Source organism: Streptosporangium sp. NPDC049078, from assembly GCF_040648855.1.
In the GTDB taxonomy this organism is placed as follows: Bacteria; Actinomycetota; Actinomycetes; order Streptosporangiales; family Streptosporangiaceae; genus Streptosporangium.
Genome location: NZ_JBEZEL010000007.1, coordinates 169,587 through 226,324, shown reverse-complemented (window position 1 = coordinate 226,324; position 56,738 = coordinate 169,587). Strand labels below are relative to the sequence as shown.

54 protein-coding genes (2 of these 54 cut by a window edge) are annotated in these 56,738 nt (G+C 69.8%); 37 read left to right on the top strand and 17 right to left on the bottom strand.

All coding sequences use genetic code 11. The annotated features are described in order from the left end of the window. Nucleotides 1-11, top strand: partial view of a UbiA family prenyltransferase gene (locus AB0B90_RS13975; RefSeq protein ID WP_362922702.1) — the 3' end only. 859 nt of this gene lie to the left of the window's left edge; 11 of the gene's 870 nt are visible here — the last part of the coding sequence; its start codon lies off the left edge, out of view; the stop codon is at nt 9-11. Nucleotides 12-114: 103 nt separating this feature from the next. Here AB0B90_RS13975 and AB0B90_RS13970 read toward each other — a convergent pair whose 3' ends face one another. Further along, on the bottom strand, nt 115-1,305 hold the full coding sequence (locus AB0B90_RS13970; RefSeq protein WP_350947699.1) for an NAD(P)/FAD-dependent oxidoreductase: 1,191 nt from the start codon (nt 1,303-1,305) through the stop codon (nt 115-117). A gap of 53 nt (nt 1,306-1,358) precedes the next feature. Here AB0B90_RS13970 and AB0B90_RS13965 point away from each other — a divergent pair, with 53 nt between their 5' ends. Together AB0B90_RS13965 and AB0B90_RS13960 are read left to right on the top strand one after the other, a co-directional pair. Continuing rightward, the gene (locus AB0B90_RS13965; RefSeq protein WP_350947698.1) at nt 1,359-1,928 is read left to right on the top strand and encodes a PadR family transcriptional regulator; all 570 of its coding nucleotides are present in this window, start codon (nt 1,359-1,361) and stop codon (nt 1,926-1,928) included. Nucleotides 1,929-2,113: 185 nt separating this feature from the next. Further along, nucleotides 2,114-2,845 (top strand): hypothetical protein, encoded by a 732-nt coding sequence (locus tag AB0B90_RS13960; RefSeq protein WP_350947697.1) that lies wholly within the window; start codon nt 2,114-2,116, stop codon nt 2,843-2,845. A 129-nt stretch (nt 2,846-2,974) separates the two neighbouring features. On the opposite strand, the gene AB0B90_RS13955 is transcribed toward AB0B90_RS13960, so the two are convergent. After that, complete coding sequence (locus tag AB0B90_RS13955) at nt 2,975-4,165, bottom strand: RtcB family protein (RefSeq protein ID WP_362922699.1); 1,191 nt, start codon at nt 4,163-4,165, stop codon at nt 2,975-2,977. 181 nt (nt 4,166-4,346) lie between these two features. On the opposite strand from AB0B90_RS13955, the gene moaA reads away from it, so the two are divergent. The 3 genes from moaA to AB0B90_RS13940 are packed head-to-tail and all read left to right on the top strand — an operon-like array spanning nt 4,347 to nt 6,285. Beyond that, nucleotides 4,347-5,336 carry a GTP 3',8-cyclase MoaA gene (gene moaA / locus AB0B90_RS13950; protein ID WP_362897282.1) on the top strand — a complete coding sequence of 330 codons (990 nt, stop codon included), beginning with the start codon at nt 4,347-4,349 and terminating at the stop codon, nt 5,334-5,336. A 32-nt stretch (nt 5,337-5,368) separates the two neighbouring features. Then, entirely contained in the window at nt 5,369-6,031 is a 663-nt protein-coding gene (locus AB0B90_RS13945; RefSeq protein WP_362922697.1) for a molybdenum cofactor guanylyltransferase, read from the top strand. Then, the gene (locus tag AB0B90_RS13940; protein ID WP_350947693.1) at nt 6,028-6,285 is read left to right on the top strand and encodes a DUF6457 domain-containing protein; all 258 of its coding nucleotides are present in this window, start codon (nt 6,028-6,030) and stop codon (nt 6,283-6,285) included. The genes AB0B90_RS13945 and AB0B90_RS13940 overlap by 4 nt, the downstream gene beginning before the upstream one ends. Nucleotides 6,286-6,480: 195 nt before the next feature. Here AB0B90_RS13940 and AB0B90_RS13935 read toward each other — a convergent pair whose 3' ends face one another. After that, entirely contained in the window at nt 6,481-6,792 is a 312-nt protein-coding gene (locus tag AB0B90_RS13935; RefSeq protein WP_350947692.1) for a DUF3099 domain-containing protein, read from the bottom strand. 75 nt (nt 6,793-6,867) lie between these two features. Between AB0B90_RS13935 and AB0B90_RS13930 the strand changes: the two genes are divergently transcribed. Both AB0B90_RS13930 and AB0B90_RS13925 read left to right on the top strand, forming a co-directional pair. After that, the gene (locus AB0B90_RS13930) at nt 6,868-7,080 is read left to right on the top strand and encodes a dodecin (RefSeq protein WP_350947691.1); all 213 of its coding nucleotides are present in this window, start codon (nt 6,868-6,870) and stop codon (nt 7,078-7,080) included. 38 nt (nt 7,081-7,118) lie between these two features. Continuing rightward, nucleotides 7,119-8,216, top strand: coding sequence for a carcinine hydrolase/isopenicillin-N N-acyltransferase family protein (locus AB0B90_RS13925; protein ID WP_350947690.1), 1,098 nt, complete (start codon nt 7,119-7,121; stop codon nt 8,214-8,216). A 44-nt stretch (nt 8,217-8,260) separates the two neighbouring features. Here the strand turns inward: AB0B90_RS13925 and AB0B90_RS13920 are convergent, their stop codons facing one another. Both AB0B90_RS13920 and AB0B90_RS13915 read right to left on the bottom strand, forming a co-directional pair. Continuing rightward, the gene (locus AB0B90_RS13920) at nt 8,261-9,628 is read right to left on the bottom strand and encodes a metallopeptidase TldD-related protein (protein ID WP_362922695.1); all 1,368 of its coding nucleotides are present in this window, start codon (nt 9,626-9,628) and stop codon (nt 8,261-8,263) included. 62 nt (nt 9,629-9,690) lie between these two features. Beyond that, on the bottom strand, nt 9,691-11,190 hold the full coding sequence (locus tag AB0B90_RS13915; protein ID WP_362922693.1) for a TldD/PmbA family protein: 1,500 nt from the start codon (nt 11,188-11,190) through the stop codon (nt 9,691-9,693). Nucleotides 11,191-11,266: 76 nt separating this feature from the next. On the opposite strand from AB0B90_RS13915, the gene AB0B90_RS13910 reads away from it, so the two are divergent. Beyond that, a complete protein-coding gene (locus tag AB0B90_RS13910) occupies nt 11,267-11,971 on the top strand; it encodes a beta-ketoacyl-ACP reductase (RefSeq protein WP_350947687.1) in 705 nt (234 codons plus the stop codon). 1 nt (nt 11,972) lies between these two features. Continuing rightward, nucleotides 11,973-12,737 carry an enoyl-ACP reductase FabI gene (fabI, locus tag AB0B90_RS13905; RefSeq protein ID WP_350947686.1) on the top strand — a complete coding sequence of 255 codons (765 nt, stop codon included), beginning with the start codon at nt 11,973-11,975 and terminating at the stop codon, nt 12,735-12,737. A 159-nt stretch (nt 12,738-12,896) separates the two neighbouring features. Here the strand turns inward: fabI and AB0B90_RS13900 are convergent, their stop codons facing one another. Both AB0B90_RS13900 and AB0B90_RS13895 read right to left on the bottom strand, forming a co-directional pair. Next, nucleotides 12,897-13,871 carry a hypothetical protein gene (locus tag AB0B90_RS13900; RefSeq protein ID WP_362922691.1) on the bottom strand — a complete coding sequence of 325 codons (975 nt, stop codon included), beginning with the start codon at nt 13,869-13,871 and terminating at the stop codon, nt 12,897-12,899. Between the two features lie 195 nt (nt 13,872-14,066). After that, the gene (locus AB0B90_RS13895; RefSeq protein ID WP_362922689.1) at nt 14,067-15,011 is read right to left on the bottom strand and encodes an aldo/keto reductase; all 945 of its coding nucleotides are present in this window, start codon (nt 15,009-15,011) and stop codon (nt 14,067-14,069) included. A gap of 65 nt (nt 15,012-15,076) precedes the next feature. Between AB0B90_RS13895 and AB0B90_RS13890 the strand changes: the two genes are divergently transcribed. From AB0B90_RS13890 to mshC, 5 genes are all read left to right on the top strand, one after another. Then, nucleotides 15,077-15,778 (top strand): histidine phosphatase family protein, encoded by a 702-nt coding sequence (locus tag AB0B90_RS13890; RefSeq protein WP_350947683.1) that lies wholly within the window; start codon nt 15,077-15,079, stop codon nt 15,776-15,778. A 9-nt stretch (nt 15,779-15,787) separates the two neighbouring features. Continuing rightward, a complete protein-coding gene (locus AB0B90_RS13885; protein WP_350947682.1) occupies nt 15,788-16,363 on the top strand; it encodes a DUF3090 domain-containing protein in 576 nt (191 codons plus the stop codon). After that, nucleotides 16,360-17,121, top strand: coding sequence for an SCO1664 family protein (locus AB0B90_RS13880; RefSeq protein WP_350947681.1), 762 nt, complete (start codon nt 16,360-16,362; stop codon nt 17,119-17,121). Before AB0B90_RS13885 ends, AB0B90_RS13880 begins: the two co-directional genes overlap by 4 nt. Before the next feature lie 148 nt (nt 17,122-17,269). Continuing rightward, on the top strand, nt 17,270-17,998 hold the full coding sequence (locus tag AB0B90_RS13875) for an NRDE family protein (RefSeq protein WP_362922687.1): 729 nt from the start codon (nt 17,270-17,272) through the stop codon (nt 17,996-17,998). A 92-nt stretch (nt 17,999-18,090) separates the two neighbouring features. After that, nucleotides 18,091-19,314, top strand: coding sequence for a cysteine--1-D-myo-inosityl 2-amino-2-deoxy-alpha-D-glucopyranoside ligase (gene mshC / locus AB0B90_RS13870; RefSeq protein ID WP_350947679.1), 1,224 nt, complete (start codon nt 18,091-18,093; stop codon nt 19,312-19,314). Between the two features lie 191 nt (nt 19,315-19,505). On the opposite strand, the gene AB0B90_RS13865 is transcribed toward mshC, so the two are convergent. Next, nucleotides 19,506-19,709 carry a cold-shock protein gene (locus tag AB0B90_RS13865; protein ID WP_344903117.1) on the bottom strand — a complete coding sequence of 68 codons (204 nt, stop codon included), beginning with the start codon at nt 19,707-19,709 and terminating at the stop codon, nt 19,506-19,508. Nucleotides 19,710-19,924: 215 nt separating this feature from the next. After that, a complete protein-coding gene (def, locus tag AB0B90_RS13860; protein WP_350947678.1) occupies nt 19,925-20,401 on the bottom strand; it encodes a peptide deformylase in 477 nt (158 codons plus the stop codon). Nucleotides 20,402-20,639: 238 nt separating this feature from the next. Here def and AB0B90_RS13855 point away from each other — a divergent pair, with 238 nt between their 5' ends. From AB0B90_RS13855 to AB0B90_RS13835, 5 genes are all read left to right on the top strand, one after another. Further along, nucleotides 20,640-21,962 (top strand): MFS transporter, encoded by a 1,323-nt coding sequence (locus AB0B90_RS13855; RefSeq protein ID WP_362922684.1) that lies wholly within the window; start codon nt 20,640-20,642, stop codon nt 21,960-21,962. A 431-nt stretch (nt 21,963-22,393) separates the two neighbouring features. Next, nucleotides 22,394-24,841 (top strand): nitrite reductase large subunit NirB, encoded by a 2,448-nt coding sequence (gene nirB, locus AB0B90_RS13850; RefSeq protein ID WP_350947676.1) that lies wholly within the window; start codon nt 22,394-22,396, stop codon nt 24,839-24,841. A gap of 83 nt (nt 24,842-24,924) precedes the next feature. Then, nucleotides 24,925-25,278: a nitrite reductase small subunit NirD gene (gene nirD / locus AB0B90_RS13845; RefSeq protein WP_350947675.1), complete on the top strand. Its 354-nt coding sequence runs from the start codon at nt 24,925-24,927 to the stop codon at nt 25,276-25,278. 85 nt (nt 25,279-25,363) lie between these two features. Beyond that, nucleotides 25,364-26,533 (top strand): uroporphyrinogen-III synthase, encoded by a 1,170-nt coding sequence (locus tag AB0B90_RS13840; protein WP_350947674.1) that lies wholly within the window; start codon nt 25,364-25,366, stop codon nt 26,531-26,533. Then, nucleotides 26,530-27,429: a sirohydrochlorin chelatase gene (locus tag AB0B90_RS13835; RefSeq protein WP_350947673.1), complete on the top strand. Its 900-nt coding sequence runs from the start codon at nt 26,530-26,532 to the stop codon at nt 27,427-27,429. The genes AB0B90_RS13840 and AB0B90_RS13835 overlap by 4 nt, the downstream gene beginning before the upstream one ends. On the opposite strand, the gene AB0B90_RS13830 is transcribed toward AB0B90_RS13835, so the two are convergent. Further along, on the bottom strand, nt 27,333-27,971 hold the full coding sequence (locus AB0B90_RS13830) for a hypothetical protein (RefSeq protein WP_350947672.1): 639 nt from the start codon (nt 27,969-27,971) through the stop codon (nt 27,333-27,335). The genes AB0B90_RS13835 and AB0B90_RS13830 overlap by 97 nt on opposite strands. A gap of 220 nt (nt 27,972-28,191) precedes the next feature. After that, complete coding sequence (locus AB0B90_RS13825) at nt 28,192-29,046, bottom strand: PAC2 family protein (protein ID WP_350947671.1); 855 nt, start codon at nt 29,044-29,046, stop codon at nt 28,192-28,194. Nucleotides 29,047-29,456: 410 nt separating this feature from the next. On the opposite strand from AB0B90_RS13825, the gene AB0B90_RS13820 reads away from it, so the two are divergent. From AB0B90_RS13820 to AB0B90_RS13790, 7 genes are all read left to right on the top strand, one after another. After that, nucleotides 29,457-30,161, top strand: a complete 705-nt coding sequence (locus AB0B90_RS13820; protein ID WP_362922681.1) for an HAD family phosphatase — start codon at nt 29,457-29,459, stop codon at nt 30,159-30,161. Between the two features lie 203 nt (nt 30,162-30,364). Beyond that, on the top strand, nt 30,365-30,904 hold the full coding sequence (locus AB0B90_RS13815; RefSeq protein ID WP_362922679.1) for a cellulose synthase: 540 nt from the start codon (nt 30,365-30,367) through the stop codon (nt 30,902-30,904). Nucleotides 30,905-31,170: 266 nt separating this feature from the next. After that, a complete protein-coding gene (locus AB0B90_RS13810) occupies nt 31,171-32,172 on the top strand; it encodes an ABC transporter permease (protein ID WP_350947668.1) in 1,002 nt (333 codons plus the stop codon). Nucleotides 32,173-32,216: 44 nt separating this feature from the next. Then, entirely contained in the window at nt 32,217-33,983 is a 1,767-nt protein-coding gene (locus AB0B90_RS13805; protein WP_350947667.1) for an ABC transporter substrate-binding protein, read from the top strand. A gap of 91 nt (nt 33,984-34,074) precedes the next feature. Continuing rightward, nucleotides 34,075-35,088, top strand: a complete 1,014-nt coding sequence (locus tag AB0B90_RS13800; protein ID WP_350947666.1) for an ABC transporter permease — start codon at nt 34,075-34,077, stop codon at nt 35,086-35,088. Next, nucleotides 35,085-36,122, top strand: a complete 1,038-nt coding sequence (locus AB0B90_RS13795; RefSeq protein ID WP_350947665.1) for an ABC transporter ATP-binding protein — start codon at nt 35,085-35,087, stop codon at nt 36,120-36,122. The genes AB0B90_RS13800 and AB0B90_RS13795 overlap by 4 nt, the downstream gene beginning before the upstream one ends. 56 nt (nt 36,123-36,178) lie before the next feature. Next, entirely contained in the window at nt 36,179-37,195 is a 1,017-nt protein-coding gene (locus AB0B90_RS13790) for a dipeptide ABC transporter ATP-binding protein (RefSeq protein ID WP_362897260.1), read from the top strand. Nucleotides 37,196-37,290: 95 nt separating this feature from the next. Here AB0B90_RS13790 and AB0B90_RS13785 read toward each other — a convergent pair whose 3' ends face one another. The 3 genes from AB0B90_RS13785 to AB0B90_RS13775 form a co-directional block, all read right to left on the bottom strand. Continuing rightward, on the bottom strand, nt 37,291-37,974 hold the full coding sequence (locus AB0B90_RS13785; RefSeq protein WP_350947663.1) for a response regulator transcription factor: 684 nt from the start codon (nt 37,972-37,974) through the stop codon (nt 37,291-37,293). Further along, nucleotides 37,974-39,275: a histidine kinase gene (locus tag AB0B90_RS13780; RefSeq protein ID WP_362922676.1), complete on the bottom strand. Its 1,302-nt coding sequence runs from the start codon at nt 39,273-39,275 to the stop codon at nt 37,974-37,976. The genes AB0B90_RS13785 and AB0B90_RS13780 overlap by 1 nt, the downstream gene beginning before the upstream one ends. A 501-nt stretch (nt 39,276-39,776) precedes the next feature. Then, nucleotides 39,777-40,655: a RecB family exonuclease gene (locus AB0B90_RS13775; protein WP_350947661.1), complete on the bottom strand. Its 879-nt coding sequence runs from the start codon at nt 40,653-40,655 to the stop codon at nt 39,777-39,779. 169 nt (nt 40,656-40,824) lie between these two features. Here AB0B90_RS13775 and AB0B90_RS13770 point away from each other — a divergent pair, with 169 nt between their 5' ends. The 4 genes from AB0B90_RS13770 (at nt 40,825) to AB0B90_RS13755 (ending at nt 45,525) form a co-directional block, all read left to right on the top strand. Next, nucleotides 40,825-41,913 carry a site-2 protease family protein gene (locus AB0B90_RS13770; protein WP_350947814.1) on the top strand — a complete coding sequence of 363 codons (1,089 nt, stop codon included), beginning with the start codon at nt 40,825-40,827 and terminating at the stop codon, nt 41,911-41,913. Nucleotides 41,914-42,073: 160 nt separating this feature from the next. Continuing rightward, a complete protein-coding gene (locus AB0B90_RS13765; protein WP_362897258.1) occupies nt 42,074-43,609 on the top strand; it encodes a hypothetical protein in 1,536 nt (511 codons plus the stop codon). A gap of 12 nt (nt 43,610-43,621) precedes the next feature. Further along, complete coding sequence (locus AB0B90_RS13760) at nt 43,622-44,056, top strand: hypothetical protein (protein WP_350947659.1); 435 nt, start codon at nt 43,622-43,624, stop codon at nt 44,054-44,056. Next, entirely contained in the window at nt 44,053-45,525 is a 1,473-nt protein-coding gene (locus AB0B90_RS13755) for an FHA domain-containing protein (protein ID WP_350947658.1), read from the top strand. Before AB0B90_RS13760 ends, AB0B90_RS13755 begins: the two co-directional genes overlap by 4 nt. A 121-nt stretch (nt 45,526-45,646) precedes the next feature. On the opposite strand, the gene AB0B90_RS13750 is transcribed toward AB0B90_RS13755, so the two are convergent. Continuing rightward, nucleotides 45,647-47,668, bottom strand: coding sequence for a cation:proton antiporter (locus AB0B90_RS13750; protein ID WP_362922844.1), 2,022 nt, complete (start codon nt 47,666-47,668; stop codon nt 45,647-45,649). Between the two features lie 120 nt (nt 47,669-47,788). On the opposite strand from AB0B90_RS13750, the gene AB0B90_RS13745 reads away from it, so the two are divergent. Then, nucleotides 47,789-48,577, top strand: a complete 789-nt coding sequence (locus AB0B90_RS13745; RefSeq protein WP_362922673.1) for a serine/threonine-protein kinase — start codon at nt 47,789-47,791, stop codon at nt 48,575-48,577. Between the two features lie 160 nt (nt 48,578-48,737). Here the strand turns inward: AB0B90_RS13745 and AB0B90_RS13740 are convergent, their stop codons facing one another. Beyond that, the gene (locus tag AB0B90_RS13740) at nt 48,738-49,337 is read right to left on the bottom strand and encodes a TetR/AcrR family transcriptional regulator (RefSeq protein ID WP_350947656.1); all 600 of its coding nucleotides are present in this window, start codon (nt 49,335-49,337) and stop codon (nt 48,738-48,740) included. 82 nt (nt 49,338-49,419) lie between these two features. Here AB0B90_RS13740 and AB0B90_RS13735 point away from each other — a divergent pair, with 82 nt between their 5' ends. Both AB0B90_RS13735 and AB0B90_RS13730 read left to right on the top strand, forming a co-directional pair. Then, nucleotides 49,420-50,343: a PfkB family carbohydrate kinase gene (locus tag AB0B90_RS13735; RefSeq protein WP_350947655.1), complete on the top strand. Its 924-nt coding sequence runs from the start codon at nt 49,420-49,422 to the stop codon at nt 50,341-50,343. Nucleotides 50,344-50,447: 104 nt separating this feature from the next. Continuing rightward, nucleotides 50,448-51,671 (top strand): aminotransferase class III-fold pyridoxal phosphate-dependent enzyme, encoded by a 1,224-nt coding sequence (locus tag AB0B90_RS13730; protein WP_350947654.1) that lies wholly within the window; start codon nt 50,448-50,450, stop codon nt 51,669-51,671. Nucleotides 51,672-51,840: 169 nt separating this feature from the next. Here AB0B90_RS13730 and AB0B90_RS13725 read toward each other — a convergent pair whose 3' ends face one another. After that, on the bottom strand, nt 51,841-52,932 hold the full coding sequence (locus AB0B90_RS13725; protein ID WP_350948290.1) for a GNAT family N-acetyltransferase: 1,092 nt from the start codon (nt 52,930-52,932) through the stop codon (nt 51,841-51,843). Between the two features lie 223 nt (nt 52,933-53,155). Here AB0B90_RS13725 and AB0B90_RS13720 point away from each other — a divergent pair, with 223 nt between their 5' ends. The 3 genes from AB0B90_RS13720 to AB0B90_RS13710 all read left to right on the top strand — a co-directional run. Further along, a complete protein-coding gene (locus AB0B90_RS13720; RefSeq protein WP_350948291.1) occupies nt 53,156-54,034 on the top strand; it encodes a tRNA (adenine-N1)-methyltransferase in 879 nt (292 codons plus the stop codon). 205 nt (nt 54,035-54,239) lie between these two features. Beyond that, nucleotides 54,240-56,003, top strand: coding sequence for a proteasome ATPase (gene arc, locus AB0B90_RS13715; RefSeq protein ID WP_350948292.1), 1,764 nt, complete (start codon nt 54,240-54,242; stop codon nt 56,001-56,003). 242 nt (nt 56,004-56,245) lie between these two features. Then, nucleotides 56,246-56,738, top strand: the 5' portion of a protein-coding gene (locus AB0B90_RS13710) for an acyltransferase (protein WP_362897252.1). Its footprint extends 665 nt past the window's final position; 493 of the gene's 1,158 nt are visible here — the first part of the coding sequence; the start codon lies at nt 56,246-56,248; its stop codon lies beyond the right edge, outside the window.

Genomic DNA, 56,738 nt, shown 5'->3' with positions numbered 1-56,738 from the left:
CCGCACTCTGACCGGCCCGCACCCGGCCCTCATCCGGCTCGTCGGCTCCCGGCAGGCTCGCGTCCTGGTCCGTTCCCGAAGAGGTCCGGCCGAGGCGACCGTCCCCCTCGCGGTTCAGCGAGTCGTCGCCGGTGGCGCGGACACCGGGTCGTCCCAGGAGATCCGGTAGTCGTGTATCCAGGCCAGCGCGTTCCTTCTGTCCACCTGCCGCATGATGGCGGGGAGCGTGAGGTCGCGGAGAAAGGCGCCGACGGCTCCCGGCGCCTTGCCGCTTCCGTTGCGTTTGCCGTGCGCCACGATCCGTTCCACCCTGGCCCGCCGCAGTCTCTCGAAGGCGGCGAACGCCTCAGGAGTGGCGGGGATGTCACGCAGGCACTTGGCCAGCACCACCGCGTCCTCGATCGCCATGGACGCCCCCTGGCCCGACGAGGGTGAGGCCGCGTGCGCGGCGTCACCCAGGATCACCATGCGTTCGTTGAACCACTTCGGCACGGTCGGGAGATCGTAGGTGTTCCAGCCGGCCGGAATGTCGTCCGTCGCGCCGATGATGTCGAGCATCGGCCCGGTGTCGTCCCTGAACAACTCCATCAGCATGGCGCGCCAGCGCTCGGGGGTGAGCGCCGCGAGTTCCTCGGCGGTGGGCTCGACAGGACTCGGAGGGTTGGCGAACCACCACACCTGCCCGTCCGGGTGGGGAAGGTAGCCGAAGAAGGCACGCCTGCCGAAGATGAAGTGGTTCGTTCCCGGTTCGCCCGGCACCTCGACGCCGTCCGCGAAGCCGCCCGTGTTCAGCAGTCCGACGTGCCGGGCGCGAGGTGCGCCGGGGTCGATGACGGTGCGGGTGCGCGAGCGGAGGCCGTCGGCGCCGACGAGCAGGTCGCCCTCGGCCGTGCCTCCGTCGGCGAAGACCGCCCGTACCCCGTCCGCGGTGACCGAGGCGTCGGTGAGGCGCTTGCCGTAGTGGATCCGCACGCCGCGCCGTACGGCCTCGTCGCGCAGCGCCAGGTAGAGGTCGGCGCGCCTCAGCGTCCGGCTGGGCTGCCGGGTGGAGGCGAGCGGCCTGCCTCGGCCGTTGAGCATCAGCATCCGCGAGGAGTCCATGCCCAGGTCGCGGACGAGGTCGTGCAGGTCGAGGAGGCGCAGGGCCTCGATCCCGTTGACCGCGAGTGTGAGGAAGACGCCCACGCCTTCCGATCCGCGGTCGTAGGCCTCGAAGACCTCGGAGTCCACCCCGGCACGCCGCAGGGCCATCGCCGTCACCGGCCCCGCGATGCCCCCGCCGATGATCAATGCTTTCTTAGTCATAAAATGACTATACATAGAATAACTATTGGATGGCGACCCCTACGATGTTCGCCATGTCTACGAGGCGATCTCCCCTGGCCATGGCGTTGCTCTCCCTGGTCGTCGAGGCGCCGATGCACGCGTACCAGATGCAGCGTCTGATCAGGGAGCGGCACAAGGACGACGTGGTCAACGTGGCGCAGCGCAACAGCGTGTACCAGACCATCGACCGGCTGTTGCGCGACGGGCTCATCGCGGTCCGCGAGACCTCGCGCGAGGAGAACCGCCCGGAGCGGACCGTCTACGAGCCCACCGACGCGGGCCGCGACACGCTGCGGCGGTGGATGCGGACGATGCTCTCCGAGCGGGCCCGAGAGTTTCCCGAGTTTCCCGCCGCGCTCGCCTTCATGCTCGTGCTGCCGCCCGAGGAGGTCCGCGCCGCGCTCGAGGAGCGCCTGACCTCTCTGCGGGCGCGGCTGTCGGAGCTGGAGGCGGACCTGGCCGAGGGGGGGAGGTTCCTGCCCCGTGTCTTCCTGGTGGAGTCCGAGTATCAGCGGGTCGTGCTCGGGGCCGAACTCGACTATGTCCGCGGCCTCGTCGCCGACCTGCGCGCGGGCCTGCTCGACTGGGACTATCGCATGTAGTGCCGGAACCGGCGGGCATGCGGCCTCTTCGGCGCCTCTGCCGGAAAACACGTGCCCGTGGCCGGGGGAGTCTGCCCGGGTCCTTGCCGACGCCGTTCTCCTGGCCACATGCGGCCATCTCATTGCCGCCGGAAAAATGTGGTGGAAGTGTCGTGATTCCTCCGAAAAGTAACCGGGAGATCACCATGAGTCAATCCACGCACCTGACCCCCAAGCAGGCGCGGATGGCGGCCGTGCAGGCGGCGATCGGCAAGACGAAGATGAGCACGGCCAAGTTGTGGAACCCCTGGCCGCAGCTGCTGGACGACGACGTCGTCATCAAGAAGCTGGAGGTCTCGGCCGGTGGTGGGAACGTTCCAGAAATCATTCCCGACGGCCAGCAGTTCTCCGACCTCAAGCCCGTGCGCCTGCCGGCGATCGGCAGGGAGGCGGGACTCGGCGGGCCGGTGACCCAGTCCACGTTCGCCGAGGCGCGCGAGAAGATCAAGAGCAAGTACGTCGCGACCGGGCGGGCCAACTACCGCGGACTCGCCAGTGCCAACTGCACGCTCTTCGCCTGCTGCGTCATCGGGATGCTCGCGGACCAGCCCAAGCTGCTCGGCTCGGGCGTCAAGGTAGAGCTGGTCAACTTCCGCGACACCACAGGGGGCGCCGGCCACGCCTACGTCGTCGTGGGACGCGGTGAGGGCGATGTGGGCGACATCAAGTCCTACGGGTCCGACTGCTTCTTCGTCGACCAGTGGTACGCCCGCCACAAGAGCGGCACACCGGGCGTCCAGGGAGTGAAGGACGCCGTTCCCGGTGAGTCTCCCAACCCCTTCTGGGACCTCGATTTCTACGCCTTCATGAGCGACGAGACCTCCCCGGTCGTGAAGCTCACCTTCACCAGCGACGAACTGCCCAAGCTCGGACTCTGACCCCCCGGGCGCGTCCCGCCGTCCCCGTCACCGATCGGGGCCGGCGGGCGCGGCCGTCACGTTCCTCGCCGGCCCGCCCGGCAGACGCCGGGTCCCGCCGGTCACCGGCGGGACCCAGGAGGCGCGGGGTCAGCCCTTGTAGTTGAACACCTGGCGCAGTGTGTGCTGGACCGTGACCAGATCCTCCTGGTCCGCCATCACCTGGTCGATCGGCTTGTACGCCTGTGGGTGCTCGTCCACCAGGGCGGCGGCGCGGTTCGCGTTCCAGGTGCGGCCGCGCATCGCCTCGGTGAGTGAGGCGGCCGTCAGCTCACGCTTCGCCCGGCTGCGCGACATCCTGCGGCCGGCTCCGTGTGAGCAGGAGTTGTAGGACATCGGGTTGCCGAGCCCGCGCACGATGTACGAGCGCGTCCCCATGGATCCCGGGATCACGCCCTCGTCGCCCGTGTCGGCCTTGATGGCCCCCTTACGGGTGATCCACAGGTCCTTGCCCTCGTGTGTCTCCCGCTGTGTGAAGTTGTGATGGCAGTTGATCGTCCGAAGCCGCCGCCCCTTGCCGACGACCCGGAACAGGGCGTCGCCCAGCACCTTGTCCATCCGGGCACGCGAGGCCATGGCGTAGCGCTGGGACCACAGCATGTCCTCGATGTAGGCGGTGAACTCCGGTGTGTTCTGCACTAGGTAGGCCAGGTCGGGATCCTCCAGGCCGATCGCCTGCTTCCTCATCAGCTTCTTGGCGTCGACGATGTGCTTGGTCGCGAGCAGGTTGCCGATGCCGCGCGAGCCCGAGTGCAGCACCGTCCAGACCCGGTCACGTTCGTCGAGGCAGACCTCGACGAAGTGGTTACCGGAGCCGAGGGTGCCGAACTGCAGGGACACCTTCTTCTCCTGCTGGGAGGTGAGGTCGGTGTGCGGGCGGCCGAGGTCGCCGAGCGCGCGGTCCATGGACGGGTCGTCGTGGCCCTTGCCGACGCCGGCGGGAATCCGCCTCTCCACCAGCGGCATCAGCGCGTCGAGGGTGTCGGGGAGGTCGGCGGCGGTGAGCGTGGTCTCGGTCGCGACCATGCCGCAGCCGATGTCGACGCCGACGGCGGCCGGGATGATCGCTCCTTCGGTGGGGATCACCGATCCGACCGTCGCGCCGATGCCGACGTGCGCGTCGGGCATGAGGGCGACGTGTCCGGAGACGATCGGCAGACGGGCGGCGCGCGCAGCCTGCATGATCGTACCTTCGTCGATCTCGCTGGCCCACGACACCAGGTTCGGTGCGGGCTGGTTCGGCATCATGATCTCCTTGGTTGCGAGATCCAGTTTGCCCACGTTCCTCATGAGATCCCACCCATTTTATCGGGCGCCGTAAGTCATGATCGTGCGGCATGTCAGGAATCAACCGTCATATGGTGATGTTGGAACAACGAGGCCCGTTGGGGCCGGAAGAGAGGGCGGCCTTAAGCTGGTCCCCTGTTCCGGCAGGTGAGCGACTGATGAGAGGTGGCGTCCGGTGTTGCAGGATTCTTTCGGACGCGTGGCGACCGATCTGCGGGTGTCCCTCACCGACCGATGCAACCTGCGCTGCTCCTACTGCATGCCACCCGAGGGCCTCGAATGGCTGCAGAAACCCGACCTGCTGACCGCCGACGAGATCGTCAGGCTGGTCACCATCGGGGTGGAGCGACTCGGCATCACCGAGGTCCGCTACACCGGTGGCGAGCCGCTGCTCCGCCGCGAGCTGGTCGACATCGTGGCCCGCACCACCGCACTCGACCCCGCCCCGCAGGTCTCGCTCACCACCAACGGGATCGGGCTGAGCCGGCTGGCCGCCTCCCTGGCCGGCGCGGGTCTGCACCGGGTCAACGTCTCCCTCGACACCCTCGACCGCGAGACCTTCAAGAGGCTCGCCCACCGCGACCGCCTGTCCGACGTCCTCGAAGGGCTGGAGGCGGCCGACGCCGCCGGGCTGCGACCGGTCAAGGTGAACGCGGTGCTGATGCGCGGGATCAACGACCACGAGGCCGTGCCGCTGCTGCGTTACTGCCTGGAGCGGGGCTACGAGCTCCGGTTCATCGAGCAGATGCCGCTCGACGCCCAGCACGGCTGGCGCAGGGAGAACATGATCACGGCTGATGAGATCCTCGCCACGCTCAAGGCCGATGTCGCCCTCACCGACGCCGACTCGGCGGAGCGCGGCAGCGCCCCGGCCGAGCTGTTCCTCGTCGAGGGCGGCCCGGCCAGGGTAGGGGTGATCGGCTCGGTCACCCGTCCGTTCTGCGGTGCGTGCGACCGGGTACGGCTCACCGCCGACGGTCAGATCCGCAACTGCCTGTTCGCCACCGACGAGTCCGACCTGAGGGCCGCGATGCGCGCGGGTGCCGGTGACGACGAGATCGCCGAGCGCTGGCGATCCGCGGTCCGGATCAAGAAGGCCGGTCACGGCATCGACGATCCGACCTTCCTGCAGCCGTCCCGCCCGATGTCCGCCATCGGCGGCTGAGGTCCCCGCCACAGAAGACCCGGAGGTGTCCGATGACCGCCCGTCACGACGCCTGCATCCTGGCGGGCGGTCTCGCGCGAAGGCTCGGCGGCCGGGACAAGCCGGGCCTGCGCGTCTCCGGCCGCCCGCTGGTCGAGTCGGTGGCCGCCGCCGTGCCCGGCGCGGGACGGCTGATCGTCGTCGGGCCACCTCGCCCCGGACTGCCACACGCGATCTTCCGGCGTGAGGACCCGCCCGGTGGTGGCCCGGTCCCGGCGCTGCGAGCGGGCCTGGCCGAGGTGAACGCGCCATGGGTGGTGCTGCTCGCCGCCGATCTTCCGTTCCTGACCGGTGAGCACGTGCGGATGCTGCTGGACGCCGCAGGGGCGGGTGCCGCGGGGACGAGCGGGCCGGGGGCCGTGCTCGTCGACGACGGCGGGCGCGAGCAGTGGCTCGCCGGGGTGTGGCACACGCGGAGCCTGGCGCGGGCGCTCGACCGCTACGAGGGGCGGTCGTTGCACGGGCTGCTCGCCCCGCTCCGCCCGGTCACGGTTCACCTCACCGGGCAGCCATGGTTCGATTGCGACACCATGGACGATCTACAGCGGGCCCGGACGGCGGAGCCGGGCCCCGGCGGAGCCGCGGATTCCGGTGACGGCCGCGAGAGCGACGACGGCATGGGACGGACGCGACCGCGGACGAGGAGCGAGAGTTGAACGTGCTGAAGGAATGGACCGCGCTGGTCTGCCAGGAGCTGGGCATCGACCCCGCGACGGTGGACCGCGACGAGGTGCTGGATCTGACCAGGGAGGTCGCCCACGGGGTGGCCCGGCCGGCCGCGCCGCTCACGGCCTATCTGCTCGGGGTGGCCCAGGGGGCGGGTACGGCGCCGCCGGACGTCGTGGAGAGACTGACCGCGCTGGCGCGCAGCTGGGAGCAGGCGACAACGGAGACACTGGGTGACAAATAGCGCCAAAGAAAAGGCGCTTCGTTGTTAAAGTCTGAGAAAAGGGCGACGCCGGGTGGTTACGGGGGCAAACCACCCGGCGTCGCTTCATCGGCGTTCCGACGGGGGCCCGGAACGCCGGCAACAGTGCCCCGACGGGGGACCAGGGCACTTGGCTAAAGCGTACACCTACTACCCTTGGAGTGCGTCAAGACTTAGTCACGACCCGATCTCGCGTCGGTGGCGTGGAATCTGGTTTTGTCCGGAATCTTCCACGTCAGGGGCATGCGGGACCCCGCGCGGCGGCCCATTGGCCCCGATCACGGCAACGTATGGTAAAAAGATCGCCCCGGCGAAGAGCAGCAGCCGGACGGGCATCGGGGCGGGCACCGTGAAGGCGAGGACCAGGCAGATCAGCCGGATCCCCATCTTGATGAAGTAACTCTTCTCGCGCCTGCCGATGTCGGCGCTCAACGAGGGTTGGGCGTCCGTCACCTGATGAACCACCGGACGTCTGCGCCATCCCTTCACGATTCCCAATCTAGGCCTCATATCGGCTGGGTGCGAACGGTCATGTAACCATGGCTTTCCGGGAAGAAGCAGAGGATGACAGATCGAACGTACCGGGTGACCGAGATAGTCGGCACTTCGGGGGAGAGCATCGAGGCCGCCGTACGCAATGGGGTCCGCCGGGCCTCCCGGACCCTGCGCCACCTCGACTGGTTCGAGGTGACCGAGATCAGGGGGCACATCGAGGAGGGGGAGATCGCCCACTTCCAGGTCGGCATGAAGATCGGGTTCCGCCTGGAGGACGACTGAGCCTGTACGGCGGCTGCCCGGTGACGCAGACTGCGTGAATGGAAGAGACTCGCGCGCGGGCGGGAAGGCCGCACGGCGCGGCGGGGACGGTGGTACGCGCCGCGCTGGCCGTCGTGCTGATCCTCCCGACCGGCTGCGCCGTCCCGGAGGGCGCTGCGCCCGCCGCCACCGGGGCCGTCTCACCGAGCACCCCCGCCGCCACTGACGCCGGGCCGCGGGCCGAGGCGGAAGGGGAATCACCGCTGCGCCAGAGCGCCACCGACGTCGCGCGGACGATAGACAGCCTCCGCAGGATCGACGATCTACCGCTGTACGAGATGACCTTCCACGGCTCGTACGACCGCGAGGCCCCCCTCGGGGAGGAGGAGCTGGCGGGACGCGCCGACGGCTGGGCCTGCTCGTTGTTCGCCCTCGGTGGCGACCGGCCGCTGTTCGGCAGAAACTTCGACTGGGACCCCAACCCGGCGCTGATCGTGCACGCCGACCCGCCCGACGGCTACGCCTCGGTCTCCGTCGTCGACCTGTTCCATCTGATCGGAGGCTCCACCCCGCCGGACCTGTCCGCCGCGCCCGCCCGCCGCAGGATGGCCCACGCGGTGCTCGCCCCCTTCGACGGGGTGAACGAGAAGGGCCTGGCCGTCGGTATGGCCACGTCGCCCGAGGGCGGGCTGCCCCCGGCTTCTCCCGACCGCCCCGACGTCGGCAGCGTGCGCGTCATCAGGATCATGCTCGACAAGGCGGCGACCGTGGACGAGGCGTTGGCGATCATGCGCCGTTACGACGTCGACTTCACGATCGGGCCGCAGGTCCACTACCTCATCGCCGACGCGGCGGGCAGGTCGGCCGTCGTGGAGTACGCCGGGGGCAGGCTCAACGTGATCGACGACCGTATGCTCACCAACTTCGGCATGACCGGCACCTCCGCCGCCCAGCGCCTGGCCGACCCCCGCTACCGCGCGCTCGCCGAGGGACTGCCCGCCGCCCGCGACTGGCGCGACGCGATGGGCCTGCTTCGGAAGGTGGCCCAGGCCCACACCCGCTGGTCGGTCGTCTACGACCTCACCGACGCCACCGCCCGCGTGGTGGCGGGCCGGCGTTGGGACACGGTGCACACCGTCCCGCTCGTCCAGCGCTGAACGGCCCGCCCGGTACGGGAAGGTGCGGGGAGGGGGAGCCGGACCTAGCTGGCCTGGCTCACCGTCGACATGTTGAAGTCGGGCACCCGGATCGGAGGCATGATCGCGCGGTTGAAGTAGTCGCTCCACTCGCGCGGCAGGGTCTGCTCGGAGGCGCCGATCTCGCTGAGGCGGCGGAGCAGGTCCACCGGGCTCTCGTTGAAGCGGAAGTTGTTCACCTCGCCCACGACCTCGCCGTTCTCCACCAGGTAGACGCCGTCGCGGGTCAGGCCGGTCAGCAGCAGCGTCTGCGGGTCGACCTCGCGGATGTACCACAGGCAGGTGAGCAGCAGGCCGCGCTCGGTGGAGGCGATCATCTCCTCCAGAGACCGCCCGCCCTCGGGTCCCCGCATGATCAGGTTGTCGACGGCAGGGGTCACCGGCAGACCGGTCAGCTCGGCCGAGTGCCGGGTCTGCAGCAGGTTGGCCAGCCTGCCATCGGAGATCCAGTCGGTGGCGGCGAGCGGCAGCCCGTTGTCGAACACCGAGTTCTCCCGGCCGGAGGCGTGCGCCACCACGAACGGCGAGCACTCGACGCCCGGCGCCGACGGGTCGCTGTACAGGCGGATCGGCGACTCGGAGAGGACGTCGCCGACGCGGGTGCCGCCACCGGCCCTGGAGAAGACCGTACGGCCCTCCATCGCGTCGCGCGCTCCGGCCGTCCAGTACAGGTAGGTCATCAGGTCGGCGACGGCCGTCGGAGGCAGCAGCGTCTCGTACCGGCCCGCGGGCAGCTCGACGCGGTTCTTCGCCCACTCCAGGCGCTGGACGAGCGAGGCGTCCAGGGCCGCCACGTCGACGTCGGAGAAATCGCGGGTGGACACGCCGGTCCACGCCGAGCGCCGCATGTCGGAGGACTTGGCGTTGAGCTCCAGGCGGCCGGTGGGCTGGGTGTGCCGCAGCCGGGCGCCGGTCGAGGTGCCCACGAAGGTCGTCGTGACGGTGTGTTCGGCGAAACCGTACAGCCTGCGCCCGCCCGCCTCGGCCGTGGCGAAGGCCTCGCCCAGGGCGGGGGCGAAGGCGCCGAACACCCCGATCGAGGTCGGCTCGGCGGGGGCGTCCCAGTCGGCGGAGCGGGTGCCCTCCAGCAGCGGCCGGGCGTCCTCGGACGGCCGGGCGTCCTCCGCGGCGTGGTCGGCGGCGGCCACGACCTCGTCGAGCCCGTCGGGGCGGACCGCCGCCCGCGACACCACGCCCACACCGCGGCCCACGATGGAGATCACGGTCAGCTGCGAGGAACGGGACACACCGTTGGTGGTGAGGGTGTTGCCCGCGAAGCGCAGGTTGGCACTCGACCCCTCCTCCACGATCACGACGTTGTCGTCGGCCGTGGAGAGCTCAAGAACCCTCTCGATCATCTCCTGGGGAGTCATTCCGCTCCTCTCCTGCCGGACCGCACGGCCGACACCGTCTTCCGTCCGCTCGCCGCGCGTGCTCAACTGCCACTCTCCTGGACGGTGTTGAGGACGCGCACGCCGCGGAAGAGCGCCGACGGGCAGCCGTGGCTGACCGGGGCGACCTGGCCAGGCTGCCCCTTGCCGCAGTTGAACGCCCCGCCCAGCACGTACGTCTGCGGCCCGCCGACCGCCGCCATCGAGCGCCAGAAGTCGGTCGTCGTCGCCTGGTAGGCGACGTCGCGCAGCTGCCCGGCGAGCCTGCCGTTCTCGATCAGATAGAACCGCTCACCGGTGAACTGGAAGTTGTAGCGCTGCATGTCGATGGACCAGCTCTTGTCGCCCACCACGTAGATGCCCCGGTCGACGCCGGAGATCAGCTCCTCGGTGGTGGGGCCGTCGGGCGCCGGCCGCAGCGACACGTTGGCCATCCGCTGGATCGGGGTGTGGCCGGGGGAGGCGGCGAAGGCACAGCCGTTGGAAGCGCCCAGCCCCTTCAGCAGCGCCATCCTCCGGTCGAGCTGGTAGCCGACCAGGATGCCGTCGGAGACGATGTCGAACTCCCTGGTCGCCACCCCCTCGTCGTCGTAGCCGATCGTGGACAGGCCGTGCTCGACGGTGCGGTCACCGGTCACGTTCATCAGCTGCGAGCCGTACACCAGCGTGCCGAGCTGGTCGAAGGTGGCGAAACTCGTCCCCGCGTACGCCGCCTCGTAGCCGAGGGCGCGGTCGAGCTCGGTGGCGTGCCCGACCGACTCGTGGATCGTCAGCCACAGGTTCGACGGGTCGATCACCAGGTCGTACGGTCCCGCCTCGACGGAGGGCGCCCGAAGCTTCTCCTCCAGCAACTCGGGGATGCGCGCCAGCTCCTTGGGGAAGTCCCAGCCGGTGCCGGTGAGGTATTCGTACCCCCGGCCGACGGGCGGGGCGAGCGTCCGCATCGAGTCGAAGCGGCCGTCCAGCACCCGCGTCGCCCTCAGCTGGGGATGGACGCGCACCCGCTGCTGCGTCGTGGAGGTCCCGGCCGTGTCGGCGTAGAACTTCTGCTCCTTGACCTGTGTCAGCGACGCCTGGACGTGGTCCACCCCGGGATCTCGCAGCAGGGTGCCCGACCAGTCGGCGAGCAGCGCCGCCTTGTCGCGCATCGGCACCTCGAACGGGTCGACCTGGTAGGAGGAGACCCAGGTGACGTCGGAGTGGACCGCCTCCGGCGCCAGCTCGACGGGCTCGCGGTTGACCGCCGCCGAGACGACCGCCACCTCCACCGCCTGCTCGGCGACCCTGACGGCCGCCTCGGGGCTGAGCTCGATGCCTCCGGCGAAGCCCCAGGTGCCGTCCTTGACGACCCGTACGGCGTAGCCGAGGGTGTCGGCGTCGATGGAGCCTTCCAGCGCCGCGTCGGAGAGGCGCAGGGTCTCCCCGCGGACGCGCTCCAGCCGGAAGTCGGCGTGCTCGGCGCCCAGGTCCCGGGCGCGCTGCAGGGCCGCGTCCGCGAGCCGGCGCAGAGGCAGGGCGAGGAAGTCGGAGTCGATCTGGCGCATGTCAACGATCCTAACCCTGTGATCTTGTCCTTCCCGGACAAGAGGGTTACCCTCCGGTAGCCGATACCGTCTGACCATGGCTCGATCTGTTCTCGTAACCGGCGGCAATCGCGGCATCGGCCTCGCGATCGCCCGCGAACTCGCTCAGGCAGGCGACGACGTCGCCGTGACCTACCGTTCCGGACAGCCTCCCGAGGGCCTCTTCGGCGTACGCTGCGACGTGACCAGCACGGCCGACGTGGACGCCGCCTTCGCGAAGGTCGAGGCCGAGTACGGCCCGGTCGAGGTGCTCGTCGCCAACGCGGGCATCACCAGGGACACGCTGCTGCCGATGATGAAGGAGGAGACCTTCACCGACGTCATCGACGCCAACCTGACCGGCTCCTACCGGGTCGCCAAGCGCGCCACCCGCGGCATGCTGCGGCTCAAGCGCGGGCGCATCGTGCTGATCTCCTCGGTGGTCGCCATGCTGGGCTCGGCGGGGCAGAGCAACTACGCCGCCTCCAAGGCCGGCATGATCGGCTTCGCCCGGTCGGCCGCCAGGGAGCTGGGCTCGCGCAACATCACCGTCAACGTGGTCGCCCCCGGCTTCGTGGAGACCGACATGACGGCCGAGCTGGACGAGGCGTACCAGGAGCAGATCCGTAAGAACATCCCCCTGGGCCGCTACGCCGCCCCGGAGGAGATAGCGCGCGTGGTCAGGTTCCTGGCCGGCGAGGACGCCGCCTACATCACGGGGGCCGTCATCCCCGTTGACGGCGGCCTTGGAATGGGGCACTGACGTGGGAATTCTCGAAGGCAAGCGGCTTCTCGTCACCGGGGTGCTCACCGACGCCTCCATCGCCTTCTCGGTGGCCAAGCTGGCCCAGGAGGAGGGCGCGCAGATCGTGCTCACCGGGTTCGGCCGGCTCAGCCTGGTCGAGCGGATCGCGAGGCGACTGCCGGAGCCGCCTCCGGTGCTGGAGCTCGACGTCACCAACCCCGAGCACCTCGACTCCCTGGCGGAGCGGGTCGGCGAGCATCTCGGCGGCCTGGACGGGGTGGTGCACGCGATCGGCTTCGCGCCGCAGACCGCCCTGGGCGGCAACTTCCTGAACACCTCCTGGGAGGACGTGGCGACCGCGGTCCAGGTCTCCACGTACTCGTTCAAGTCGCTCGCGGTGGCCGCGCTCCCGCTCATGAAGGAGGGCGGCGCGATCGTCGGTCTCGACTTCGACGCCACCAAGGCATGGCCGGTGTACGACTGGATGGGCGTGGCCAAGGCCGGGCTTGAGTCCTGTTCCCGCTACCTGGCCCGCGATCTCGGCAAGCAGGGCATCCGGGTCAACCTCGTCGCCGCGGGCCCGATCAGGACCATGGCGGCCAAGAGCATCCCGGGCTTCGTCGAGTTCGAGGAGAGCTGGCCCGCCAAGGCCCCGATCGGCTGGGACATCAACGACCCTATCCCGGCGGCCAAGGCGTGTGTCGCCCTGCTGTCCGACTGGTTCCCCGCCACGACCGGTGAGATCGTCCACGTCGACGGCGGCGTCCACGCCATCGGAGGCTGAGTGCTTTCCGTCCCGGCGGTCGATGACCGTCCGGGGCGTGCCGCCGTCGGGACGGCGGGGAACCGCTGCCCGGCCGCGTACGACTCCGTCGTGGCATGACGAGGTGAGCGGCGCGGGCCGGGACGCCTAGGGCGCCGAAGACGCCGAGAACGCCGAGAACTAGGCCACCCGCTGACGTCCCGGAGGGGCGGGCTCGAACGGTATCGACTCCCTGAACCTGCGCCTGCTGTACAGCAGGCGGACCGCGAGGATCGCCGCGACGAGCACCGCGGTGCTGAGCACGGTGCTCGCGGTGTCGGACGACCGGCTGGGCTTCACCGGCCGCTCGCCGGGCATCTGCCGCTGGAGTTTCTCCATCACCGGGGCGGGCCACAGCAGCTCCACCCGGGGCGCCTCGGCGTCGACCACGGGTGACGGCCTGGGAACCATCGGCCCACCCACGTCGGTCGCGGGCCTGCCGACATCCGGGGAGAACGTCTCCGTCTCGGGGACCGCCCGGTCGGTCGGCACGGGGACCGGGCTCTTGCGCGCGGGTGCGGCGTCCTCGTGCGGCGAAGGGCTCTCCGAAGGGGTCGGGGAGGTGGACGCCGAAGGGGTGGGGGTCGGTGACACCTTGGACGAGGTGTCCTGGTCGGGCTCCCCGGCAGAGGTGGTCGCCGACGTCTCCGCGCAGCCGGTGGAGGCCGCCGCGGACCGGCAGGCGTCGGTGCCCTGAGGCCGGGGCGTCCGTGCGTCACCGGAGGGCTCCTTCTTCTCCTGAGCGGTGGACGGCCTGTCCGGCGGGCTCTTGGACGCCGAGGCGGCCGGTGCCGGGGCGTTCGTCCCGGCGTCGCTCCGGCCGGAGTCTTCGCGGGAGGACGGGGAGACGGCGTCCTCAACACGGCTTCCGAGGTCGTCGACACCTTTTTCCAGATCGTGGACGACGTCGCCCACACCGCTCTCGACCTTTTTCGTGACGCCGTCCACGACCCGGCAGACTCCGCCGGTCACGGGGCCGAGCGGCCCTGTGTGATCACAGTCGTCCACGCGTGGGACGGCGCTCGCCCGTGCGGCGCTCACGGGCGCGATCACGGACGCCGGGACCCCACCTCCCAGCGCCAGCGCCAGAACGCCTGCCGCCATCGCAGCTCGCACTCGTCTCCTTCACCCCGGGGCGGACATCGGCCATGGCGTCTCACCGACATCCGGGTGCCCCCGCCACCTGGTTGACAGTTTTGTAGGGAGGCCCGCTTTTTCCGCGGAAAGTTTCCATTCGGTATCGACTAGTGATACGCGAGACGAATTCTCGTTCGGTTCTCGCGGCGGACCGTACTCGTCCCGGCCCTTCTCTCAGTCCGCGGACACGTCGTCGAGTGCCTCCCTGATCTCCACGGGCAGCGTCAGATCCTCGGCCTGGAGGACCCCGGACAGCTGCGCGTGGGTGCGGGCGCCGACGACGGCCGAGGACACCCCCGGCTGGTCGCGTACCCACGACAGGGCCACCGACAGCGGTGAGACGCCGAGCCCGTCGGCGGCGGTCGCCACCGACTCCACCACCCGCCGGCACCGCTCGTCGAGGTAGGGGGTGACGAAGTCGGCGAAGTGCGGGGTCGCGGCCCTGGAGTCGGCGGGGATGCCCGTACGGTACTTCCCGGTGAGGACTCCGCGCCCGAGAGGCGACCAGGCGAGCACCCCTGCGCCGACGTGCTCGGCGGCGGGGATCAGCTCGCGCTCGGCTTCCCTGGCCAGAAGTGAGTACTCGACCTGGGCGGCGACGATGGGCACCCTGCCGGGCACCGCCCGCTGCCCCGCGGCCGCGGTCGCCAGCTGCCATCCCGCGTAGTCGCACACCCCGGCGTACGCGGCCCGCCCCGAGGACACGATGGCGTCCACGGCCGCCAGGGTCTCCTCCAGCGGGACGTCGGGATCGAAGGCGTGCAGCTGCCACAGGTCGACCTCGTTCACGCCCAGGCGGGTCAGGGAGGCGTCGATCGCGGCCACCAGGTGCTTCCTGGAGGCGTCGCGTGGCCTGCGCCCGGTCGGGGTGAGCACGGCCTTGGTGGACAGCACCAGCTCGGAACGCGGCACGGAGTCGCGCAGCAGCCGCCCGAGCAGCCGTTCGGCGTCGCCGCCCGTGTAGACGTCGGCGGTGTCGATGAGCGTGCCGCCGGCCTCGGCGAACGTGCGAAGCTGCGCCGCGGCCTCCTCGGCGCCGGTGTCGCGTCCCCACGTCATCGTCCCGAGTCCCAGGCGGGACACCGACAAGCCGCTCCGGCCCACATAGCGCTGCTCCATGATCCGGCCAGATTACCGCCCGGCCACTTAAAAGTAGTGGAGCGAGGACTGCAAGACTTGCCCGCGTGACGACCTTGTTGCTGGCCAGACACGGCCTTACCCACCTCACCGGCCCGGTCCTCGCGGGCTGGACCCCGGATGTCCACCTCAGCGACGCGGGACGGGCCCAGGCGGAGGCGCTCGCCGCGCGGCTCACCTCGCTGGAACTCGACGCGATCGTCTCCAGCCCGCTGGAACGCTGTCAGGAGACCGCGCAGGCGGTCGCCGAGGGGCGGCGGGAGGCGGAGGTGCTGACCGACGAGCGCTTCGGTGAGTGCCGCTACGGCGACTGGACGGGCCGCCCGCTCGCCGAGCTCGCCAAGGATCCCCTCTGGCCGGTCGTGCAGGCCCACCCGAGCGCGGTGACGTTCCCCGGGGGAGAGTCCCTGGCCGCCGTCCAGCATCGCGCCGTGGCGGCCGTCAGGGAGTGGAACGAGCGCCTCGGCCCGAAGGCGGTCTATCTCGTCTGCAGCCACGGAGATGTGATCAAGGCCATCGTGGCCGACGCCATGGGGCTCCATCTGGACCAGTTCCAGCGGATAACCGCCGATCCGGCGTCGCTCACCGCCATTCGCTACACCCCCTTGCGTCCCTTCGTGCTCAGACTCAACGACCTGGGCGGAGATGTGGCCGGATTACGCCTTCCGGAGGGTTCGGACGGTGCGGAGGGGGGAGAAAATCCCACCGGGAGCGATGCCGCAGTCGGCGGCGGATCCGGAACCACGTAGGGTCAGGCTATGCCGGTCTTCGACTACGATCCACCCGAGAGGTTCGTGGCCGGTGCCGTGGGGCAACCGGGTTCACGAGCCTTCTTCCTGCAGGCGCGAGGCCAGGGCAGGCTGACCACCGTGGCGCTGGAGAAGTTCCAGGTCGCGGCGCTGGCCGATCGTCTCGACGAGTTGCTCGACGAGGTGTTGCGGCGAGGTGAGGGCGGTGCCGCCGTCCCCGCCGTCGCCCCGGCCGCGTTGACGGACAACGCCCCCCTCGATGTGCCGATCAGCGAGGACTTCCGCGTCGGTGTCATGGCCCTGGCCTGGGACTCCGAGGCCGCCCAGGTGGTCATCGAGGCCAAGGAGGCCACCGCCGAGGATGAGGAGTTCGAGCCGTCCCCGCTCGTCGAGCCCACGGTGCTGCGCGTGCACATCAGTCCCGGCGCCGCGAGGGCCTTCACCAAGCGGGCCATGGCCCTCGTCGCCGCCGGTCGACCGCCCTGCCCGCTCTGCGCCCAGCCTCTCGACGCCGAGGGGCATATCTGCGTGCGGCTCAACGGTTACCGGGGTAGTAGCGCTTCATCTGCTGGAGGAGGCGAATGAGTGCTGAGAGCGAGCCGACGCTGAGTGCGGCGCCGGCCGCGGGGCTGGACGACGAGACCGCGACGCGTCTGCTCCGTGACGGCCAACTGGATGTGGCGGGCCGCCTGGTCGAGGCGACCAACATGACGCTCTACTGTTCGGTCCGGCTCGGCGGGCTCGCGGCGGCCTGCGTGTACAAGCCGGTACGGGGCGAACGCCCCCTCTGGGACTTTCCCGACGGCACTCTGGCCGCCCGCGAGGTCGCCGCCTACGAGGTCTCCGCGGCGATCGGCTGGCGGATCGTGCCGCCCACCGTCTACCGCGACGGCCCCTTCGGCCCGGGAATGTGTCAGCTGTGGATCGACACCGACCCCGAGATCGACCTGATGGTGCTGATCCGCAGCCGCCAGCCCTCCCTGCGGCGGATGGCCGTCTTCGACGCGGTCGTCAACAACGCCGACCGGAAGGGAGGCCACCTGCTGCCGCTCGCCGACGGCCATGTCTACGGCGTCGATCACGGGGTCTCCTTCTCCGCTGAGGACAAGCTCCGCACCGTGCTCTGGCAGTGGCGCGGCAAGCCCTTGTCCCGCGAGGCGATGAACGCCCTGACCCGCCTTGAGGCCGACCTGGAGCAGGGCCGCCTCGGCCGCCGCCTCCGTGAGCTCCTCACCCTCCACGAGGTCGAGGCCACCTGGGCGCGGGTCCGCAGGCTCCTCGACACCGGCCTGCACCCCGTGCCCTCCAAGGACTGGCCCGCCATCCCCTGGCCGCCGATCTGAGAGGCATTGTCGCCCTCGCGCGGCGACGCCCGCGCCCTCGTCCTGTCGGCGGCCCTACCGCGGCCTTGCTGTGGCCTTGCTGTGGCTGTTCCCGTGGGCGCGTGACCCCGGTCCGAGCCCGCCTCCCGCGAGGGCGTAGCCTCCGGGCATGTGCACGGTTGTCGTCAGTATCGATCCGAGCGCCGAGATCCCCCTGATCGTGGTCGGGGTGCGCGACGAGTTCACCGCCCGCCCCTGGGTTCCCCCGGCCCGGCACTGGCCACAGAGCCGGCCCGGCCTGATCGGCGGGTGCGATCTCCTGGGAGGCGGCACCTGGCTGGCCGTCGACCCCGGGGCCCGGAGGGTCGGCGCCCTCCTCAACGGGCTCGGCGTGCTCGCTCCGGAGGAGACCCGCCGCTCACGGGGCGACCTGGCTCTCCTGGCGGCCGCCGGAGACCGGCCGACGGAGGGCGAACTCGGGCACTATGACCCCTTCCACCTGCTACGCGCCGATCCCGGCGGGGCTCGGCTGTGGCACTGGGACGGGATCACCCTGAAGAGGGACGACCTTCCCCCGGGAACCCACATGATCGTCAACAGCGGATGGGAGCGCGGTGAGGAGAACGAGCGCGTGGCGTTCTTCCGCCCCCTGTTCGCCGGGGCGGGCCGCCCCTCGAAGCTCGACGGTCCATGGGATGAGTGGCGGGAACTCGCCACGGGAGCGGGCATCTCCTCCGAGGACCCCCGCACGATGATCGTCCATCACGAGCTGCCCGACGGACGGACCTTCGGCTCGGGGTCCGTCACCCTGCTGGCCCTGGCACCCGGCGGCGTGCGCTACGACTTCACCGCCGACCCTCGCGATCCCGGCGCCTTCCGCGAGATCCTCACGGAATGATCCGGTCGGCTTCCGGAGTTGAGGTGAGTGCCCCGTACGCCCACCACCCCGCGCCAACCGGGGTGGTCTGTCTGCTGGATAGGCTGCATTTCATGAGATCGTGGTCTGAGCCGAAGGTTCCTCGGCTTCCCGGTGCCGGTGTCCCGCTGCGGCTGTTCGACACCGCCGCGCGAGAGGTCGGCCCCACAAAGCCGGGTCCCACGGCACGGATGTACGTCTGCGGCATCACGCCCTACGACGCCACCCATCTGGGCCACGCCAACACCTACCTCGCCTTCGACCTGGTCAATCGTGCCTGGCGCGACGCCGGTCATGAGGTGCACTACACCCAGAACGCCACAGACGTCGACGACCCCCTGCTCGAACGTGCGGGGCGGACCGGCGTCGACTGGCGTGACCTGGCCGAACGCGAGATCGAGCTGTTCCGGACCGACATGGAGGCGCTGCGCGTCCTCCCCCCGCGCGACTACGTCGCCGTGACCGAGGTGATCGACCAGGTCGCCGACCTGATCGTGTCGTTGCGTGACAAGGGCGCCACCTACGAGCTCGACGGCGACGTCTACTTCGACGTGGCCGCGGCCCCCAAGTTCGGCGCCGTCTCCGGCTACTCGGAGGAGCGCATGCTCACCCTGTTCGGCGAGCGCGGGGGAGATCCGGACCGGCCGGGCAAGAAGCATCCGCTCGACTGGCTTCTCTGGCGCGCGGAGCGCCCTGGGGAGCCGTCCTGGCCCTCCCCTTTCGGCGTGGGCAGACCCGGCTGGCACATCGAGTGCACCGCGATCGCCCTGGCGAACCTGTCCAGTGGTTTCGACGTCGCGGGTGGCGGTTCCGACCTGATCTTTCCCCATCACGAGTGCGGCGCCCACGAGGGCCACGTGGCCTGCGGGGAGTGGCCGTTCGCGAGGGCGTACGTGCACGCGGGCATGGTCGCCCTGGACGGCGAGAAGATGTCCAAGTCGAAGGGCAATCTGATCTTCGTCTCCCGCCTGCGCCAGGAGACCGACCCGATGGCCATCCGGCTGGCCCTGCTGGCCCACCACTACCGTGCCGACTGGGAGTGGACCTCGGAGCAGCTGGCCTCGGCGGAGGTGCGGCTGGCGCGCTGGCGCTCGGCCGCGGGGCTGCAGACCGGCCCCGACGCCGGCGTCGTGCTCGAAAGGGTACGCGCCCGGATCGCCGACGACCTGGACGCTCCCGGAGCCCTCGCGGCCGTCGACGACTGGGCCGAGCGGGCCCTGTCGGAGGGGGGCAGTGACCCGGACGCGCCGCTCCTGGTCAGGAAGACCGTGGACGCGCTGCTCGGGGTCGAACTCTAGGGGCCGGTGGTCGTCCGTGCCGGGCACTCCCGCTCCGGCCTGGGGGATGCCCGGTGACACGGGCATCTCCGGCACCAACGGGTCCCCGCGCCCGGAGGGCGGCCCAAGAGAGGTCCGGGCCCAAGAGACGACTGAGCCCGCACCGCGCGAGCGGTGCGGGCTCAGTCTGAAGCCTTTGAGGTCAAACCAGATCAGATGACCTGAACCTGGTCGGCCTGCGGGCCCTTCTGGCCCTGCGTGGTGACGAAGCTGACACGCTGGTTCTCCTCCAGGCTGCGGTAGCCGCCGGAGTTGATGGCCGAGTAGTGCACGAAGACATCGGCGGTGCCGTCATCCGGTGCGATGAATCCGAAGCCCTTTTCGGCGTTGAACCACTTAACGGTGCCCTCAGACAAAACTACTTCTCCTCATTGGGAGCCTCACCGAACCACCAGGTCGGCGGCACGGGGCTGCGTTGCGGACCCTACCATGCACCCGCGGAAACCATCCGGAGAAACTGTGTAACGTCCGCTGTCGGCGGACTTCTCATAAGCACTTGAGATGATAAGGCTAAACTGAGAGCTACGACTGCAACCATGCGATCCTATCCGAGGTCGCAGTGATGCGCAAGTCACGAAATGGAGTCGAGGAAGCGCTCGCGATCCTCCTCGGGGAGGTGGTCGACGAAGAGGGTGCCCTCAAGGTGATCGGCCTCGTGCTGCAGGACGCGGGCGAGCATGCCCAGGGCGCGGACGGTGACGGGTTTGCCGAACATGTCACGGCCACGGGCGGTGACCATGTAGGAGCGTTCCAGCGGCCACCAGCGATCCGGTGCGGACAGGCAGGCCTCATCGGCCACGATCTTCCGATCGGACAGCTCAAGGCGCGGATTCACCAGATGGCCGGACTTGCCGTCCAGTTCGTAGACGACGACCCGCAAGGGGACGCCGATCTGCGGGGCGGCCAGTCCCGCGCGGCCCGTGCCGGCGCGCATCGTGGCCTGGAGCGACTTGACCAGGACGCGCAGCTCGCGGTCGAAGGTGGTCACCGGCTCGGACACCGTGCGGAGCACGGGATCGTCGAACATTCGGATCGGCTGGACGGCCACGCGCACTCCCCGAAGCGGACGGACTGACGTCGAAGACGGTTCCCGCTGCCGCCCTGACTCAATCGTTACTCCGTCAGCCCTTTGTGTTTCCGGAATGTTGCGATGGTGCGACCTGTGCATTGCGTATTTCCATGGTTAGTTACGCGTAACCGGCGCACCATCACAGATAGTAAATGTGCGTAATGCCGTCCTCTTAGATTTCGGGATCGAAGCCCCGAAATCGCAGGAGGAACGAACGATGGCCAAGCCCTGGATCAGCGACTGGCGGCCCGACGACCCCGACTTCTGGCAAGGACAGGGCAGGAAGGTGGCCCGCAGGAACCTGGTCTTCTCCATCTTCGCCGAGCACCTCGGGTTCACGCTGTGGACCGTGTGGAGCATCGTGGCCGTGCAACTCGGCTCCTACGACTTCTCCACCGACCAGCTCTTCTGGATCGTCGCCCTGCCCAACCTGATCGGCTCCGCGCTGCGCATCCCGTACACCTTCGCCCCGGCCAGGTTCGGCGGCAGAAACTTCACCGTCGTCAGCGCCCTGCTCCTGCTCGTGCCCGCGGTGCTGCTCGCCGTCGCGGTCGGCAACCCCGCCACCCCCTACTGGGTGTTCCTGGTCATCGCGGCCACGGCGGGCCTGGGCGGTGGCAACTTCGCCTCCAGCATGGCCAACATCACCTACTTCTACCCCCAGGACAGGCAGGGCTCGGCGCTCGGGCTCAACGCGGCGGGCGGCAACATCGGGGTCAGCTCCGTGCAGCTCGTCATGCCCCTGGTGATCGGGGCGTTCGGCCTGGCCGCCGCGGGACTGTTCTGGGTCCCGTTCATCCTGGCCGCCGCGATCGGCGCCTACTTCTTCATGGACAACCTGACCTCCGCCAAGGCCAGTCCCGCGGACCAGCTGAAGGTCGCCGGCCGGGCCCAGACCTGGATCATGTCGGTCCTGTACATCGGCACGTTCGGTTCCTTCATCGGATACTCCACAGCGTTCCCGCTGCTCATCAAGAGCCAGTTCCCCGAGCAGGCCTCCCTGGTGGCGCTGGCCTTCATCGGCCCGCTGCTCGGCTCGCTGGTCCGCCCGATCGGGGGCTGGCTGTCGGACCGGCTCGGCGGGGCGCGGGTGACGCTTGTCAACTTCGCCGCGATGGCGGGCGCGGCGGCGCTGGTCTGGCAGGGCCTGTCCCAGCACGCCTTCGCGCTGTTCTTCTGCGCCTACATGCTCCTGGTCGCCACCACCGGCATCGGCAACGGCTCCACCTACCGGATGATCCCGGCGATCTTCCGGGCGAAGGCCGTGGCGGGTCTCGCGGCGGGTACCGAGGCCCACGAGGCCGCCGTGGCCGTCGGGAAGCGGGACGCCTCCGCCGCGATCGGGATCATCTCCGCGATCGGTGCCTTCGGTGGGTTCTTCATCAACCGTGGCTTCGGCAGCTCCATCGCCGCCACCGGGGGAGCGGGTGCCGCACTCGCCTCCTTCGCCGCCTTCTACCTGGTGTGCGCGGCCATCACCTGGGCCTGCTACCTGCGTACCGCGGGATCGGTGCCGAGCCTGGCGGCGGCGCGCGTGTGATCGCCGGCGTGACAGGTACCCGGTTTCGCTCACATCCGACACCGGTCCTGCCGACGGACAACTCACATCGGCCTCATCGCGTATGTGAACGCGGTTAGCGGCTTGTAGCACATCGGTAACAGGGGAGACCACGCCGTGAAACCACCTGAAAGCACCATCGGATCCATGCCGGTCTCACTTCCCCCCCAGACGCGTGTGAAGGCTGGGACGACGGCGTACCACCCCCACCGCGCTCCGCGGTACGGCAGAGACGCCGCGGCGGACGAGACCGTCACCGTCATCGCCTCACGTCAGGGCGCCTACTCCTCGGGAGGGACGGCCGCGCCGCGGGCGGGGAAGAACGGCGCCACGACCGGCCCCGAGGGATCGGCGGACGACGGCGGAACGTACGGGAAGACGACAGCGGAGCGTACGGAAAAAGGAGCGCGGCCATGTCACGGCTCGTCGTGGTAGGACACGGACCCACATCGCACCGGCTGGTCGAGGCGCTGGTCGCCAAGGGCTTCGCGGGCGACATCACGGTGCTGGGGGAGGAGCCCCGGCCGGCGTACGACCGGGTGGCGCTCACCTCCTACCTGGCGGGCAGGAGCATCGAGGACCTCACCTATCCGACGCCGGAAGGGGTCGTGCTGCGGCTGTCGTCCAGGGTCGTGCGCATCGACAGGGAGGCGCGTGAGGTCACCACCGCCGACGGGCACCGAGAGCCGTACGACGTGCTGGTGCTGGCCACCGGTTCCAGCCCGTTCGTGCCGCCGGTGCCGGGCAGGGAGCTGGACGGCTGCTTCGTCTACCGCACGATCGACGACCTCGACGCGATCAGGCAGGCCGCCTCGGGCGCCACGAGCGGCGTCGTGATCGGCGGGGGGCTGCTGGGGCTGGAGGCCGCCGACGCGCTGCGGGGCCTAGGGCTGGCGACGCACGTCGTGGAGATGGGCGGCTGGCTCATGCCCCGGCAGGTCGACGAGGGCGGCGGCGCCGTCCTGCGCGGCCACGTGGAGGCGCTCGGCCTGAGCGTGCACACCGAGGCGGGGGCCAAGGAGATCGTCGCGGGCCCGGACGGGCGGGTCGCGGGCCTGGTCAAGCCGGACGGTGAGACCGTCGAGGCGCAGATCGTGGTCTTCTCCGCGGGCGTCAGGCCGCGCGACGAGCTGGCCAGGCAGGCGGGCCTGGAGGTCGGCGGACGCGGTGGGATCGCCGTGGACGACGGGATGCGCACCGGCGACCCGGCGATCTACGCGGTCGGCGAGTGCGCCCTGCACGAGGGGATGGTCTACGGGCTGGCGGGGCCCTGCTTCACGATGGCCGAGGTCGCCGCCGACCGCATCATGGGAGGCGAGGCGGTCTTCACCCGCGCTGACCTGTCGACCAAGCTCAAGCTGCTCGGTGTGGAGGTCGCCCAGTTCGGTGCGATGGAGGGCGCGCTGGACGTGACCTTCATGGACCCGGTGGGCGGGGTCTACCAGAAGTTGTTCGTCAGCGACGACGCCCGCACCCTGCTCGGCGGGATCTGCGTCGGCGACGCCACCCCGTACAACACCCTCAAGCCCTTCGTCGGCCGTGACCTGCCGGGTTCGCCGAGCGAGCTGCTGTTCACCGGCGGTCCGGCGAACATGGAGGTCCCCGACGACGCGCAGATCTGCTCGTGCAACAACGTCACCAAGGGGCAGGTGTGCGAGGCCATCGCCGAGCACGGTCTCACCGACGTCCCCGGCATCAAGGCGTGCACCCGCGCCGGCACCACCTGCGGCAGTTGCGTTCCGACGCTCAGGCAGATCCTCGTCTCCTCGGGCGTGGAGGTCTCCAAGGCACTGTGCGAGCACTTCGCGTACAGCAGGGCGGAGCTGTTCGACATCATCCGGGTGCGTGGCATCACGACGTTCTCGTACCTCATCGCCGAGCACGGCACCGGGCGCGGCTGCGACGTGTGCAAACCCGTCGTCGCCTCGATCCTCGCCTCGCTCGGCAACGGCCACATCCTCGACGGCGAGCAGGCCGCCCTGCAGGACACCAACGACCACTTCCTGGCCAACATCCAGCGCAACGGCACCTACTCGGTGGTGCCGCGCATCCCCGGCGGGGAGATCACCCCGGAGAGCCTCATCGTGATCGGCGAGGTGGCCCGCGACTTCGGTCTCTACACCAAGATCACCGGCGGGCAGCGGATCGACCTGTTCGGGGCACGAGTGGAGCAGCTCCCGCTGATCTGGAAGCGCCTGGTGGACGCGGGTTTCGAGTCCGGGCACGCGTACGGCAAGGCTTTGCGCACGGTGAAGTCCTGTGTCGGCTCGACCTGGTGCCGCTACGGGGTGCAGGACGCCGTGGGCATGGCCATCGCGCTGGAGCTGCGCTACCGGGGCCTGCGCTCACCGCACAAGCTGAAGTCGGCCGTCTCCGGCTGCGCCCGCGAGTGCGCCGAGGCCCGGGGCAAGGACTTCGGCGTCATCGCCACCGAGAAGGGCTGGAACCTCTACGTGGGCGGCAACGGCGGTTTCACCCCGCGCCACGCCGACCTGTTCGCCTCCGACCTGAGCACCGAGGAACTGGTCCGCGTCATCGACCGGTTCCTGATGTTCTACATCCGCACCGCCGACCGCCTGCAGCGCACCTCCGCCTGGCTGGAGGCTCAGGGCCTGGCCTACGTCAAGGAGGTCGTCCTGGACGACTCCCTCGGGATCTGCGCCGACCTGGAGGCCCAGATGGAGCGGCACGTGGCCGGTTACGCCGACGAGTGGCGTGCCACGATCGAGGACCCGGAGAAGCTGCGGCGGTTCGTCTCCTTCGTCAACGCCCCCGGGACCCCGGACCCGTCCATCGCCTTCGAGACCGAGCGCGACCAGGTGAAACCGGTCCTGATCCCGCTGGAGGTCGTCCGTTCCTGAGCGGTCCCGGACCGTTCTGAGCCCTGCCCGCCCGTACCGTCACCGTCGCACCCCGAGGACCCGAGGAGAGGAGACCTTCACCGATGACAGCACTGAGAGAAGACCTGGAGACGACCCGCTGGACCCCGGTCTGCTCCTACACCGACCTGCTGCCCGAGCGCGGAGCGTGCGCGCTCGTCGGCGACAGGCAGATCGCGCTGTTCCGCGCCTTCGACGGCTCCCTGTTCGCGATCGGCAACCTCGATCCGTTCAGCGGCGCCCACGTCCTGTCCCGCGGGATCGTGGGCACCAGGGCCGGAGAGCCCGTGGTGGCCTCCCCCATGCACAAGCAGGTGTTCTCCCTCGTGACGGGGGTGTGCCTGGACGATCCCGCGGTGGCCGTGCCGACCTATCCGATCCGCGTCACCGGCGCGACGGTGGAGGTGGGCTCCGCGTGAGCGGGGGCGGGCGCGGAGCGGGCAGCGTGGAGTCGTGGACGGCCGGATACCGAGGAAACATCGAGCGAGGAGTGGTGAACGACAGATGAGCATGGCCGTTCTGGACAGTCCCATCGGCTCTCCCGAGACCGCGCCCGACGCGCTGGCCGGGTTCACGATCGGGGTCACCGCCACCCGGCGGCGCGAGGAGTTCTGCGCACTGCTGGAACGCAGGGGCGCCAGGGTGGTGCGCGCCCCGGCGATCCGGCTGGTTCCCCTGGCGGAGGACGCCGACCTGCTGGCCGCGACCCGTGCCAGTCTGTCGGCCCCGATCGACGACGTGGTGGTCACCACCGGCGTCGGCTTCCGCGGCTGGATGGCCGCGGCCGAGGGCTGGGGGCTGTCCAGCGACCTCTCCGAGCATCTGACCTCGGCCAGGCTGCTGACCCGCGGGCCCAAGGCGCGCGGAGCGGTCAGGGCGGCGGGTCTGATCGACCACTGGACCCCGCCCACGGAGTCGTGCGAGGAGGTCAAGCAGCACCTGCTCGCCCAGGACCTGCGCGGCCGCCGCATCGCCGTGCAACTGCACGGGGAGCCGCTGACCGGTTTCGTGACCGCGCTGCGCGAGGCGGGCGCGGAGGTCATCGAGGTGCCGGTCTACCGGTGGCTGCCCTACCGCGACGTCTCGCCGCTGCGGCGACTGGTCAGCCAGGCCATCTCCGGCGGGGTGGACGCGGTGGCCTTCACCAGTGCCCCGGCCGTACTGGCCATGCTCAACTCCGCCCGCGCCGACGGCCTGGAGGACGCACTGATCGCGGCCTTCGCCGGACCGGTCGTCGCCGCCTGCGTGGGCCCGGTCACCGCCGGGCCGCTGGAGGCGCGCGGGGTGCCCACCGTGCAGCCCGAGCGCTCCCGCCTGGGCACGCTGGCCCGTGCCCTCGCCAGGCACCTGCCCGAGCACAGCGTCACCCGTCTGGTCGCGGGCGGCCACCAGCTGGAGATTCGCGGCCACGCCGTCGCGGTGGACGGCGAGCTGAAGCCGCTGCCGCCGGCACCGATGGCGGTCCTCAAGCGCCTGGCGGACAAGCCGGGACACGTGGTGGCCCGCTCGGATCTGAGGACCGTGCTCCCCGGCGGTCCGTCGCGCGACTCGGCCGAACACGCGGTCGAGATGGCCATCACCCGGCTGCGCCGCGCCCTCGGCCCCGCGGGGATCGTCGAGACGGTCGTCAAGCGCGGCTACCGCCTGGCCTGTGACCGGGGCGAAGGCCTGTGACGACTCTGGTCCTGGCCGGGCACGGCACACGCAGTTCTGCTGGGGAGGAGACCCTGGCGGGCCTGCGGGACCTGGTGCGCGGGGGGCGCCGGGGCACACGTGTGGAGCAGGCGTTCCTGGAGATCAGCTCACCTCTGCTCGCCGACATGCTTCCCGGACTGCCCGGCCCCGTCGTGGTGGTCCCGCTGCTGCTGGCGGGCGGTTACCACGTCCACATCGACCTGCCCTCCGTGGTGGCCGCGGCCAGGCCGGACGCCGTGGTGGCGCCGCCGCTGGGGCCGCACCCGCTGCTCGCCGCCGTTCTCGCCCGGCGGCTGTCCGCCGCCGGGCTGAGGGCGGCCGACTCGGTGATCCTGGGGGCGGCGGGGTCGTCCGATCCCGCCGCGCTCGCCGACGTGCGGGCGGCGGCCCGGCTGCTGTCGGTCCGGCTCTCCCGTCCGGTCACCGCGGCCTTCGCCGCGACGGGCACCCCTTCGGTCGCCGAGGCCCTGGACAGGCTGCGCTCGGGACCCGCGCCGCGGATCGCGCTCGCCTCCTATCTCCTGGCCCCCGGCTTCTTCCAGGACCGCCTGGCGGCGTCCGGCGCCGACCTGGTCGCCGCGCCGCTGGGGGTGGACGCCGACCTGGCCGCGCTGGTGTGGGCCCGGTTCGACCAGGCCCGCCTGGCAGCGGCGGCCTCGAAAGGCGGCCAGACCCGCCGTGCGTCCGTGGCGGCGGGGGCCGGGGCACGCCAGGCAGCGCCGGAGCGCGAACGTCCCGGCTCAGGGGGTCACCTGGCGCCGGTGGTCCCGGGAGGCGATCAGTCTCGCTGGGGCTCCAGTCTCAGCTCCCGGACGATCTCCTCGGCGACCTCGTCACGTGACGGCAGGAAGTCGGGGCCGAGAAGTATCTCGTAGTAGGCGTGGCGGAAGCACCCGGCGAGCAGCAGCCTGGCGCTGGCGACCGGGACGACCCCGGGGGAGAGGCGCCCCGCCCGTTCCTCGGCCGCGAGATAGGTGGCGATCGGGATGATCTCGGACATCGGGTCGATGTCGCTGTCACGCATCGCCTCGCGGAACCGGACGGTGACCGAGGGGGAGGTGAAGGCGGGAAGCGCCGCCGACTGGACCTCGCAGTAGTAGTCGATGCCGGCTCGCGCGATGGGCAGAAGGTTCTCGCTCACCCGGCCCTTGCCGACCAGATACATCAGGTCGTCGAGAATGCGCCGCCAGACCGGGAGCCGATCCTGCAGCAGGGCGAGGAACATGTCGACGGCGTGCCCGGAGGCGGTGCCCCGGGAGCGCGGCTGCGAGGCGTCGCCGGCCTCCTCGCGTTTCATGAACGCGGCCAGCTCGAGGACGCGGAGCCGCGCGTCCTGCGCGTTCCTGCGCGGGTCGGCGGTCTTGTGGTAGGGGTCGATGTAGGGAGTCGCCATGGTCGCCCTAACGTGCGCAGTCACATGGACAGGTGGTCGTGGCAGTGATGCGTCGTTCGTCGGCCCCCCGCGGGAGGTCGTGTCCTTCCCGGCCGTGGAGTCGCCGACATCCGGTTTGCCGTTCGGCGTCCCCGAGGATCCGGGACGCGCCCGATCAGTGCTGTCGGCCCGGGCCTGACCCCAGGATCAACTGGTCTCAACCTAGGCGAAAAAGGGCGTCCGGTGGTAACCGTACGCCGTGAGTTCAGCCGTCGGAGTCACGGTCGCGGCGGCGCAGATAGCGCTCGAACTCGGCGGCGATGGCGTCGCCGCTCGCCTCGGGCAGCTCGGCGGCGTCCTTGCGCTCCTCAAGCTCCTTGACGTACTCGGCGACCTCGCTGTCCTGGGAGGCGAGCTCGTCGACGCCGTGCTCCCAGGCCCGGGACTCCTCGGCCAGCTCGCCCAGCGGCATCGGGATGTCGAGCAGGTCCTCCATCCGGCTGAGCAGTGCCATGGTGGCCTTCGGGTTGGGCGGCTGGGCCACGTAGTGGGGCACCGAGGCCCACAGTGACACGGCGTGCAGCCCGGCGGCGCCCAGCGAGTGCTGGAGGACGCCGACGATGCCCGTCGGTCCCTCGTAGCGGCTCAGCTCCAGGTTGATCGCCCTGGCCAGGCCCTCGTCGGTCGCCGATCCCACGATCGGCACCGGGCGGGTGTGCGGCGAGTCGTTGAGCAGCGCGCCGAGCAGGACCGCGAGCTCGACTCCCAGCTCGCGGCAGACCAGCACGATCTCCTCGCAGAACGCGCGCCAGCGCATGTTGGGCTCGATGCCGCGCAGCAGCACCACGTCGCGGTCGACGCCCGGGGGTCTGGCCACCGACAGCTTGGTGGTCGGCCAGGTGATGGAGCGCGTCAGTCCCTCACCCATCTCGACGATCGGGCGGGTCATCTGGAAGTCGTAGTATTCCTCCGGGTCCAGGGAGACCAGCGGGGTCGCCTTCCACTCGTCCTCCAGGTGCGCGATCACTCCGCTCGAAGCTTCACCCGCGTCGTTCCACCCCTCGAACGCGGCGATCATCACCGGGTCGACGAGCTCGGGCAGACCTTCGATCTCGATCACGCGCCCCCTCCTTCTCACCTCACGCCCTATCCGGCTAAGCCTATGTGGTGAGGGGGCCTTCACGTCACCTTCCCGGCGCGGTGTGGACGATCAGGACGTTGCGGCCCGCGCCGTCACAGGCCGACCCGCGCCTCCCCGCGCGAACGCCGCCGACTCCCAGGACTGTACGGTGGTTTTCGGTGTAAGTCCTGATCAAGGAGATACACCTGATGAGTACCCCGATTCAGGCATCTGCCGACACAGACCTGGAGGAAGCCGCGGTGCGCGGGCTGGGTGGTGAGTCCCACTGCCGGCGACACGGCCTGAACCGTGCACCCCATGCGGGGTGAGGAGCCACAAGCTCGGCCCTTCAGGGCCGAGAAGCTGACCGTACGAACCGGCGTGTGATCGGCCAGGAGGATTCACGGGAAATGGAAGCTGTTCTCTTCGACATGGACGGGCTTCTCGTCGACAGCGAGAAGATCTGGTTTCAGGTGGAGACCGAGGTGATGGAACGACTCGGCGGCGAGTGGGGCGAGGCCCACCAGGAGAACACGGTGGGCGGCTCCCTGGCGGTCACCGCGGCCTACATGCTGCGGGTCTCCGGTGGTGACGCCGACTGCGCCGAGGTGGAGACCTGGATGCTGGAGGGCATGATCGCCAAGCTCTCGGGCGGGGTGGAGATGATGCCCGGGGCCTTGGAACTGCTGGCGGAGGTGCGCGAGGAGGGCCTGGCCACCGCGCTGGTCACCTCCTCGGCCAGGCCGATCGCCGAGGCGTGCCTGAAGAGCATCGGCGAGCACAACTTCGACCACGTGGTCACCGCTGACCACGTCACCAGGACCAAGCCCCACCCCGAGCCCTACCTGACGGGGGCCCGGCTGCTGGGGGTCGATCCGGCCCGCTGCGTCGCCCTGGAGGATTCCCCGAACGGGGTGACGTCGGCCACCGCCGCGGGCTGCCGGGTGGTGGCGGTGCCGAGCGTGCTGCCGATCCCCTCCGCGCCCGGCCGCCTCGTCGTCGGCTCGCTGCTGGAGGTCGACGTGGCGGTCCTGCGTTCGCTCTCCCTCAGGGAGTCGCCCCTCGCCGAGTCACCCGCCCGCGGGTCCTCCGCCGCCGGTCCCGCCGACGGTTAGTCCCTCCACGAAGAACTCCTCGGCGGGTGGCCGGCAGGGCGGACGGCCACCCCGGGGACGGTCCGATGGGGGACCTCCCTGATCTTTCACGCGAGCCGGGCCGTATCCCTTAGGGGGTGATCCCTCCTCAGGAAGGAGGGCCCGTCCCGATTTGACGTGCCAGGATGGATATCCGGGTAAGCCGATATGAGGGGCGGTCCGCTGTGTCGTACGAACAGATCGCGTGGTTGCCGCTCTGCGCCGGGGTCACCGGTGTGGGGCTGGTACTGAGTTTCCTGCTGATGCGACGCCGGGGCGCCGCGGCGGGATTGCGTGCGGTGGCCTGGTCGCTGTTGCCCATCGCCGCCTACCTGACCGGCGCGCTGCCGACCGTGTGGCGGATCGGCACGGCGATCGGCGGGTTCCTCACCGGTCTGGTGTTCAACCCCGTGGTGTGGTCCGGGGTGGCGGTGACCGGGTTGTCCGTGCTGCTCTTCCTGGTCTCCGGTTTCATGCGTGGCCGCCGCCTCAAGGCCGCGGCGTCCGGGGCGTCCCCGGCGTCCGCCACGGGCGCCCCGACGCGGAGCGAGGCCGTGACATCGGGTGCGCCCGGCGCGACGGCCGCCACGCAGCCGCTCCCCAAGCGCACGCCCGCGCCCTCGCCGGTCTCCCGGGCAGCCGGATCGAAGCCCGCGGCGAAGCCGGCCGCCGACGACGACTTCTCCGATATCGAGGACATCCTCAAGCGCCGCGGGATCGGGTGACGCTGGGTAACCGCCTCATTTCAATGTCACGAATCCGAGACAGAAGCGGAACGGCGTCCGGACATTACCTTCAAGATCAAAACGAATGAATTTCGCGTGAATCACAGTTGAGCCACATAGCGCCTCAGGGGACTGGTCAGCGCAGTTCAGCCCATAGATTCTGCCCTCGGGACCACTAATAACGGCCCGTAGACTAACGGCGCGCTACCCCGACCCGGGGAACGCGTTAACGGACGACGTCGTCTGGGATCCAGGGGGCCAACTGTATGACCGCACCGCTCGACGCCCCCGGCAAGACCCCTGAGGTCCCGCCGGAGGCAGTGCTCGCGGGGGCGGGCGTGAAAGCCATCCAAGGCCGATCGCTCGGACAGATCGCATGGATGCGCCTGAAGCGCGACAAGGTCGCGCTTGTCGGCGCCGGCGTGGTCGTCCTGCTGATCCTCACCGCGATCTTCGCTCCGCTGATCGTGGACGTGTTCGGCCACCCGCCGAACGAGTTCCACCAGGAGATGATCGACACCTCCACCATGACCCCCCAGGGCGGCACGGGCATCAGCGGGGACTTCCTGTTCGGGGTGGAGCCGGTCAACGGCCGCGACCTTTTCAGCAGGGTGGTCTACGGAGCACGGATCTCGCTGCTGATCGCGGTCCTCGCCACCGTGCTCTCGGTGGTCATCGGCACCGTCATGGGAGTGATGGCCGGTTACTTCGGCGGCTGGGTCGACACCCTGATCAGCCGCACGATGGACGTCTTCCTCGCCTTCCCCCTCCTCGTCTTCGCGATGGCCCTGGTCGGTGTCCTCGGCCAGTTCGAGCAGAGCCTCGGCGTGACGGGCGACACGTTGCGCATCGGCCTGCTGATCTTCGTGATCGGCTTCTTCAACTGGCCCTACATCGGCAGGATCATCAGAGGCCAGACACTGTCACTGCGGGAACGCGAGTTCGTCGACGCCGCCCGCAGCCTGGGCGCACGCGGACCGTACATCCTGTTCCGGGAGATCCTGCCGAACCTGATCGCGCCGATCCTCATCTACGCGACGCTGCTCATTCCCACGAACGTCCTGTTCGAGGCCGCGCTCTCGTTCCTGGGAGTCGGCATCCAGGCGCCCACGGCGACCTGGGGAGGCATGCTCTCACAAGCGGTGAAGTTTTATAACGTGCCGCATTTCATGTTCTTCCCTGGCATGGCGATCTTTATCACGGTGCTGGCTTTCAACCTCTTCGGCGACGGGCTGCGCGATGCCCTGGACCCGAAAGCGTCCCGTTGACCTTCAACCTCCCGTTCTCCCGGATTAACAAGGGGTGCAAGTAAATGAACAAGAAATCCGCAGTGGCCTTCGCGGCCGCGGGTGCCGCTCTCTCCCTGGGGCTCTCCGCCTGCGGTGGCGGTGGCGGCAGCGAGACGAAGCCGGCCGACGGCTCGTCGGGCGCGCCGGCGGCCGCGGAGGCGTTCAACGCCGGACTCGAGGCGGTGTTCAACCCTTCCGACAAGAAGGGTGGCGTCCTGAAGATGGCGATCTCCGAGGACTGGGACTCGGTGGACCCCGGTGACACCTACTACGCGCTCTCCTGGAACCTCATCCGGATCTACGGCCGTTCGCTGGTGACCTACACCCCCGCCCCCGGCGCCGAGGGCCGCAAGCTCTCCCCGGACCTGGCCGAGAGCCTGGGCGAGTCGAGTGACGACGGCAAGACCTGGACCTACAAGCTTCGCGCCGGTCTGAAGTTCGAGGACGGCACGCCGATCACGTCCAAGGACGTCAAGTACGCGGTCCTGCGGTCCATGGACAAGGAGACCCTGGTCAACGGCCCCACGTACTTCAACGACTGGCTGGACCTGCCGAAGGACTTCAAGAGCGTCTACAAGACCCCGGACGTCAACACCGACTCCGCGATCGAGACGCCGGACGACCAGACGATCGTCTTCCACCTGAAGAAGGCCTACGGCGGCTTCGACAACTTCGCGGCGCTGCCCGGCACGATCCCGGTCCCCAAGGACAAGGACACCGGCGTCAAGTACCGCGAGCACGTGGTCGCCTCCGGCCCCTACAAGTTCGACAAGGTCGAGCCCGGCAAGCAGTACACCCTGGTCCGCAACGAGCACTGGGACCCGGCGACCGACCCGATCCGCAAGGCGCTGCCGGACAGCTACGAGATCTCCCTCGGCGTCAACGCCGACGACCTGGACAACCGGATCATCTCCGGCGACCTGCACATCGACCTCGCCGGCTCGGGCGTCCAGCCCGCCGCGCTCGGTCGCGTGCTGGGCGACCCGACGCTGAAGGCCCGGGCGGACAACCCCACCGGCGCCCGCACCTGGTACACCTCGATCATCTCCGACGTGGCCCCGCTGGACAACGTGGACTGCCGCAGGGCGATCATCTTCGCCGCCGACCGGGTGGGTCTGCAGAACGCCTACGGCGGCGAGTTCGCCGGCGGTGACATCGCGACCGGTCTGATGCCGCCGTCGATCGGCGGCTGGAAGAAGCTGGACCTCTACCCGACCGGCACCGGCGACGTGGAGAAGGCCAAGGAGGCCCTCACCGCGTGCGGCAAGCCCGACGGTTTCGAGACCACCATGGCCTACCGCGCCGACCGTCCCAAGGAGAAGGCGACCGCCGAGTCGCTCCAGCAGGCGCTGGCCAAGGCCGGCATCAAGCTGACGCTCAAGGGTTACCCCACCGGTGACTACTTCGCGCTCTACGCCGGCAAGCCGGACTTCGTGAAGAAGAACGGCATCGGCCTGGCCACCAACGGCTGGGGCGCCGACTGGAACGACGGCTTCGGCTTCATGTCGCAGATCGTCGACAGCCGGACCATCCGCGAGTCGGGCGGTAACTACAACCTCAGCATCAAGGACAAGGAGATCGACGCGAAGATCGACCAGATCTTCCAGGAGAACGACGTCGCCAAGCGTGACGCGCTCTGGGGCGAGATCGACCAGAGGGTGATGGAGCAGGCCTACGTGCTGCCCGCGGTCTGGTCCAAGGGCGTCCTCGTCCGTCCCCAGGGCGCGACGAACGTCTTCGTCACCGGTGCGTTCGACATGTACGACTACCTGAACCTGGGTGTCCAGTAAGCGTCGGAAATCCAGTTCGGTTAGTCGAGTTCGGTTAGTCGAGGCTTGAAGGGGCCGGCCCGCTGGGCCGGCCCCTGGAGCCGGGGGGACTGTGGTCACTTACATCATCCGCCGCCTGGTCGGCGCGCTGCTCATGCTCGTTATCGTGAGCATGGTCACCTTCTCGATCTTCTTTGTGATTCCCCGCATCGCGGGCGCCACGGCCGAGGACTTCGCCAGCCGCTACATGGGCAGGTCCGCCGACTCGGAGATGATCGCGGCCACAGCGGAGAAACTCGGGTTCAACGACCCGGTTCCCGTGCAGTACGGCCGCTGGATCTCGGGCGTCTTCGTCGGCTCGAAGTTCGACACCGGCGCCTCCATCGAGGAGTGCCCCGCCCCCTGTTTCGGCTACTCCTTCATCAGGAGGCAGCCTGTCTGGCCCGACCTGGTGGAACGCATCCCGGTCACCCTCTCGCTCGCCCTGGGCGCCTCGGTGATCTGGTTGCTCGGCGGCGTCGCGACAGGCGTGCTGTCCGCGCTGAGAAAAGGCACGATCTTCGACCGGGCGGCGATGAGCATCGCGCTCGCCGGCGTCTCTTTGCCGATCTTCTTCACCGGCATCGTCTCCCTCGTCGTCTTCAGCTACGGGTTGGGCATCACCGCGCCGGGCGGCAGTTTCACGCCGTTCTTCGAGAATCCAGCGCAGTGGGCCTACAACCTCCTCCTGCCGTGGATCACACTCGCGTTCCTCTACGCCGCGTCCTACGCGCGTCTGACCAGGGCGGGAATGCTGGAGACCATGAGCGAGGACTACATCCGCACGGCCAGGGCCAAGGGCATGCAGGAGTCCAGGGTGGTCGTCAAGCACGGGCTGCGCGCCGCGCTGACACCCATTCTGACGATCTTCGGTCTGGACCTCGGTCTGCTGCTCGGTGGCGCGGTGCTCACCGAGAGCACGTTCTCCTTGAAGGGCATCGGCGACTACGCCGTCCAGGCCATCGTGACGAACGACCTTCCGAAGATCATGGGTGTCACCATGGTCGCGGCGCTCTTCGTCGTGCTGGCCAGTCTGATCGTCGACCTGCTGTACGCGGTGGTCGACCCGAGGGTGAGGCTTGGATGAGCGCTCCGTCGAGCTTTCTCGAACTGAGGGACCTGCGGATCCACTTTCCGACGGACGACGGCCTCGTCAAGTCGGTCGACGGGCTCTCCTTCCAGCTGGAGCGCGGCAAGACGCTCGGCATCGTGGGCGAGTCCGGATCCGGCAAGAGCGTCACCTCGCTGGGCATCCTCGGCCTGCACAAGGGAGGCAGGGCGAAGATCTCCGGCGAGATCTGGCTGGACGGTGAGGAACTCGTCTCCGCCTCGGCCGACCACGTCAGGACGTTGCGCGGCAAGAAGATGGCGATGATCTTCCAGGATCCGCTCTCCGCGATGCACCCCTTCTACACGGTGGGCGCGCAGATCGTGGAGGCGTACCGGATCCACAATCAGGTCAGCAAGAGGGTCGCGCGCAAGCACGCCGTCGAGATGCTGGGCCGGGTGGGCATCCCGCAGCCGGACAGGCGCGTCGACAGCTATCCGCACGAGTTCTCCGGCGGCATGCGCCAGCGCGCGATGATCGCCATGGCGCTCTCCTGCGACCCGGAGCTCCTCATCGCGGACGAGCCGACCACGGCCCTCGACGTGACGGTACAGGCGCAGATCCTGGACCTGATGCGCGACCTGCAGCGCGACTTCAACGCCGCGCTGATCGTCATCACCCACGACCTGGGGGTCGTCGCGGAGCTGGCGGACGACATCCTGGTGATGTACGGCGGCAAGGGCATCGAGTACGGCACGTCGGAGAGCATCTTCGAGCGGCCGGAGCATCCCTACACCTGGGGCCTGCTGGGATCGATGCCGCGCCTGGACCGGGAGCGGACCGAACGGCTGCTGCCGATCAAGGGCACTCCGCCCTCTCTGATCAACGTGCCCGCCGGGTGTGCCTTCCACCCGCGCTGCGAATACGCCGACCGTACCGGCGGAAGGGCGAACACCGAGGTGCCCGAGCTGGTCGAGAGCGAGGGCGGCCATCTGGTCCGGTGCCACCTGCCCCGTGAGGTCAGGCGGGACATCTGGGAGAACGAGATCAAAGCGAACCTGGAGTCCTCGTGAGCGAGCGAGCCGACACACCCGTCGCCCAGGCCGTGCGTTCGACGAACGGAAAGTCTGTGACCGAGCCAATTCTGTCAGTGCAAGGGCTGGAGAAGCACTTCCCGGTGACCAAGGGCCTGCTCAAACGCCAGGTCGGTGCGGTCAAAGCGGTCGACGGGATCAGCTTCGACGTCTTCAAGGGGGAGACCCTCGGTCTGGTGGGCGAGTCCGGCTGCGGCAAGACCACGACGGGGCGCATGATCACCAGGCTCATCGAGCCGACCGGCGGGAAGATCGTCTTCGAGGGACACGACATCACCCACATGTCGCAGTCCAAGATCCGGCCGCTCCGGCGCGACGTGCAGATCATCTTCCAGGACCCCTACTCCTCGCTCAACCCTCGCCACACGGTCGGTGCCATCGTCGGCGCGCCGTTCCGCATCCAGGGGATCCAGACCGAGCAGGGCACCAAGAAGGCGGTCCAGGAGATCCTGGAGCTGGTCGGGCTCAACCCCGAGCACTACAACCGCTACCCGCACGAGTTCTCCGGCGGTCAGCGCCAGCGCATCGGCATCGCCCGCACGCTCGCGCTCAAGCCCAAGCTCATCATCGCCGACGAGCCGGTCTCCGCGCTGGACGTGTCGATCCAGGCGCAGGTGGTCAACCTCCTGGAGGACCTGCAGGACGAGCTCGGCCTGACCTATGTGGTCATCGCGCACGACCTGTCGGTGGTCCGGCACATCAGCGACCGGGTCGCGGTCATGTATCTCGGCAAGATCGTCGAGTTGGCCGACCGCAAGGCGCTGTACGAGTCGCCCATGCACCCGTACACCAACGCGCTGATGTCCGCGGTGCCCGTCCCGGACCCGGCCCGGCGCAGGGATCGCGAGCGCATCCGTCTCCAGGGCGACGTGCCCAGCCCGCTCAACCCGCCGCCCGCCTGCCGGTTCCACACCCGGTGCTGGAAGGCCCAGGAGATCTGCAAGAAGGTGGAACCACCGCTGGAGACGCTGGCTCCGGGGCACCAGGTCGCCTGCCATTTCCCGGAGAACGCCCCCACGGAGCAGCCACCTCTGCAGGCCGTCTCGAGCTGACCGCACTCGCCCCGCTCCCCGTACGCCGCGTGGGGGCCCGAGTGAGGGTCCCCTGGGCGTGTGGGCCTAGGGTCGGCGCGGGCGTGTGAGAGGCGTCAGGGAAGGGCGCCCGGTGTGATCAGGCCGGTCTCGTACGCCAGGACGACGGCCTGGACGCGGTCGCGCAGACCCAGCTTGGTGAGCACGTTGCCGACGTGGGTCTTCACCGTCGTCTCGCTCACCACCAGTTCGGCGGCGATCTCCGCGTTGGACATGCCCTTGGCGATCAACCGGAGCACCTCCAGCTCGCGCTCGGTCAGCCGGTCAAGGCGCGCGGGGGTCGACTGCTGGTGCATCGAGGGCAGGTGCGCGCCGAACTTGTCCAGCAGCCGCCTGGTGACGCTCGGCGCGACGATGGCGTCGCCCGCCGCAACCACCCGGATGGCCTGCACCAACTCCTCGGGCGGGACGTCCTTCAGCAGGAACCCGCTCGCCCCGGCGCGCAGCGCCTCCACGATGTACTCGTCGAGGTCGAAGGTCGTCAGCACCAGCACCCGCGGCACGTGCGCGCCCACGGTGGCCTCCCGCACGATCCTGCGGGTCGCCTCGATGCCGTCCACGCCCGGCATCCGGACGTCCATCAGCACCACGTCGGGCAGCAGCGCCCGCGACTGGTCCTGTGCCGCCTTGCCGTCTCCGGCCTCGCCGACCACGGTGAGATCGGCCTCGGCCTCCAGGATCAGGCGGAAGCCGGTGCGCAGCAGTGGCTGGTCGTCCACCAGCAGCACTCTGATCGTCATCACGTGTCCTTGAGGGGGAACCGGGCATTGACCTCGAATCCGCCCCCGTCGCGCGGGCCGATCCTCAGAAGTCCACCATAGAGGGCGACACGCTCGCGAATACCCGCCAATCCGTGCCCGGTCGCCTCCCCGTCCTCCGCACGCGCCCGCGGGCCGAGGCCGTCGTCCTCGACCTGGATGGCCAGCTCACCCGGTTCGTGCCGCACCCTCACCCAGGCCCGTGCCTGCGGCCCCGCGTGCCGCAGGCTGTTGGTGAGGGCCTCCTGGACGAGTCTGTACGCGGCCAGGTCGACACCGGGAGGCAGTGTTCTCACCGTCCCTGCCGTCCCTGCCGTCCCTGCCGTCCCTGCCGTCCCTGCCGTTCTCACCGTCCCCGCCACCCCCGCCACCTCCGCCGCTCCTGCCGTCTCCGGGGTGGCCCGCTCGTCCTCGATGCACAGCTGCGTCCGCAGCCCCGCCTCGCGCATCTGATCGACCAGGGCGGGGATCTCGCGCACCCCCGGCTGCGGGCTGCGCTCGACGAGGGCCCCCTCGGTCCTGAGCACGCCCACCATGCTGCGCATCTCCGCCATCGCCGTCCGGCCGAGCTCCTCGATCGCCGCCAGCGCCTCTCTCGCCCCCTCGGGGTTGCCGGCCAGCACCCGGCGCGCCGCGGCGGCCTGGACGGTCATCACACTCACGTGGTGGGCGACCACATCGTGAAGCTCGCGGGCGATACGGGAGCGCTCCTCGGCCCTCGCCGCCCGGGTGTCGGCCTCCCTTACGCGTTCCATACGCCGCGCCCGGTCGCGCAGCTCCGCCTGGTAGGCCCGGCGCAGCAGCGCGTTCCGGCCCGCGATCCACAGGGAGACGGTGAAGACGGCCATCAGTAGATGGCTGTTCCACTCGCCGAGCCGGCCCTCCGCCGCCGCCGACAGGAGGTGACCGGCGAGGGCGAGCGCCGGGGCGCACAGACTGAGAGCCAGGCCGCGCCGGGCGGCGATCGTGTAGACCAGCACCAGGGTGACGAGCCAGAGCAGGGAGGAGTTGCGTCCTGTGGAGGCCAGCGTGACCTCGGCCACGCAGACCAGGAAGAGCATCAGGAACGGCCGGTGGCCGCGCAGTGCCACCGACAGGCAGCCCGCCACGATCAGGCCCAGACCCATCGCGTCCGGCTCCCTCAGACGGGCGGGATCGCCGAAGGCGTGGGCCACGTGGGCGAAGGGGACCGAGGCGGCGGCCAGCGCTGCACCGAAGATCACGTCGGGAATCAGCGGGTGCCCGTGGAACCATGCCCGCAGGCTGCCGATGGTGTCGCGCACACAATCAATGTAGGCGCCCCTCCACCGGTGCCACCCTGCCAGAGGTGGATATCGCCCTCATCCCCACGAAGGACGGTGCCGATTGCGACGCTGGCGCGTCGCGGTTCGGCCGCTGGGATCCGGCTCCTTCAGTGCCGGTTGCGACGCTGGCGCGTCGCGGTTCGGCCGCTGGGATCCGGCTCCTTCCCTCGTCGAGGAAGATCGTTCGTTCCTCACGACCTCCCTCTCCTCAGTCCAGTCCCCGGCGCGGCCTCACGGGTTGGTTGGCGACGCTGGCGCGTCGCGGTGAGGCCGCTCTTGTCCGGCTCCTTCCCTCGGAGAGCGGGATCGTTCGTTCCTCACGACCCCGTTCTCCTCAGTCCAGTCCCCGGCGCGGCCTCACGGGTCGTCCCTCAAGGACAGATCACGGGCATGTCTCCAGGGATGCTTCCCGAGGCAGGTCGCGTTGGGCGGGTTCAAGCGTCCTCACCGCGACGCGTAGTGTCGCGATCGGCGCAGCCGCTAAAGCTCGTCGGTGGCCGCCCGCGAGATCTTGGCGGACCGCCGGTTGCTGCGCATGGTGTCGCCCGGCTGCCGCTCGGGGACGGGCGGGGGAGTGCCGCCGAACTCCGGGCACAGGTCCTTGTAACTGCACCAGTCGCACAACCTGCTGGGCCTGGAGCGCCACTCGCCGGTCTCCAGCGCGCGCTCGATCGCCTGCCACAGGGCCTGGACCTTGCGCTCGGTGGCCAGCAGGTCGGCTTCGTCGGGGGTGTAGCGCAGGACCTCACCGCCGCCCCCGAGGTACATCAGCTGGAGCATGCGGGGCACCGAGCCGCGCAACCGCCACAGGACCAGCGCGTAGAACTTCATCTGGAACAGCGCCTTGGCCTCGAAGGCGGGGCCAGGGGCGCTGCCGGTCTTGTAGTCGACGACGCGGACCTCACCGGTGGGCGCGACGTCCAGCCGGTCGATGTAACCCCGCAGCATCAGGCCGCTGCCGAGGACCGCCTCCACGTAGAGCTCACGCTCCGCGGGCTCCAGACAGGTGGGGTCCTCAAGGGTGAAGTAACGCTCCAGCATGACGCGGGCCTGGGCCAGCCACTCGGCGCGGTCGTCGTCGCCGGTGAACATCCCGGCATAGGAGGGGTCCTCCTGCTGGAGCCTGTGCCATTGGGGCTCCAGCAGGTCGTGGGCCGCGGAGACCGTGCGCTGCGGGGCGGGAAGGTCGTACAGGCGTTCCAGCACCGAGTGGACCATCGTGCCCCGCACCGCGGCGGGCGACGGCGGCTCGGGAAGCCGGTCGATCACCCGGAAGCGGTAGAGCAGCGGGCACGTCATGAAGTCGCCCGCGCGCGACGGCGACAGGGCTCCGACGATCGTGGGCTCGGTCGGTGACATGACCGCACTGTAGGTCACGGTGACGACAGTTTGTGCCCGAGGTGCCCCCGTGGCGCCTACCGGAGGCCCGATGGCGCGTACCATCGAGGACTGAGGGTGGATTGAACAAGGAAATGGTGAAGCAGCGGTGAGCAGCGACAGCCCACGCCAGGACAGTCCAGGGCTGCTGATGGGCCGCCCGTTCGGCATCCCGATCTACGTCTCGCCGACCTGGTTCATCGTGGCGGCGTTCATCACCTACTCGTTCCAGAGCGTGGTGGCCTACCGGCTGCCCGATCTGAGCATCCCGCTCACCTATGTCGTCGCGTTCGTCTTCGCGGTGCTGCTGTACGTCTCGGTGCTCCTGCACGAGCTGGCGCACTGCGTGGTGGCCAGGATGTACGGCCTGCCGGTACGGCGCATCACGCTCTACCTGCTCGGCGGCGTCTCGGAGATCGAGCGCGAGCCGGAGACCCCGGGCAGGGAGTTCATGGTGGCCTTCGCCGGGCCGCTGCTCTCGCTCGGGCTGGCCGCGATCGGATTCGCCGCCTCCTACGTCATCGACCCCGGCACGATCGCCGGCGTCCTGGTCTTCCAGCTCTGGCTCGCCAACCTGATGGTCGGGATCTTCAACCTGCTCCCGGGGCTGCCGCTCGACGGCGGGCGCATGCTGCGGGCGGGCGTCTGGAAGATCACCCGTAAGCCGCTCTCCGGTACGGTCGCGGCGGCCTGGGCGGGCCGGGTGCTGGCCGTCGCCCTGGTCGTACTGCCCGTCGGGCTGACGCTGGTGGCCGGGCAGGAGCCAGGCCTGATGCTCATCTGGTCGCTGTTGCTCGCCGCCTTCATCTGGTTCGGCGCCACCCAGTCGCTGCGCGGTGCCCGCGTGCGGGCCCGGATCCCCGAGGTCAACGCCCGCGCCCTCGCCAGGCGGGCCATCGCGGTGACCGGCGACGTGCCGCTGGCCGAGGCCCTGCGGCGGGCCGCGGAGGCACAGGCGGGGGCGATGGTGGTGGTCGACCACGAGGGTCGTCCCACGGGCATCGTGAACGAGGTCGCGGTGGAGTCCACCCCGGAGAGCCGCCGCCCCTGGGTGACGGCGGGTTCGCTCGCGCGCAGCCTGGAGCCGTCGCTGGTGCTGGCCGCGGACCTGGAGGGCGAGCCGCTGATCGACGCCATGCGCGAAGCCCCGGCCGGGGAGTATCTCCTGGTGGAGCGGGGCGGCGAGATCTTCGGCGTGCTCGCGACCTCGGACGTGAACCGCGTGTTCAGCGGGGTTTAAGCGAACCACAGGTGATTTACAGGCGTCTCACTGGATACTCGCCGAAGACAGGGGATGGCAGGAGAGGAACGTACCTGTTCGTCCCACTCGTCTTCGGCTCTCACCAGGACTAGGGTTTTGGCCAGCGAATGGGCTGGCCACGTAGCTTAAGGGACGTCAATTGGCACCCCCCCAAACACCGGCGCCTGCCGGTGATCTGACGCCGGATCTCCTCGGCGCCCCCGAATGGACCGACCAGATGGTCGCGGCCGCGGGCATCCCCATGTACGACATCCCCTTCCTCACGGTCGGTGGTGGCATGGGATCCTTTGTGACGCTCGACTACCTCAGGATCTACGGCGTTCCCACCTCGCAGATGCGGGTGGTGTCCAACATCGACCATCCGTGGCAGACCTACGAGTTCCTCACCAGATGCTCGCAGATCCCCCGGGGTGAGCGGATCCGCTCCGACTCCTCCTCCCGCCCGGACAACCTGTGGGGTTTCCCCTCCTACGCCCTGGAAGAGGCGTGGAAGGAGAAGAAGCCGTCATACCTGTGGCAGATCCTCACCGAGCCCCTCCTGAACGACTACTGGACCCCGCGCGCCGGCACCGTCTTCGAGAACCTCGAACGCGAGGCCAAGCGCATCAACTACTGGGACATGCTGGTCAAGGGGCAGGTGCGGATGGTCCGCCGCAGGGCGGGCGGCGGCTACTTCACCGTGGTCACCCCGCCCGACGGCGCGGCGCCGACCAAGCGCATCATCTTCCGGTCGCGCTTCGTGCACATCGCGATCGGTTACCCGGGCCTGAAGTTCCTGCCGGACCTGCAGGAGTTCCGCACCAAGCACGGTGACTACCAGCGCGTCGTCAACGCCTACGAGCCGCACGAGCAGGTCTACGAGTTCCTGAAGACCCGGCCGGGCACCGTGGTCATCCGCGGTGGCGGCATCGTCGCCTCCCGGGTGCTCCAGCGGCTGTTCGACGACCGGGAGCGACACAACCTGCAGACCCAGGTCATCCACATCTTCCGCACGTTCGTCAGCGGCTCCCACGGGCCGCACATCTGGTCGCGCCGCAAGGGCGGGGACGGCTGGGCCTACCAGGGCTTCAACTATCCCAAGTCGGTGTGGGGCGGCCAGCTCAAGGCGCAGATGCGCAAGCTGGAGGGCGCCGACCGGGCGAGGAAGTACAAGGAGATGGGCGGCACCAACACCCCCTACAGGCGGCGCTGGCAGGAGCAGATGCGGGCGGGCCGCAGCGGCGGCTACTACCACCCCGTGCAGGGCACCGTCGACCGCGTGGAGCAGAGCCACGACGGGCGGCTCGTCAGCTACGTGCGCAGCAGCGACGGCATCGTCCGCGAGCCGGTGTCCGACTACATCATCGACTGCACGGGCCTCGAGGCCGACATCGCCGAGCACCGGATCTTCGCGGACCTGCTCCAGCACGGCGGGGCGTTCCGCAACCCGGTGGGCCGGCTTGAGGTGGAGCGACACTTCGAGGTGAAGGGGACGGCCAACGGCGACGGCGCCCTCTACGCCTCGGGGTCGGCCACACTCGGCGGCTACTTCCCGGGCGTCGACACCTTCCTCGGCCTGCAGATCGCGGCACAGGAGATAGCGGACGACCTGGCGAAGCGGGGATTCGTCAAGAAGATGGGACCGCTACGGTCGACCTCGCAGTGGTTCAAATGGGCCCGCAACTCGCCGGTGTAAGGAGTAGTTCTCGTGGTTCCGACCCTGCTGGGCCGTATTCAGACGCGCCTGCTCATGCTCGCCACCGTCGGCGTGGTCATCACCCTGCTGATCGTTCCGCTGCTCCCCGGTTCCGGGCCGCTCTCCGGCCGCTACGTCAACGGCCTCCTGGTCATCGCGGCGGTGGCCGTGCTGGGGGTCGTCTGGGAGCTGATATACCACTTCCTGATGCAGTTCAGATGGGAGAAGGACTGGCCGACTCTCTTCGGCCTGCTGACGCTCGTCCCCGAAGGTCTTGTGCTGTACTTTTTGCTACGGTCCGGTGCGGTTGATTTCATCGATCCGGTCCCACCGGCCGCCTTCTGGACGCATTTCACCGTCGTCTGGGTATGCATCTGGTTGGTGACGAACGGTCCCATGAGGGTGCCGTTCATCCGATGGCGTTTCCGGGGAGGGAGAGTTCTGTGACCGACCAGGGCTTCGGAGTGGTGCGTCCGCTTCCGGGCAACGGGCTGGTGGCCCACGAGGGTGGCCTGCTGCTGGTGTGCGACGCGGCCGAGGCCGTCGTTGAGGATCTGCTGGGAGCGCTGCGGGAGACCGCGGCCTCCGGCGGCGACGGCAGGGCGCTGGCCCGCCGCGTCGCCCAGATCCTCGCCGCCATGATGGGTGAGCCGGTGGCGTGCGCCGTCGCCGGCCCCGTCGGCGGGGGAGTGGCCGTCCTGGTCAGCGGCCCCGCGTTCGCGTCGGTGACCGGCGCGAACGGTGAGATCCAGCTCGCGGGGCGCGACGCGCTCACCTGGTCCGACCGGCTGGTTCCCGGCCCGGTGACCCGGGTGGAGCTGCGCCTGCCCGATGCGGAGGCCGCGCACCCGCTCTCCCGGCTGGACGCCGGGGTGATCGTCGCGGGTGGGGTCTCGTGCGACCCGACCGAACCGGGCGCCGCCCCGCGTGCCGTGCCACGGGCGGAGTCCGCCGCCCCCCAGGGGCAGCACGCCCAGCAGGCACAGCACGCCGCCCCCCGGATGGAGCCCGCGGTCCCCGAATCCGTCCCGATGTCCGCGCCGCCCGAGCGGTCGGCACCTCCCGCGTGGTCGGCGTCCCCGGAGCCTCCGCCCTACCCCATGGGCCCGGCCGATCCCTACCCGCCGGTCGCCCCGCCCGCGGAGCCGCGGCGCGAGCCGCAGCCGCAGGGGTGGCACTCCGAGCCGATGCCGCAGGGCCCGCTCTCCTCTCCCGGTCACCCGGGTGTGCAGTCCGGCGGTCCCTCCACCGGGCCCGCTCCCGCGGTCGTCCACCACGAGGACATCGACACCGCCATGGCGAGCGGGATCGGCGGCGATCCCATCGACGTGCGCGACCAGCCGTTCGAGTACGAGTTGCTGACACCCGGGGGAGCGCAGCAGCCGGGAGGCGAACCCTCCGCCGCTCCCGCGCCCGGCCCGGCGGCCGAGCCCGAGGCGCGGCCGCTGGTCTACGGGGTCGACTGCAAGAACGACCATTTCAACGACCCTCGCGTCCCCTACTGCGCGGTCTGTGGCATCGCGCTGGTCCAGCGCACCCTCGTCCCCTACAAGGGGCCGCGCCCGCCGCTGGGGGTGCTGCTCCTGGACGACGGCCTGACGCTGCGGCTCGACACCGACTATCTGGTGGGCCGTGACCCCGAGCGGGCTCCCGAGGTGGCGGACGGCTCGGTGCGCGCGGCCAAGGTCACCAGCCCCGACGGCTCGGTCTCCCGCCGTCACCTGCGGGTGGCGCTGGACGGCTGGGACGTCAACCTGGTCGATCTGGGGTCGGTCAACGGCACCCAGATCCAGCCGCCCGGTGACCCCAACTTCTACGACATCCCGCCGAACGAGCCGGTCGCGATCCTGCCCGGCACCACCGTGCGGATCGGCGTCTCACGCACCATGCGCTACGAGTCGCACCGCAACCGCTGAGGAGCACCCCTCGCCTTCTTCGGCGGCACGGCCGTGGGCCGTGCCGCCGATGCGCGTTCAGGGGGATGTGGTCAGGAGCGGAAGGCGCTCCGAGCCCGGGGGCAGGATCGCCGGGCAGGCGTCAGGGCTGCGGGATCGGGGCGCGCAGGGCGGAGACGGCCTCGGCCCAGTCGACAGGGTCGGGGTCCTGCTCGGCGCGAACCAGTAGATGAACGTCTTGGGGGACGTTCGCCGTGTCTGCGGCGAGGACCAGCGCGCCCTCGGGGACCGGGCCCGAGGTGGCCTCCACCCCGAGCTTGGCCAGTCGCTGGGCCAGCGCCGAGGCCCGGTTCCCTCCGGTGACGACGAGGGGACGCCCCCGCAGTGTCGCGAGGCCGAGCGCCACGTGGGCGGCGGCGTCGCCGCCCGAGCCGTGGTGCACCGCCACCGCCACCGGCTCGGAGCCAGGCACGGCCTGCTCGAACATGAACGGCGGCACGGGCATGGCCACGGTCACCACGCGGCAGGTGGCGCCGTCGCGCACATCGGCGTAGCCGGGGATGTCGGCGGGCAGCACCAGCAGGTCAGGATGGGCGCCGGAGACCAGCCCCGGCAGCTCGCCCGCCACGTCCGCGCTGAACCGGCTCACCACCCTGCTGTCCGAGCCGCGCTCGCGGGCCGTGGTGGCCAGTGTCTCCAGCTCGTGAAGGGTCTCGGCCAGCTCGGCCAGCTCCGAGGAGAGGCCGCTGCCGACCTCCAGGCGTCCCGAGGGGTAGGGACGCAGGTGGCCCAGGACCACCTCGGATGGGGTCGACGGGGACGACGGTGACACAGAGAGTGCCAGGGCGGTGGCCAGGCCGACGAGCGGGGCCTGCTCGGCGGGGGGATCGGGTACGACCACCAGCACCCGGTGGGCGGCGGTCACTCCCAGGGCGGCGCGCTCGGCGTCGGCGATGTCGCGGGCCACCCGCCTGTCGGGGTAGAGCCTGCGCACCAGCGGACCGGTCATCGCGGTCGTGACGAGGGCCATGACCACCATCAGCGAGTACAGCTCGTCGTCGAGCACGCCCTTCTGCAGGCCGACGGTGAGGATGACGATCTCGGTGAGTCCTCGCGTGTTGAGCAGGGCCGCGAGCGTCCAGGACTGCCGTCCGGGCAGTCGCTGCGTCCGGGCCGCGGCGTAGGAGCCGAGCAGCTTGCCGCCGATCGCGACGGCCAGGATCGCGGCGAGCGTGCCGAGACTGGACAGGTCGAGCTCGCGCAGGTTGACGTTGAGCCCCGCCACCACGAAGAACATCGGCAACAGCAGCAGCACGGCGAGCTGCTCCAGCCGTTCCAGGATCTCGTGGTTGAGCCGCTCGGCTCCCTCGCGGGGCATCACCGCGCCGAACACGAACGCCCCGAAGATGAAGTGGACGTGCATCCACTCGGTGGCCCAGGCCGACCCGATCAGGCCGATGAGCACCAGCGAGAGCAGTCCGGGCGTGAGCCGCCCGGCCTTCTCGTACGCGGGCACCAGGCGGGCCAGCAGGGGCTTGACCACCAGGAACATCACCAGTGCGTACGGCAGGGCGAGCAGGACCTTCCACTGCCCTTCGGCCTCTCCCGCCCCGGCGATGCCCACGACCACCGCCAGAGCGGTCCAGGCGAGCACGTCGATGACGGCCGCGGAGGCGAGGGCGAGGCCGCCGAGCGTGATGCGCTGCATTCCCCGGTCGGTGAGGATCCTGGCCAGCACGGGGAACGCGGTGGCGGACATCGCCGCCCCCATGAACAGCACGAACGGCAGCGTCCTGTCGCGGCCCACGTGCTCGCCCGCGATGCTGAGCGCGAGCACGCACCCCAGGACGAAGGGCACCACGGTCGAGCCGAGCGCCACCGTCACCGCGATCCGGCCCTTGCCCCTGACCAGCTTCTGGTCCAGCTCCAGGCCGACGACGAACATGAACAGCACGAGGCCGACGTTGGCCAGCGCCTGCAGCGGGGGCCGCATCTCCGGCCCGAACAGCTGGTCACCGATGAGGGGGCCCAGCAGCGTGGGGCCCAGCAGGATGCCCGCCACGATCTCGCCGATGACCGGGGGCTGGCCGAGCTTTCTGGCGAGTGCTCCGAACAGCCGGGCCGCCGCGAGGACGATGACGAGATCGAGCAGGAGCAGATCCATGTGCAGCACTTGCGAGCACGCTTTCCGTATGCAAAGAAAAGCCCCGAGAATGTCGAGGGCGACGTTACCGTGTGGGGGATGTCGCCGCGAACGTCACGTGGGTACGGAGGGAGACCGTTGGTGGAAGGCATCGCCGATTACGAGTTCGTCAGGTCACTGGGGGCGGGCAACCACGGCGAGTTCTACTTGGCGAAGAGGCCGGAACGGTTGCCCGTCGAGGCTGACCTGGTCGCGGTGAAGGTGGTGGGCGGCACCGGGAGCGACGCGTTCCGCCGTGCCACGAGGGAGTTGAAGGCGTTCGCCGCGGTGCGCTCCCCGTACCTTGTGCGGCTCTACGACGCCGGCCAGCAGGGCGGGGTGTTCTACTACTCGATGGAATACCTGCCGGGTGGCTCGCTGGCGCGTCCCGCGGAGCGTCCCTCGCGTGAGCGGGTGCTGCGCGCGGTCGCCTGCGTGTCCCACGCGGCGCAGGCGCTGCACGAGGAGGGCATCGTTCACCGCGACATCCGTCCCGGCAACGTGCTGCTCACCGAGGACGGTGGCAAGCTCTCCGACCTCGGCCTGTCGCAGGTGCTGATGCCTGGTGCGACGGTGACCGGGATGGGGGACATCGGCTCGGTGGAGTTCACCGACCCCACGCTGCTGCAGGGGGAGACCCCCACCCCCGGGGGCGATGTGTGGTCGTTGGGCGCGACACTGCACTGGGCGGTGAGCGGCAACGGTCTTTACGGGGAGCTGCCCACCCACGACCCGCTGCTCACTCTGCGCAAGGTGTACAGCGCGACGCCGTCGATCCACCCGAGCCTGGAACCGGAGCTGTCGGACCTGGTCCAGGCGTGCCTCGGCGACGCGGCCAAGCGGCCCACCGCCAGGGGAGTGGCCGACCGGCTCTACGCCCTGCTGGCCTGAGAGTCCCGCGGCCTTGGGAGGTCCCCGCCGGTCCGGGACGCTCCGCGGGTGCCGGCCCTGAGGGTTCCGGGCCGGTGGCTGTCCGGCCGCCCGGCGCGTCCTCCGGCGAGCGCGGGGTGCCTCGTCCGAGGATCGGGCAGGACCGTGAGGCCGTGCGGGCCTACCCGCCGGTGGGACGCAGGCGGTCGAGCTCGGCGTCGAGCATCCGTTCCAGGCGCGCGGTGTCGAGCCTGTCGGGATAGAGCAGGTGGTGCGCGCTCAGTCCGTCGACGAGGGCGAGCAGCCGCTCGGTGACGTCGTCGAGGTCGTCGGCGGCGGTGATCTCTCCGTCGGCGGCCGCCGCGCCGAGCAGGCTGCGTACCAGGTAGCGCAGTTCCTCGGCCTCGGCGCGCTGCGTCTCCAGCATCGCCGGGCTGGTCAGGCTGCGGCTCCAGAAGCCGATCTCCAGCCCGCTCTCGCGGGCGCGCTCGTCGTCCAGCGGGAGATTGTCGAGGAGGAGTTCGCGTAGCGCGGCCAGGCCGGTGAGACCGGTCAGCTTGCCGCGCAGGCGTTCCACGATGCGCCGGTGCGAGGAGCGCAGCGCCGACAGCATGATGTCGTCCTTGTCGGTGAAGTAGTGGGTGAGCACGCCGTTGGAGTAACCGGCCTCCCTGGCGATGGCCCGGGTCGTGGCGGCCTCGATGCCCTCGCGCAGGATGACGCGGCGCGCGGCCTCCACGACCTCCTCGCGGCGCTCGCCGTGATTGACGATCTTCGGCACCTCGCTCCTCCCTGAACGGATTCGTTGACATTTTAGTCGGTCGCCCGTCTATTATCCGCTGAAGACATGAGGAGGACTCGATATGACCGTCGTCACCCTCGGTGCGCACATCGTGGACGTGCTCGCCAGACCGGTGGAGTCGATCCCCGCCGGCCAGGACACCCACCTGCTGGAGCAGATCCGTGTCACCGCCGCGGGCGCCGCCGCCGCGACCGCCGTCGACCTGGCCGCGCTCGGCGTCCCGGTGGCCTCGGTGGGGGCGATCGGGGACGACGAGCTCGGCGACCTGCTCGTCATGATGATGGGGCGGCGTGGGGTCGACGTGACCGGGATCGTCCGCAGGCAGGGGGAGCAGACCGCCGCCTCGATCCTGCCGATCCGCCCCGACGGCGGGCGCCCGTCCTTCCACGTTCCCGGCGCGAACCTGGGGCTGTCCACCGCGGACGTCGCCCGTGAGACCGTCCTCGGCGCGCGGGTCGTGCACCTGGGCGGCATGGACGTCACCTGGGGCCTGTACGACCCCGCGTTCTTCGCGCTGCTGGACGAGGCGCGAGCGGCGGGCACGATCGTCACCATGGACCTGCTGTCCAACATGCCGGATCTCATGCAGGGGGTTCGCGTCTTCCTTCCTCATGTCGACTACCTCCTGCCCAACGAGGAGCAGGCACTGCTGATGAGCGGCGCCGGTGAGGCGGGGGATGTGGAGGAGGCCGCGAACGCACTGCTGGCGCAGGGGGCCTCGGCCGTCCTGGTCACGCTCGGCGCGGACGGGAGCCTGATCGCCGACGCGAAGGGCGTCACCCGCGTTCCCGCCCTCGACGTCCCCGTGGTCGACACCACCGGCTGCGGCGACGCCTACTGCGCCGGGTTCGTCGCGGGTCTGGTCGACGGCCGTGACGTGGCCGGTGCCGCGAGGCTCGGCACCGCGCTGGCCGCCCGGGTCGCCGGGGGCCTGGGCTCGGACGCGGGTCTGGACGGTGCGAGGGAGCTACGGGACGAGAAGTGACCCCGCCGTTCACGCACCCCGGCCCCGCGGCCGTACGGACGGCGGGGTTCGGCCGCGGAGCCGCCGAACCCATCCAGACATGACCAGAGACGAAAGGACGGCGCATGTCCATCGACGCCAAACTCAGGGAGCGGGCCGCCAAGGTCGTCCCCGGCGGCATGTACGGCCATCTCAACGCGGCCCTGCACGGTCCCGCCTATCCGCAGTTCTTCGTCGGGGGAGAAGGATGCCGCCAACGTGACGCCGACGGACGTGAGTACGTCGATCTCATGTGCTCGTGGGGACCCGTCGTGCTCGGTCACCGTCATCCCGCCGTCGAGGGCGCCGTCGCCGCACAGCTCGCCGCGGGCGACTGCCTCAACGGTCCCGGTCCCGTCTACGTGGAGCTCGCCGAGCTGCTGGTGGAGACCGTCCCGCAGGCCGACTGGGTGATGTTCTCCAAGAACGGCACCGACGCCACCACCCAGGCACTGATGGTCGCCCGCGCCGCCACCGGCAGGACCAAGGTCCTCATGGCGCACGGCGCCTATCACGGGGCCGACCCGTGGTGCACGCCCAGCCCGGCGGGGACCACCCCCAACGAGCGTGCCGACCTGGTCGAGTTCACCTACAACGACCTCGCCGGTGTCGAGGCCGCCGCGGCCCAGGCGGAGGGCGACGTCGCCGCGATCATCGTGACGCCGTTCAAGCACGACTCGTTCGAGGACCAGGAACTCGTCGCCGCGGAGTTCGCCCGGGGGGTGCGGGCCCTGGCCGACCGGATCGGGGCCGCTCTGGTGATCGACGACGTGCGCGGGGGCTGGCGGATCGACCTGGGCGGTTCCTGGGAACCCCTGGGCGTGCGCCCCGATCTGTACGCCTTCAGCAAGGCCATGGCCAACGGCCACCCGATCGCCGCGGTCACCGGTGTGGATTCCCTGCGCGGGCCCGCCCAGACGCTCTACTCCACCGGCTCCTTCTGGTTCAACGCCGCCCCGATGGCCGCGGCCAAGGCCACGATCGAGACGTTGCGCGCCATCGACGGCATCGCCCTGATGGAGCGCGCGGGCACCCGCCTGCGTGAGGGCCTGGCCGCCCAGGCGGCCTCGCACGGCTTCACGGTCAACCAGACGGGGCCGGTGCAGATCCCGTGGCTCTCCTTCGAGGGCGACGCGACGCTGGACAAGGGCATGTTCTGGGCCGCGGCCTGCCTGGAGGAGGGGGTCTACCTCCACCCGTGGCACAACTGGTTCCTGTCCGCGGCCCACACCGACGCCGACATCGATCGGGCACTCCAGGGCACCGACGCCGCCTACGCCAAGCTCAGGGCACGCTTCGGCGCCGACTGAGCCCCGGCCGGGGCCTTCCTGATGGGCCGGATGTTTGGGATCGCCCGCGACCTCCGGGGCGGTGCACGGCCGGTGCCTGGAGTCGCGGGCGTGACGATCCGGCCCCGATCGACCCGCGGCGGACGATCACCGCGGGTCGATCGGGGCCGGCGCTCGGGCGTCGTCCAGGCTAGCGCCGGACGTCGTCTCGCAGGCGAGACCACTGCAGGTCGTCCAGGCGTGTGCCGTCCGGGCCGGGCAGCATCCCACGCAGCAGCGCCTCGCGGGTGAAGCCCGCGCGTTCCAGCACGCGGTGCGAGGCGACGTTGCCGGGAGAGGTGCCCGCGATGATCCTGGCCAGGGGGGTGTGCTCGAAGACCCAGCCGACCAGCAGGTTCACCGCCCTGGTGGCGAAGCCCCTGCCACGGAACTCCGGTCGCAGGCTGTAGCCCGTCATCGCCTGCCCCAGCGGGGGGATCACCCCGGTGAGCTGGATGTCCCCGGCGAACGCGCCCGTCGCGGCGTCCAGGATCGCGACCTCGGCGCCCCTGCCCGCCAGCCAGTTCGCGCCCGCGGTACGGCAGCGCTCCTCGACCTTCTCGAATGTGGAGGGTTCGGAAGGGACGCTGTACCTCATGACGTCGGGAAGGTTCCGCAGCGCCAGGTAGTCGGCGGTGTCGGAGAGGGTGAGCCGCCTGAGCCGTACGACCCCGTCGGTGAGCGATCCGCCGGGGAACTCCGGCAGCAGGGACGGCACGCGCTCGCCGGAGTCGCCGCGCAGGCGCGCGAAGCCCACCAGGTCGTGCCGGGTGCCGTCACGCTGTTCCTCGGCCCCGCGCCGCACGCCCTCGTGGTGGAACCCCGCGGCGAGGGCGACCCGCTGGCTGGCCAGATTCTCCACGTTGGCGAGCAGTTCGACGCGCTCGACCCCGTGGCGGAACCCCCACGCGGTCAGCGCGGCGGTGGCGGCCGTGGCCACCCCGCGGCCCCGCGCCCAGGGGGCGACCAGGTAGCCGATCTCGATGCCCCCGCGAGGACGGGCCATGAGGCCGATGTTGCCCAGCCACTCGTCCGTCGTCGCGTCCGCGATCGCGAACGGGGCACCTCCTGTCTGCCACTCCTGGTGGCACCGCTCCATGTACTCAAGGGCGTCGTCCCGGGTGTACGGCACGGGAACGAGAGGGAGGAAGCGGACGATCTCCGGGTCGGCGCAGGCCCGGGTGATCGCCTCGGCGTCGGCCGGGGCGAGCGGCCTCAGGACAACGGGGCCGGCCGGAATCACATCATGGGAAAACACCCCATAACAGCTACCAGGTGCCCTCTTATGACGGCGAATCAATTTGCGGACGACCTACGCCCCCTCCGCCCTGCCCGCTCCCTTCTGCGATCTCTCCCGTCTCGCCCTCCCGGCGCCCCGAGGTTCGCGCCCGTCCTGCCCGGGGGCCGTGTTCCGGGCCGCCCTCGGACGGCCGAGGACACCGCCGCGCGCCGATAACCTTGCGGTCATGGGTTTTCGCAGGCATGGGCCGTTTCAGGCCGGGGATCAGGTTCAGCTCACCGACCCCAAGAACAAGCGTCACACGGTGACGTTGAAGGAAGACGGCGTGTTCCACACGCACAAGGGCGGGATCCCGCACAGTGAGCTGATCGGCCGGCCTGAGGGCTCGGTGGTGCGTTCGTCCGGCGGCACCCAGTATCTGGCCTTCAGGCACCTCCTTCAGGACTACACGCTGTCCATGCCGCGAGGCGCGGCGGTGATCTATCCCAAGGACTCGGCCCAGATCGTGGCCATGGCCGACATCTTCCCCGGTGCCCGGGTGGTGGAGGCGGGTGTCGGTTCCGGCGCGCTCACCTGTTTCCTGCTGCGCGCCATCGGCTCCGAGGGCACCCTCACCTCCTACGAGCGGCGTCAGGACTTCGCCGAGGTCGCCACCAAGAACGTGGAGAAGTTCTACGGCGGTCCGATGAAGCAGTGGCGCCTGGTGGTCGGCGACTTCGTCGAGGCTCTGGACGAGAGCGACGTCGACCGGATCATCCTGGACATGCTCGCCCCGTGGGAATGTGTGGACGCCGCGGCCCGGGCACTCACGCCCGGCGGCGTGATCTGCTGTTATGTCGCGACCACGACCCAGCTCTCACGTACGGTCGAAACTCTGCGGGAGCACGGGAGTTTCACCGAGCCCCATGCGTGGGAGACCCTGGTTCGTGACTGGCATGTCGAGGGACTGGCAGTGCGGCCCGACCACAGGATGGTCGGCCACACCGGGTTTCTGGTCACGGCCCGTCGCATGGCCGACGGGGTGACGCCACCACCTCGACGTAGACGTCCGGCGAAGGGGGCACATGGCGAGGAGTCCGCGACTTCCACGTCTTCCGCCACATGATGACGATTCGGCCACGACGGTCCGTCTGAGCGTGACACGGGAGCAGACCTTCGTGTTCTTATACTTCTAGGACTAAAACCCCCAAAAGGGATTAATTACCGCGCACTTAATGTAGTCACATGAACACCGCTCAGCCAGGTAAGGGACAGCCCTTAGATGGGTAGGGTTTTGAGTAGTCGGTCTCGACTGGGAAGGAGGTGACGCCGTGGCAGCTCGCGACGACGCTGAAGCTCGTGCCGCGCAGCGCGAACGGGAGGTCGCCGACCTCACAACACAGGTCTCCTTCCTGCAGGAGGAGATCACCGCGTTGCGTCGGAAGCTGACGGAGTCTCCCCGGCAGGCCAGGATTCTCGAAGAGCGTCTCCATGACGTGCAGGCGAACCTCGCGGCCGTAACCGGCCAGAACGAGCGTCTGGTGGCCACCCTCAAGGAGGCCAGAGACCAGATTGTCGCCCTGAAGGAGGAGGTAGACCGGCTGGCGCAACCGCCATCCGGGTTCGGTGTGTTCCTCGAAGCCAGAGAAGACGGCACGGTGGAGGTCTTCACCGGTGGCCGCAAACTCAGGGTGAACGTGAGCCCCGCGGTGGAGGTCGAGTCGCTGAAGCGTGGCCAGGAGGTCATGCTCAACGAGGCGCTCAACGTCGTCGAGGCCCTCGGTTTCGAGGACCTCGGTGAGATCGTGATGCTCAAGGAGCTCCTTGAGGACGGCCGGCGTGCGCTGGTGATCTCACACGCCGACGAGGAGCGGGTGGTGAAGCTCGCCGAGTCGCTGCTGGACCAGCCGATCCGGGCGGGTGACTCCCTGCTGCTCGAACCACGCTCGGGCTACGTCTACGAGCGCATCCCCAAGTCCGAGGTCGAGGAGCTCGTCCTGGAGGAGGTGCCCGACATCTCCTACGAGGAGATCGGCGGGCTCATGCGGCAGATCGAGCAGATCCGGGACGCCATCGAGCTCCCGTACCTGCACGCCGACCTCTTCCGCGAGCACAAGCTCCGCCCGCCCAAGGGTGTCCTGCTCTACGGGCCGCCCGGCTGCGGTAAGACCCTCATCGCGAAGGCCGTCGCCAACTCCCTGGCCAAGCAGGTCGCGGAGAAGACCGGCCAGTCCGGCAAGAGCTTCTTCCTCAACATCAAGGGTCCCGAGCTTCTCAACAAGTACGTCGGCGAGACCGAGCGGCACATCCGCCTGGTCTTCCAGCGGGCTCGCGAGAAGGCCTCCGAGGGGACCCCGGTGATCGTGTTCTTCGACGAGATGGACTCGATCTTCCGGACCCGAGGCTCGGGCGTCTCCTCCGACGTCGAGAACACCATCGTTCCCCAGCTCCTGTCGGAGATCGACGGTGTCGAGGGTCTGGAGAACGTCATCGTGATCGGCGCCTCCAACCGCGAGGACATGATCGACCCGGCGATCCTGCGGCCGGGCCGCCTGGACGTCAAGATCAAGATCGAGCGGCCGGACGCCGAGGCGGCCAAGGACATCTTCTCCAAGTACCTCATCCCGGAGCTCCCGCTCCACACCGAGGATCTCTCCGAACACGGCTCCAACCGCCAGGAGACGATCTCCGGCATGATCCAGCGGGTCGTCGAGCGGATGTACACCGAGAGCGAGGAGAACCGCTTCCTCGAGGTGACCTACGCCAACGGCGACAAGGAGGTCCTGTACTTCAAGGACTTCAACTCCGGCGCGATGATCCAGAACATCGTCGACCGGGGCAAGAAGATGGCGATCAAGCAGTTCCTGGAGACCGGACAGAAGGGCCTGCGGATCCAGCATCTGCTGGCGGCCTGCGTGGACGAGTTCTCCGAGAACGAGGACCTGCCCAACACCACCAACCCCGACGACTGGGCCCGCATCTCCGGCAAGAAGGGCGAGCGGATCGTCTACATCCGCACCCTCGTGACGGGCAAGCAGGGCACGGAGGCCGGACGCTCCATCGACACGGTGGCCAACACCGGTCAGTACCTGTAACCACGTGTGACCGGCGGCGCGGTTCCCCTCGCGGGGCCGCGCCGTCGGCGTCGCCATGTCTGCCGCGACACACTCGACAGCCTGTGGCTTTTGTCGTGTTTAAACCTTTTTGTCCTCGGGGGGTCGGCTCTCCTTTCACAGCCGCCCCAGAAATGGCCGGAAATAGACAGCCGTCACGGGGAACCCGAATGATCGAGACGCCGTCCAAGTGGCGTGCGTGAACATTCCGGTCCGGCCGCCCGGTGAACGGCACGGGGTCTCGCGAGGCGCTTCGGGGAAGTGGCCGCCTCGCCGAACTCGATCTCCTGCGCTTCCTCGCCGCCATCGCGGTGCTCGCCTTCCACTACTTCATCGCCTTCGCCTCGGTGTGGGGCGACCGCCCTGCCGAACTGTTCCCGGCGATCTCCACCGTCTCCGGGCTCGGCATCCTCGGCGTCGAGCTGTTCTTCATGATCAGCGGGTTCGTGATCCTGATGAGCATCTGGGGGCGGAGCCTGGGGGCGTTCGCCCTTTCCCGGCTGGTGCGGCTCTACCCCGCCTACTGGGTCAGCGTGGCCGTCACCGCCGCGGTGTACGGGTTGACCGCCGCCACGGCCCTGGACCCCAAGCTCAGCCTCGGCGAGTACGGGATCAACCTCACGATGCTCCAGCGGGCCCTCGGCGTCTACGACGCCAACGGCGTCTACTGGTCGCTCTGGGTGGAACTCCGCTTCTACGTACTGATCTCGATCCTGG

Excerpts from the sequence above, each read along its gene's own strand:
- AB0B90_RS13970 (WP_350947699.1), bottom strand. The coding sequence starts at position 1,305 with ATGACTAAGAAAGCATTGATCATCGGCGGGGGCATCGCGGGGCCGGTG.
- AB0B90_RS13965 (WP_350947698.1), top strand. The coding sequence starts at position 1,359 with ATGTCTACGAGGCGATCTCCCCTGGCCATGGCGTTGCTCTCCCTGGTC.
- AB0B90_RS13960 (WP_350947697.1), top strand. The coding sequence starts at position 2,114 with ATGAGTCAATCCACGCACCTGACCCCCAAGCAGGCGCGGATGGCGGCC.
- AB0B90_RS13945 (WP_362922697.1), top strand. The coding sequence starts at position 5,369 with ATGACCGCCCGTCACGACGCCTGCATCCTGGCGGGCGGTCTCGCGCGA.
- AB0B90_RS13930 (WP_350947691.1), top strand. The coding sequence starts at position 6,868 with ATGACAGATCGAACGTACCGGGTGACCGAGATAGTCGGCACTTCGGGG.
- AB0B90_RS13925 (WP_350947690.1), top strand. The coding sequence starts at position 7,119 with ATGGAAGAGACTCGCGCGCGGGCGGGAAGGCCGCACGGCGCGGCGGGG.
- AB0B90_RS13920 (WP_362922695.1), bottom strand. The coding sequence starts at position 9,628 with ATGACTCCCCAGGAGATGATCGAGAGGGTTCTTGAGCTCTCCACGGCC.
- AB0B90_RS13915 (WP_362922693.1), bottom strand. The coding sequence starts at position 11,190 with ATGCGCCAGATCGACTCCGACTTCCTCGCCCTGCCTCTGCGCCGGCTC.
- AB0B90_RS13910 (WP_350947687.1), top strand. The coding sequence starts at position 11,267 with ATGGCTCGATCTGTTCTCGTAACCGGCGGCAATCGCGGCATCGGCCTC.
- AB0B90_RS13895 (WP_362922689.1), bottom strand. The coding sequence starts at position 15,011 with ATGGAGCAGCGCTATGTGGGCCGGAGCGGCTTGTCGGTGTCCCGCCTG.
- AB0B90_RS13885 (WP_350947682.1), top strand. The coding sequence starts at position 15,788 with ATGCCGGTCTTCGACTACGATCCACCCGAGAGGTTCGTGGCCGGTGCC.
- AB0B90_RS13880 (WP_350947681.1), top strand. The coding sequence starts at position 16,360 with ATGAGTGCTGAGAGCGAGCCGACGCTGAGTGCGGCGCCGGCCGCGGGG.
- AB0B90_RS13875 (WP_362922687.1), top strand. The coding sequence starts at position 17,270 with ATGTGCACGGTTGTCGTCAGTATCGATCCGAGCGCCGAGATCCCCCTG.
- mshC (WP_350947679.1), top strand. The coding sequence starts at position 18,091 with ATGAGATCGTGGTCTGAGCCGAAGGTTCCTCGGCTTCCCGGTGCCGGT.
- AB0B90_RS13855 (WP_362922684.1), top strand. The coding sequence starts at position 20,640 with ATGGCCAAGCCCTGGATCAGCGACTGGCGGCCCGACGACCCCGACTTC.
- nirB (WP_350947676.1), top strand. The coding sequence starts at position 22,394 with ATGTCACGGCTCGTCGTGGTAGGACACGGACCCACATCGCACCGGCTG.
- nirD (WP_350947675.1), top strand. The coding sequence starts at position 24,925 with ATGACAGCACTGAGAGAAGACCTGGAGACGACCCGCTGGACCCCGGTC.
- AB0B90_RS13840 (WP_350947674.1), top strand. The coding sequence starts at position 25,364 with ATGAGCATGGCCGTTCTGGACAGTCCCATCGGCTCTCCCGAGACCGCG.
- AB0B90_RS13820 (WP_362922681.1), top strand. The coding sequence starts at position 29,457 with ATGGAAGCTGTTCTCTTCGACATGGACGGGCTTCTCGTCGACAGCGAG.
- AB0B90_RS13810 (WP_350947668.1), top strand. The coding sequence starts at position 31,171 with ATGACCGCACCGCTCGACGCCCCCGGCAAGACCCCTGAGGTCCCGCCG.
- AB0B90_RS13805 (WP_350947667.1), top strand. The coding sequence starts at position 32,217 with ATGAACAAGAAATCCGCAGTGGCCTTCGCGGCCGCGGGTGCCGCTCTC.
- AB0B90_RS13795 (WP_350947665.1), top strand. The coding sequence starts at position 35,085 with ATGAGCGCTCCGTCGAGCTTTCTCGAACTGAGGGACCTGCGGATCCAC.
- AB0B90_RS13785 (WP_350947663.1), bottom strand. The coding sequence starts at position 37,974 with ATGACGATCAGAGTGCTGCTGGTGGACGACCAGCCACTGCTGCGCACC.
- AB0B90_RS13775 (WP_350947661.1), bottom strand. The coding sequence starts at position 40,655 with ATGTCACCGACCGAGCCCACGATCGTCGGAGCCCTGTCGCCGTCGCGC.
- AB0B90_RS13770 (WP_350947814.1), top strand. The coding sequence starts at position 40,825 with ATGGGCCGCCCGTTCGGCATCCCGATCTACGTCTCGCCGACCTGGTTC.
- AB0B90_RS13750 (WP_362922844.1), bottom strand. The coding sequence starts at position 47,668 with ATGGATCTGCTCCTGCTCGATCTCGTCATCGTCCTCGCGGCGGCCCGG.
- AB0B90_RS13735 (WP_350947655.1), top strand. The coding sequence starts at position 49,420 with ATGACCGTCGTCACCCTCGGTGCGCACATCGTGGACGTGCTCGCCAGA.
- AB0B90_RS13730 (WP_350947654.1), top strand. The coding sequence starts at position 50,448 with ATGTCCATCGACGCCAAACTCAGGGAGCGGGCCGCCAAGGTCGTCCCC.
- AB0B90_RS13720 (WP_350948291.1), top strand. The coding sequence starts at position 53,156 with ATGGGTTTTCGCAGGCATGGGCCGTTTCAGGCCGGGGATCAGGTTCAG.